General features: G+C 71.8%; 54 protein-coding genes and 4 pseudogenes (2 of these 58 only partly in view). 31 read left to right on the forward strand and 27 right to left on the reverse strand.

Translation table 11 applies throughout. The features are described 5' to 3' along the window. From ACIHCX_RS10205 to ACIHCX_RS10225, 5 genes are all read left to right on the forward strand, one after another. Nucleotides 1-373, forward strand: partial view of an alpha/beta fold hydrolase gene (locus ACIHCX_RS10205; protein WP_400028452.1) — the final stretch only. 929 nt of this gene lie to the left of the window's left edge; 373 of the gene's 1302 nt are visible here — the last part of the coding sequence; its start codon lies beyond the left edge, outside the window; it ends in the stop codon at nt 371-373. 88 nt (nt 374-461) lie between these two features. Further along, complete coding sequence (gene sigJ / locus ACIHCX_RS10210; RefSeq protein ID WP_400028454.1) at nt 462-1367, forward strand: RNA polymerase sigma factor SigJ; 906 nt, start codon at nt 462-464, stop codon at nt 1365-1367. Nucleotides 1368-1427: 60 nt separating this feature from the next. Continuing rightward, nucleotides 1428-2270, forward strand: a complete 843-nt coding sequence (locus tag ACIHCX_RS10215) for an alpha/beta fold hydrolase (RefSeq protein ID WP_400028456.1) — start codon at nt 1428-1430, stop codon at nt 2268-2270. Nucleotides 2271-2317: 47 nt separating this feature from the next. Further along, nucleotides 2318-3181, forward strand: coding sequence for a pentapeptide repeat-containing protein (locus ACIHCX_RS10220; protein ID WP_400028458.1), 864 nt, complete (start codon nt 2318-2320; stop codon nt 3179-3181). A gap of 88 nt (nt 3182-3269) precedes the next feature. Continuing rightward, nucleotides 3270-3995 (forward strand): DUF2470 domain-containing protein, encoded by a 726-nt coding sequence (locus tag ACIHCX_RS10225; RefSeq protein ID WP_400028459.1) that lies wholly within the window; start codon nt 3270-3272, stop codon nt 3993-3995. On the opposite strand, the gene ACIHCX_RS10230 is transcribed toward ACIHCX_RS10225, so the two are convergent. The 4 genes from ACIHCX_RS10230 to ACIHCX_RS10245 form a co-directional block, all read right to left on the reverse strand. Then, nucleotides 3963-5111: a lactonase family protein gene (locus ACIHCX_RS10230; protein ID WP_400028679.1), complete on the reverse strand. Its 1149-nt coding sequence runs from the start codon at nt 5109-5111 to the stop codon at nt 3963-3965. The genes ACIHCX_RS10225 and ACIHCX_RS10230 overlap by 33 nt on opposite strands. Nucleotides 5112-5349: 238 nt before the next feature. Further along, the gene (locus ACIHCX_RS10235; protein ID WP_400028460.1) at nt 5350-6387 is read right to left on the reverse strand and encodes a hypothetical protein; all 1038 of its coding nucleotides are present in this window, start codon (nt 6385-6387) and stop codon (nt 5350-5352) included. Then, nucleotides 6384-7691, reverse strand: coding sequence for an aromatic acid exporter family protein (locus tag ACIHCX_RS10240; RefSeq protein WP_400028461.1), 1308 nt, complete (start codon nt 7689-7691; stop codon nt 6384-6386). Before ACIHCX_RS10240 ends, ACIHCX_RS10235 begins: the two co-directional genes overlap by 4 nt. Nucleotides 7692-7744: 53 nt before the next feature. Continuing rightward, on the reverse strand, nt 7745-8239 hold the full coding sequence (locus tag ACIHCX_RS10245) for an FBP domain-containing protein (RefSeq protein ID WP_400028462.1): 495 nt from the start codon (nt 8237-8239) through the stop codon (nt 7745-7747). Nucleotides 8240-8324: 85 nt separating this feature from the next. On the opposite strand from ACIHCX_RS10245, the gene ACIHCX_RS10250 reads away from it, so the two are divergent. The 3 genes from ACIHCX_RS10250 to ACIHCX_RS10260 all read left to right on the forward strand — a co-directional run bounded on the left by ACIHCX_RS10250 (nt 8325) and on the right by ACIHCX_RS10260 (nt 12047). Further along, nucleotides 8325-9380 (forward strand): phosphotransferase family protein, encoded by a 1056-nt coding sequence (locus ACIHCX_RS10250; RefSeq protein WP_400028463.1) that lies wholly within the window; start codon nt 8325-8327, stop codon nt 9378-9380. 92 nt (nt 9381-9472) lie between these two features. Next, entirely contained in the window at nt 9473-10759 is a 1287-nt protein-coding gene (locus tag ACIHCX_RS10255) for an ROK family protein (protein WP_400028464.1), read from the forward strand. 76 nt (nt 10760-10835) lie between these two features. Beyond that, nucleotides 10836-12047: a cysteine desulfurase-like protein gene (locus ACIHCX_RS10260; protein WP_400028465.1), complete on the forward strand. Its 1212-nt coding sequence runs from the start codon at nt 10836-10838 to the stop codon at nt 12045-12047. Between the two features lie 44 nt (nt 12048-12091). Here ACIHCX_RS10260 and ACIHCX_RS10265 read toward each other — a convergent pair whose 3' ends face one another. From ACIHCX_RS10265 to ACIHCX_RS10275, 3 genes are all read right to left on the reverse strand, one after another. Then, entirely contained in the window at nt 12092-12901 is an 810-nt protein-coding gene (locus ACIHCX_RS10265; RefSeq protein WP_400028466.1) for an SAM-dependent methyltransferase, read from the reverse strand. 123 nt (nt 12902-13024) lie between these two features. Then, nucleotides 13025-13270, reverse strand: a complete 246-nt coding sequence (locus ACIHCX_RS10270; protein WP_400028467.1) for a DUF397 domain-containing protein — start codon at nt 13268-13270, stop codon at nt 13025-13027. Between the two features lie 3 nt (nt 13271-13273). Further along, nucleotides 13274-14095: a helix-turn-helix domain-containing protein gene (locus ACIHCX_RS10275; RefSeq protein WP_400028680.1), complete on the reverse strand. Its 822-nt coding sequence runs from the start codon at nt 14093-14095 to the stop codon at nt 13274-13276. 416 nt (nt 14096-14511) lie between these two features. Here ACIHCX_RS10275 and ACIHCX_RS10280 point away from each other — a divergent pair, with 416 nt between their 5' ends. Beyond that, nucleotides 14512-15021, forward strand: coding sequence for an ATP-binding protein (locus ACIHCX_RS10280; RefSeq protein ID WP_400028468.1), 510 nt, complete (start codon nt 14512-14514; stop codon nt 15019-15021). Nucleotides 15022-15353: 332 nt separating this feature from the next. Next, nucleotides 15354-15860, forward strand: a complete 507-nt coding sequence (locus tag ACIHCX_RS10285; protein ID WP_400028469.1) for a DUF6624 domain-containing protein — start codon at nt 15354-15356, stop codon at nt 15858-15860. A 33-nt stretch (nt 15861-15893) separates the two neighbouring features. Here ACIHCX_RS10285 and ACIHCX_RS10290 read toward each other — a convergent pair whose 3' ends face one another. Together ACIHCX_RS10290 and ACIHCX_RS10295 are read right to left on the reverse strand one after the other, a co-directional pair. After that, on the reverse strand, nt 15894-16922 hold the full coding sequence (locus ACIHCX_RS10290; RefSeq protein ID WP_400028470.1) for an SDR family oxidoreductase: 1029 nt from the start codon (nt 16920-16922) through the stop codon (nt 15894-15896). A 107-nt stretch (nt 16923-17029) separates the two neighbouring features. Continuing rightward, on the reverse strand, nt 17030-18049 hold the full coding sequence (locus tag ACIHCX_RS10295) for a PHP domain-containing protein (protein WP_400028471.1): 1020 nt from the start codon (nt 18047-18049) through the stop codon (nt 17030-17032). A gap of 108 nt (nt 18050-18157) precedes the next feature. Between ACIHCX_RS10295 and ACIHCX_RS10300 the strand changes: the two genes are divergently transcribed. Next, nucleotides 18158-18391: a hypothetical protein gene (locus ACIHCX_RS10300; protein ID WP_400028472.1), complete on the forward strand. Its 234-nt coding sequence runs from the start codon at nt 18158-18160 to the stop codon at nt 18389-18391. Between the two features lie 64 nt (nt 18392-18455). On the opposite strand, the gene ACIHCX_RS10305 is transcribed toward ACIHCX_RS10300, so the two are convergent. Then, on the reverse strand, nt 18456-19709 hold the full coding sequence (locus tag ACIHCX_RS10305; RefSeq protein WP_400028473.1) for a lectin: 1254 nt from the start codon (nt 19707-19709) through the stop codon (nt 18456-18458). Between the two features lie 262 nt (nt 19710-19971). Between ACIHCX_RS10305 and ACIHCX_RS10310 the strand changes: the two genes are divergently transcribed. Together ACIHCX_RS10310 and ACIHCX_RS10315 are read left to right on the forward strand one after the other, a co-directional pair. Continuing rightward, complete coding sequence (locus tag ACIHCX_RS10310) at nt 19972-20940, forward strand: ribose-phosphate diphosphokinase (protein WP_400028474.1); 969 nt, start codon at nt 19972-19974, stop codon at nt 20938-20940. A gap of 165 nt (nt 20941-21105) precedes the next feature. After that, nucleotides 21106-21489, forward strand: a complete 384-nt coding sequence (locus tag ACIHCX_RS10315) for an anti-sigma factor antagonist (protein WP_400028475.1) — start codon at nt 21106-21108, stop codon at nt 21487-21489. 83 nt (nt 21490-21572) lie between these two features. Here ACIHCX_RS10315 and ACIHCX_RS10320 read toward each other — a convergent pair whose 3' ends face one another. The 4 genes from ACIHCX_RS10320 to ACIHCX_RS10335 form a co-directional block, all read right to left on the reverse strand. Further along, entirely contained in the window at nt 21573-22523 is a 951-nt protein-coding gene (locus ACIHCX_RS10320; RefSeq protein ID WP_400028681.1) for an NADP-dependent oxidoreductase, read from the reverse strand. A gap of 215 nt (nt 22524-22738) precedes the next feature. Next, a complete protein-coding gene (locus tag ACIHCX_RS10325; protein WP_400028476.1) occupies nt 22739-23038 on the reverse strand; it encodes a DUF4235 domain-containing protein in 300 nt (99 codons plus the stop codon). A gap of 47 nt (nt 23039-23085) precedes the next feature. Then, entirely contained in the window at nt 23086-24105 is a 1020-nt protein-coding gene (locus tag ACIHCX_RS10330; RefSeq protein WP_400028477.1) for a glutathione S-transferase family protein, read from the reverse strand. Nucleotides 24106-24296: 191 nt separating this feature from the next. Further along, nucleotides 24297-24746 carry a nitroreductase family deazaflavin-dependent oxidoreductase gene (locus ACIHCX_RS10335; protein WP_400028478.1) on the reverse strand — a complete coding sequence of 150 codons (450 nt, stop codon included), beginning with the start codon at nt 24744-24746 and terminating at the stop codon, nt 24297-24299. Between the two features lie 285 nt (nt 24747-25031). Between ACIHCX_RS10335 and ACIHCX_RS10340 the strand changes: the two genes are divergently transcribed. The 4 genes from ACIHCX_RS10340 (at nt 25032) to ACIHCX_RS10355 (ending at nt 28205) form a co-directional block, all read left to right on the forward strand. Then, the gene (locus ACIHCX_RS10340) at nt 25032-26237 is read left to right on the forward strand and encodes a cytochrome P450 (protein WP_400028479.1); all 1206 of its coding nucleotides are present in this window, start codon (nt 25032-25034) and stop codon (nt 26235-26237) included. 12 nt (nt 26238-26249) lie between these two features. Then, nucleotides 26250-26447: a ferredoxin gene (locus tag ACIHCX_RS10345; RefSeq protein ID WP_400028480.1), complete on the forward strand. Its 198-nt coding sequence runs from the start codon at nt 26250-26252 to the stop codon at nt 26445-26447. Nucleotides 26448-26588: 141 nt separating this feature from the next. Continuing rightward, the gene (locus ACIHCX_RS10350; RefSeq protein WP_400028481.1) at nt 26589-27203 is read left to right on the forward strand and encodes a flavoprotein; all 615 of its coding nucleotides are present in this window, start codon (nt 26589-26591) and stop codon (nt 27201-27203) included. 33 nt (nt 27204-27236) lie between these two features. Continuing rightward, nucleotides 27237-28205, forward strand: coding sequence for an aldo/keto reductase (locus tag ACIHCX_RS10355; RefSeq protein ID WP_400028482.1), 969 nt, complete (start codon nt 27237-27239; stop codon nt 28203-28205). A 98-nt stretch (nt 28206-28303) separates the two neighbouring features. On the opposite strand, the gene ACIHCX_RS10360 is transcribed toward ACIHCX_RS10355, so the two are convergent. The 4 genes from ACIHCX_RS10360 to ACIHCX_RS10375 form a co-directional block, all read right to left on the reverse strand. Beyond that, entirely contained in the window at nt 28304-28807 is a 504-nt protein-coding gene (locus tag ACIHCX_RS10360; RefSeq protein WP_400028483.1) for a universal stress protein, read from the reverse strand. A gap of 55 nt (nt 28808-28862) precedes the next feature. Further along, complete coding sequence (locus ACIHCX_RS10365; RefSeq protein ID WP_400028484.1) at nt 28863-30065, reverse strand: arsenic transporter; 1203 nt, start codon at nt 30063-30065, stop codon at nt 28863-28865. A gap of 142 nt (nt 30066-30207) precedes the next feature. Continuing rightward, on the reverse strand, nt 30208-30921 hold the full coding sequence (locus tag ACIHCX_RS10370) for a DUF4232 domain-containing protein (protein WP_400028485.1): 714 nt from the start codon (nt 30919-30921) through the stop codon (nt 30208-30210). A 199-nt stretch (nt 30922-31120) separates the two neighbouring features. Then, nucleotides 31121-32485 carry a serine/threonine-protein kinase gene (locus ACIHCX_RS10375; RefSeq protein ID WP_400028486.1) on the reverse strand — a complete coding sequence of 455 codons (1365 nt, stop codon included), beginning with the start codon at nt 32483-32485 and terminating at the stop codon, nt 31121-31123. A gap of 46 nt (nt 32486-32531) precedes the next feature. Here ACIHCX_RS10375 and ACIHCX_RS10380 point away from each other — a divergent pair, with 46 nt between their 5' ends. Continuing rightward, complete coding sequence (locus ACIHCX_RS10380; protein ID WP_400028487.1) at nt 32532-33083, forward strand: RNA polymerase sigma factor; 552 nt, start codon at nt 32532-32534, stop codon at nt 33081-33083. Between the two features lie 93 nt (nt 33084-33176). Here the strand turns inward: ACIHCX_RS10380 and ACIHCX_RS10385 are convergent, their stop codons facing one another. After that, nucleotides 33177-35552, reverse strand: a complete 2376-nt coding sequence (locus tag ACIHCX_RS10385; protein WP_400028488.1) for a SpoIIE family protein phosphatase — start codon at nt 35550-35552, stop codon at nt 33177-33179. 229 nt (nt 35553-35781) lie between these two features. Here ACIHCX_RS10385 and ACIHCX_RS10390 point away from each other — a divergent pair, with 229 nt between their 5' ends. From ACIHCX_RS10390 to ACIHCX_RS10415, 6 genes are all read left to right on the forward strand, one after another. Then, nucleotides 35782-38061 carry a glycoside hydrolase family 9 protein gene (locus tag ACIHCX_RS10390; protein ID WP_400028489.1) on the forward strand — a complete coding sequence of 760 codons (2280 nt, stop codon included), beginning with the start codon at nt 35782-35784 and terminating at the stop codon, nt 38059-38061. A gap of 147 nt (nt 38062-38208) precedes the next feature. Further along, nucleotides 38209-38454: a hypothetical protein gene (locus ACIHCX_RS10395; protein WP_400028490.1), complete on the forward strand. Its 246-nt coding sequence runs from the start codon at nt 38209-38211 to the stop codon at nt 38452-38454. 3 nt (nt 38455-38457) lie between these two features. Further along, the gene (locus ACIHCX_RS10400) at nt 38458-38835 is read left to right on the forward strand and encodes a toxin Doc (protein ID WP_400028491.1); all 378 of its coding nucleotides are present in this window, start codon (nt 38458-38460) and stop codon (nt 38833-38835) included. Between the two features lie 99 nt (nt 38836-38934). Beyond that, a complete protein-coding gene (locus ACIHCX_RS10405) occupies nt 38935-39711 on the forward strand; it encodes a methyltransferase domain-containing protein (RefSeq protein ID WP_400028492.1) in 777 nt (258 codons plus the stop codon). A 140-nt stretch (nt 39712-39851) separates the two neighbouring features. Further along, nucleotides 39852-40676 carry a MerR family transcriptional regulator gene (locus ACIHCX_RS10410; protein ID WP_400028493.1) on the forward strand — a complete coding sequence of 275 codons (825 nt, stop codon included), beginning with the start codon at nt 39852-39854 and terminating at the stop codon, nt 40674-40676. 403 nt (nt 40677-41079) lie between these two features. Next, nucleotides 41080-42726: an RICIN domain-containing protein gene (locus ACIHCX_RS10415; RefSeq protein ID WP_400028494.1), complete on the forward strand. Its 1647-nt coding sequence runs from the start codon at nt 41080-41082 to the stop codon at nt 42724-42726. Here the strand turns inward: ACIHCX_RS10415 and ACIHCX_RS10420 are convergent. The 4 genes from ACIHCX_RS10420 to ACIHCX_RS10435 are packed head-to-tail and all read right to left on the reverse strand — an operon-like array spanning nt 42716 to nt 44790. Then, the gene (locus ACIHCX_RS10420) at nt 42716-43414 is read right to left on the reverse strand and encodes a YbhB/YbcL family Raf kinase inhibitor-like protein (protein WP_400028495.1); all 699 of its coding nucleotides are present in this window, start codon (nt 43412-43414) and stop codon (nt 42716-42718) included. The two genes, ACIHCX_RS10415 and ACIHCX_RS10420, sit on opposite strands and share 11 nt — an antisense overlap. Continuing rightward, nucleotides 43411-43977, reverse strand: coding sequence for a cysteine hydrolase family protein (locus tag ACIHCX_RS10425; RefSeq protein ID WP_400028496.1), 567 nt, complete (start codon nt 43975-43977; stop codon nt 43411-43413). Before ACIHCX_RS10425 ends, ACIHCX_RS10420 begins: the two co-directional genes overlap by 4 nt. A gap of 24 nt (nt 43978-44001) precedes the next feature. Then, nucleotides 44002-44322 (reverse strand): hypothetical protein, encoded by a 321-nt coding sequence (locus ACIHCX_RS10430; protein ID WP_400028497.1) that lies wholly within the window; start codon nt 44320-44322, stop codon nt 44002-44004. A 27-nt stretch (nt 44323-44349) separates the two neighbouring features. Beyond that, nucleotides 44350-44790 carry a MarR family winged helix-turn-helix transcriptional regulator gene (locus ACIHCX_RS10435; protein WP_400028498.1) on the reverse strand — a complete coding sequence of 147 codons (441 nt, stop codon included), beginning with the start codon at nt 44788-44790 and terminating at the stop codon, nt 44350-44352. A gap of 158 nt (nt 44791-44948) precedes the next feature. On the opposite strand from ACIHCX_RS10435, the gene ACIHCX_RS10440 reads away from it, so the two are divergent. Next, nucleotides 44949-45413: a GNAT family N-acetyltransferase gene (locus tag ACIHCX_RS10440; RefSeq protein ID WP_400028499.1), complete on the forward strand. Its 465-nt coding sequence runs from the start codon at nt 44949-44951 to the stop codon at nt 45411-45413. Here ACIHCX_RS10440 and ACIHCX_RS10445 read toward each other — a convergent pair. Together ACIHCX_RS10445 and ACIHCX_RS10450 are read right to left on the reverse strand one after the other, a co-directional pair. Continuing rightward, nucleotides 45406-45678: pseudogene (locus tag ACIHCX_RS10445) on the reverse strand (IS630 family transposase); the annotation flags it as partial. The gene ACIHCX_RS10440 and the pseudogene ACIHCX_RS10445 sit on opposite strands and share 8 nt — an antisense overlap. Before the next feature lie 195 nt (nt 45679-45873). Beyond that, complete coding sequence (locus tag ACIHCX_RS10450) at nt 45874-46707, reverse strand: hypothetical protein (protein WP_400028500.1); 834 nt, start codon at nt 46705-46707, stop codon at nt 45874-45876. Nucleotides 46708-47351: 644 nt separating this feature from the next. Here ACIHCX_RS10450 and ACIHCX_RS10455 point away from each other — a divergent pair. Next, nucleotides 47352-48116 (forward strand): annotated as a pseudogene (locus tag ACIHCX_RS10455) (transposase); the annotation flags it as partial. A gap of 750 nt (nt 48117-48866) precedes the next feature. Here ACIHCX_RS10455 and ACIHCX_RS10460 read toward each other — a convergent pair. Both ACIHCX_RS10460 and ACIHCX_RS10465 read right to left on the reverse strand, forming a co-directional pair. Beyond that, nucleotides 48867-49196 carry a hypothetical protein gene (locus ACIHCX_RS10460; RefSeq protein WP_400028501.1) on the reverse strand — a complete coding sequence of 110 codons (330 nt, stop codon included), beginning with the start codon at nt 49194-49196 and terminating at the stop codon, nt 48867-48869. A 131-nt stretch (nt 49197-49327) separates the two neighbouring features. Continuing rightward, nucleotides 49328-50956 (reverse strand): ISAzo13 family transposase, encoded by a 1629-nt coding sequence (locus tag ACIHCX_RS10465; protein ID WP_400028502.1) that lies wholly within the window; start codon nt 50954-50956, stop codon nt 49328-49330. A 252-nt stretch (nt 50957-51208) separates the two neighbouring features. On the opposite strand from ACIHCX_RS10465, the gene ACIHCX_RS10470 reads away from it, so the two are divergent. The 5 genes and pseudogenes from ACIHCX_RS10470 to ACIHCX_RS10490 all read left to right on the forward strand — a co-directional run. Next, nucleotides 51209-51676, forward strand: coding sequence for a DUF4231 domain-containing protein (locus tag ACIHCX_RS10470; RefSeq protein WP_400028503.1), 468 nt, complete (start codon nt 51209-51211; stop codon nt 51674-51676). A gap of 369 nt (nt 51677-52045) precedes the next feature. After that, a pseudogene (locus ACIHCX_RS10475) lies at nt 52046-52294 on the forward strand (GIY-YIG nuclease family protein). A gap of 187 nt (nt 52295-52481) precedes the next feature. After that, complete coding sequence (locus tag ACIHCX_RS10480; protein WP_400028504.1) at nt 52482-52733, forward strand: hypothetical protein; 252 nt, start codon at nt 52482-52484, stop codon at nt 52731-52733. A gap of 239 nt (nt 52734-52972) precedes the next feature. After that, nucleotides 52973-53431, forward strand: a pseudogene (locus tag ACIHCX_RS10485) (NUDIX domain-containing protein). Between the two features lie 246 nt (nt 53432-53677). Beyond that, nucleotides 53678-54715, forward strand: the 5' portion of a protein-coding gene (locus ACIHCX_RS10490; protein WP_400028505.1) for a S66 peptidase family protein. It continues 9 nt past the right edge of the window; only the first 1038 of its 1047 coding nucleotides appear in the window; the start codon lies at nt 53678-53680; its stop codon lies beyond the right edge, outside the window.

Below are 54715 nucleotides of genomic sequence, written 5' to 3' on the forward strand. Positions count from 1 at the left end.
TCCGCAGTTCGACGCCGCCAAGGCCCTCGCCGGCGACGGGCCGGTGCTGTTCACCGGCGAGAGCGTGCACCCCTGGATGTTCGACTGCGACCCGGCGCTGCGCCCGCTGCGCGAGACCGTCGACCTGCTCGCCGCCCGCACCGACTGGCAGCCCCTGTACGACCCCGCCCGCCTCGCCGCCAACGAGGTCCCGGTCGCCGCCGCCGTCTACCACGACGACATGTACGTCGACACCGCCCACGCCCTCGGTACCGCCCGCGCGATCCGGGGCCTGCGCACCTGGGTCACCGACGAGTTCGAGCACGACGGCGTCCGGGCCGGCGGGCCCCGCGTCCTGGACCGGCTGCTCGGTCTGGTCCGCGGCGACGTGTGACCTCGGCGGGAGCGGTCCACGTCCGTGACCCCGAGGCCTAGGATGCTCGGGACACACGGGGGAACGGGGTGGGAAGGACATGGCCGGCATGGCTGACGAGGAAGTCCTGGCACGGAACTTCGAGGAGCACCGCGGGCAGTTGCGGGCGGTGGCCTACCGCATGCTCGGCTCGGTGCCCGAGGCCGAGGACGCGGTCCAGGAGACCTGGCTGAAGCTGACCCGCACGGACACCGGCGCCATCCGCAACCTCGGCGCCTGGCTCACCACCGTGACCGGCCGGGTCTGCCTCGACCTGCTGCGTGCGCGCAGGGCCCGCCGCGAGGAGCCGATCGACGACACCCTCGACACCTTCGTCCCGGACCCCGTGATCCGGTCCCTGACCCCGACCGACCCGGAGCAGGAGGCGGTCCGGGCCGACTCGGTGGGCCTCGCCCTGCTCGTCGTCCTGGAGACGCTTCGGCCCGACGAGCGGCTGGCGTTCGTGCTCCACGACCTGTTCGCGGTGCCCTTCGACGACATCGCGCCGATCGTGGAGCGCGGCGCCGCCGCGACCCGGCAGCTCGTCAGCCGCGCCCGCCGCCGGGTGCAGGGCGCCACCCCGTCCGCCGAGGCCGACCTCGCCCGGCAGAAGCAGGTGCTCGACGCCTTCCTCGCCGCCTCGCGCGGCGGCGACTTCGAGGCGCTGGTGGCGGTCCTCCACCCGGACGTGGTGCTGCGGGTCGACTCCGGCGTGCTCGCCCGGGGCGCGGCCGCCTCCAAGGTGGTCCACGGCGCGAGGACGGTGGCCGCCCAGGCCCTCACGTTCTCGCAGTACGCGGGGACGGCCCGCCTGGTGCTGGTCAACGGCTCGGTCGGGATGGCCAACGCGCCCGAGGACGGGCCGCCGTCGGTCATGGGCGTGGTCGTCGCCGACGGCCGGATCACGCACATGTACATCCTGGCCGACCCCGAACGGCTCGGACACCTGGACCTGGCGGCCGCACGGGAGGGCTGAGCGGCCCGGGGCCGGGAACTCGGTTGCCCGGCGGGCGGCGGCCCTGACAGGGTCGTCGCCATGCCCGACCACCACCGCGCGTACGACGCGACGACCCTCGCCCACCGCGTCCTCGGAGAGGGCCCCGCGGTCATCTGCCTGCCCGGCGGACCCATGCGGGCCTCGGACTACCTCGGCGACCTCGGCGGTCTGTCCGCGCACCGGCGGCTGGTGCTGCCGGACCTCAGGGGCACCGGGGGATCGGCGGTCCCGCGGGACCCCGCGAGCTACCGCTGCGACCGGCTCGTCGACGACGTCGAGGCACTGCGCGAGCATCTGGGCCTGGAGCGCGTGGACGTGCTCGCGCACTCCGCCGGCGCGAACCTGGCGGCGCTGTACGCGGCCCGCCACCCCGAACGCGTCGGCAGACTGGCGCTGATCACGCCGAGCGTCCTGGCCGTGGGCATCGAGGTCACCGGCGAGGACCGGCGCGAGACGGCGCGGCGGCGTGCGGGCGAGCCCTGGTTCGCGGCGGCGTACGCGGCCCTGGAGGAGATCACGGCGGGCCGGGCGACGGACGCCCACTGGCAGGCGCTCGCCCCGCTCCGCCACGGCCGCTGGGACGCGGCGGCCCGGGCCCTCGACGCCGCCGACGCCGCGCAGAAGAACGCCGAGGCCGCGGCCGCGTACGCCGCCGACGGCGCCTTCGACCCGGACGCCACCCGGGCGACGCTCGCCCGGTTCACTTCCCCGGTGCTCGTGCTCGCCGGTGAGGTCGACCTGAACTCGCCTCCCGCCGCCATGGCCGAGTACGCCGGGCTCTTCCCGCACGCCGAACTGGTCGTCCAGCCCGGTGCGGGGCACTACCCGTGGCTCGACGACGCCGACCGGTTCGTGGCGGCCACCGCCGCCTTCCTGCGGTGAACCGCCCGTCCGGGCCCCGCACCCCACGATCAGAAGGCTGAAACACCATGCAAGACCGGAAAGACGCCGGGCACGACCGGAGCGGTCTGCGCGGCGACTGCGCGCGGTGCTTCGGGCTGTGCTGTGTCGCCCTGACCTTCGCCGCCTCCGCGGACTTCGCCCTGGACAAGCCCGCGGGAAAGCCGTGCCCGAACCTTCGGGACGACCACCGGTGCGGCATCCACACGCGGCTCCGGCAGCAGGGCTTCAGCGGGTGCACGGTCTACGACTGCTTCGGCGCGGGACAGAAGGTCTCGCAGGTCGTCTTCGGCGGGCGGGACTGGCGCACGGCCGGGGAGGACGGGAAGGACGGGGAGGACGCCCGGCTGATGTTCGAGGTGTTCCCGGTCGTGCGGCACCTGCACGAGTTGCTGTGGTACGTGACCGAGGCGCTCGCCCTGGGCGCCGCCCGCCCGGTGCACGGCGAGCTGCGCCGGGCGCTGGAGCGGACCGAACAGCTCACCCTCCTGCCGCCCGTTGAACTCGTCGCGCTGGACGTGGACGCCCACCGCCAGGAGGTCAACGTCCTGCTGCTGCGCGCCAGTGAGCTGGCGCGGGCCGGGGTGCGGCGCGGGAAGGGACGGCCGAAGGACCGGCGCGGCGCGGACCTGATCGGCGCCCGGCTGAAGCGTGCGGACCTGCGCGGGGCCAGTCTGCGCGGCGCCTGCCTGATCGCCGCCGACCTCACCGGAGCCGATCTGCGGGACGCGGACCTGATCGGCGCCGACCTGCGCAACGCGGACCTGACGGATGCCGATCTCACCGGCGCGTTCTTCCTCACCCAGCCGCAGGTCGACGCGGCCCGGGGCAGCGCCGGCACCCGGCTGCCCGGATCGGTCTCCCGTCCCGCGCACTGGACGGCGCGGAGCTGACCGCCCGGTCGACGAAGCCCTCCCTGGTTGGCACGCCCCCCGATCTTCGATAGGTTAGGCAAGCCTTACCTAAGAAGGAGGTTGGGGGATGGACGACAGCCAGACCTGGACGGCGGTGCCCGGAGCGGCCCAGCGGGCGCGGTCCGTGCTCGAGGCCGCCTGGTCCTGCGCGGTGACCGCGCAGGGCGGACGGGAGGAGTACGTCGGTGCCCACACCGTGCGCGAGGACGGCCGCGTCGTGCTGCGCGTGCCCGAGGACAGCGCCCTGGGCACCGTCGCGATCTGCGCGCCGCGCGGCGAGCCGTCGGCCGTCCTGGAGTTCGCCGACGTCGCCCCCGTCCCCGTGCGCGACCGGATCCGCGCCCGGCTCCGGCTCGCCGGCCGGCTCGTCCCCGAGGCCCGGCACCTGGTGTTCCATCCCGCGCGCGTCGTGCTGCGGCAGCCGTCCGGCACGGTGGTCGTCGGCACCGAGGAGTTCACCGCCGCCGCGCCCGACCCGCTCGCCCTGGCGGAGGCCGGCCTGCTCACCCACCTCGCCGACGCCCACCCCGAGGCGGTGGAGCGGCTGACCCGGCTGGTCGGACCCGACAGCCTGCACGGCGCGGTACGCGTCCGGCCGCTCGCCGTCGACCGGCACGGACTGACCCTGCGCGTCGAACGCGCCCGCACCTACGGCGACGTACGCCTGCCGTTCCACACGCCCGCCGACGACGTCGCCGCGCTCACCGAACGCATGCACGTCCTGCTGCTCCAGGCGGGCGCCGCCTCCTGCCCGCGCGCCCTACAGCGGCAGCGCGCAGACGGCGACGGGTGAGGGGAACGGCGTACCCGCCAGGCGCAGCGCGCCGTTCGCGCGGTCGACGTGGAAGACGCTGACCGTGCTCGACTTCTGGTTCGCGGCGAACAGCAGCGCGCCGTCGGGCGAGAAGGCGATCTGACGCGGGAAGTCGCCCGCGACCGGTGTCGTGCCCAGCAGCCGGAGCCGGGCCCCGCCCGCCTCCACGGCGTAGCGCGCCAAGGTGTTGTGACCCCGGTTGGCCAGGTACGCGAACCGGCCGTCGGCCGTGACCAGGACCTGCGACGGATAGTTCGCGCCCGTGCCCCCGCCCGTCGACTCCGTCGCACCGATGGTCAGCCGCCCCGTGGACCGGTCGTACGCGCAGACCGCGACGGTGTTGCCGACCTCGTTGGCGAGATAGGCGTATCGGCCGTTCGGGTGAAAGGTCAGCTGGCGCGGTCCGGCGCCGGGCCGGGTGTGCGCCTGGGAGACCTCGGTGAGACGGCCCGTGCCGGTGTTCAGGCGATAGGTGTAGACGGTGTCGGTCCCGAGGTCCACGGCGAGGACGTGGCCGCCGTCGGGGCTGGTGAGGACCTGGTGGGCGTGCGGCCCCTGTTGCCCGGGTCCGGGCGGCGGGCTGGTGTGGGTCACCAGGTCGGCCCGCTCGCCGAGCGCGCCCGAGGCGGCGATGGGGTGCACGGCCACGCTGCCGGACCCGTAGTTGGCGCTGAGCAGCCAGCGCCCGCTCGGGTGCACGGACAGATGGCAGGGCGCCGCCCCGCCGGTGCTGCGGGTGCCCAGGACCCTCCGGTCGGCGAGCCGTACCGCGGTCACACCGCCGTTCGTCCGCTCGTCGACCGCGTACAGGGTGCGGCCGTCGGGATGCACGGCGAGGTAGGACGGGTCGGCGACCTCGGCGAGAGTGCCCCGGCCGCCGACGGAGCCCGACACCGGGTCGTACACCGCCAGGCCGATGCCCTTGCCGCCGCCCGGCACGGAGGTGTAGGTGCCCAGGTACAGGGGCCGCCGCCCGGACGGCCTCGCCGCCTGCTCCCGGCCGCTCGCGGCGGCCTCCGGCGCGCTCCCGGGCGCGGACCCGGACCCGGGTGCCGCGGGAGCCGGGACCGCCACCACGGCGGCGGCTCCCGCCAGCGCTCCGACGAACCGCCGCCTGCTCCAGCCTCCCCCGGGCTCCGGGCTCCGCCCGGTCGGGGGAGACCCTTCTCCCGATGCCTTCGCACCACCGTCCATGCCCGCACCTCAGGTCGTCGGCTGCCCCGGTCGTGACTGCCACCTTGACGCGGGCCACCGCTCCCACGCAACCGCGGCAGGACGCCGCGGCCGCACACGACGCCCCCTCGCCGCCGCGTGCGGCGGGAGGTCGGCGCGGCTACCAGTCCCCGTCCTCCACCGGCCTGCCCGGCGCGTCCTTCAGGGGGTGCACCTGGTGCGGCGACGGCTCCTGCCACGGCTCGTGGTCGTCGCCGAGCCAGTCACCGGCCGGGCGCACCGCCGACAGCGCGTCGGTGGGGGCGAGGTCCTCGGCGTCCTGGTCGTAGTAGTCGAACCAGGGCAGGCCGGCGTTCGTGTACGCGGCGCGGTCCACGGGCGACGGCGGGGGAGCCTCGCCGGTGATGCGGCGCCACTGGGGAGGCGTCACCAGGTGCACGAACACCCGCCCGGCGGGCCGCTCGGACCAGGCGCCCGGCGGTCGGTCGTCCCGGTACACCTCCTGGCGCATGGAGCCGCCGACGCCGAGCCCCATGGCGGGCGCGACCCGGCGGGGGGCGGCCGGCGCGGCGCCGGGCGCGGGCGGGGCCGCCGCCGCCATGGGGGCGCCACCGAAGATCTGGGCCGACCGGGCCGCCTCCCGACGCCGGCGCAGCCGCTCCTCCTCGCGCCACCGGGCCAGTTCGGCGTCGTTCAGCGGGAACGACTGCACCTGCACGCCGCCCCACACCTCCTCGCCCGTGACCTGGCCCTCGACGCTCGCCCCCAGGCCCAGCGGCACGGCGACGAACTGACGCACGGTGCCCTTGCCGGAGTTGATGCCGTCCAGCCACGGCTGGCGGGGCAGCACCACGTAGTTCTGCGGGTCGCGGCGCAGCCGGTCGCTCCACGGCAGGCCCGACACCGCGCACACCTTGCCCACGCCGACCTGGAGTGCGGCCGGCTCCGTCGTGCCCGCGAAGCTCAGCCACATCGCCTCGCGCAGGTACACCGGCAGCATCACCCCGCCGCGCGCCCGCCACTCCTCGGGCACCGAGTCCGCGTAGTCGGCCACCCGGCGCACCGGGAACTCGCCAAGCCCCGGCGGCAGCGGATGCGTCCCCCGCTCCGGCAGCCGCAGGGTGCGCACGAACCGCACCGCCACACCGCCCGGCAGCCGCAGTGTGTTCCCGTCGATCCGCACCTTCGCCTCGGTCATGCCTGCTCCCCTCCCTCACAGGACCGCGCCGTCGGACGACCGCGCCCCTCTCGCACAGAACGCCGCGCGACGCCCTCACGGTTCCGCCGCTGCCGGACCGGCGCGCCCAGCCGGTCCCCGAGCCGGGGCAGCCGAGGGGCGCGTTCGCGCTGGGCGCGGTTGTAGCGGTCCAGTTCCTCCAGGAGCCGGCGTGAGCGGTGCTCGGTGTCCATCTCGTCGATGATGCGGTCGACCTCGGTGAGCACCGCGCCGTACAGCTGCCACTGGGTCGTGTCCCGCTGCGCCTCCTCCAGCAGCAGCCGCGCCACCTTGTCGCGGGTGGCCGAGGTCTGTCGCAGCTCCGCGGCCAGCCGGGCCTCGGCCTCCTCGGCGCTCGCGCTGACGTCCGTGGTGACCAGCACCGCGAAGCTGACCACCGCGTCGGCGACCTCGGACAGCAACTCCTGCACCAGGGCTCCGGTCTGCGGCGAGAACATCGGCTCGGGGGCCCGCCGCTTCGTCAGGTCGGTGAAGGTGCGCGCCAGCACCCGCAGCACGACCGTGCAGATCTCCAGCGTGTCGAGACCGGTGCGCAGCACCACCCGGTGCAGCATGCCCTCGCGCACCCGCGGATTGAGCCGCAGGCTGTCCTCGGCCTGCCGGAGTGAGGCGTCCACCTCGGAGATGTCGTGGTCCAGCCGGCGCGCCTCGTGCAGCCGCTGCGCGGCGAGCTCCACGGGCGGATGCCCGGCCGCCTCCTCGCCCAGCCGCAGCATCAGCTGCCGCACACGCCGGGCCAGGCCCTCGATCGACGCACCGGCCTGTTCGGTCCACACCGGGGGAGCGAGCAGCAGGTTGCAGGCGAGCCCGACCCCCGCGCCGATCAGCGTCTCCTCGACCCGCGCCGAGGCGGTACTGCCCACGGCGGTGACGCCGAGGACCAGCATCGCGCTGATCGCCACCTCGGGCACGAACTCGTCCACCCGCACCATGTGCCCGACCGCCAGCGCCGCCAGGATCACCAGTGCGAGGCTCCACCAGGTCAGCCCCACCAGCAGCGAGAAGGCGATGGCCACCAGCACTCCGGCCACCACGGAGTTCACGCGGCGGATGCCGGTGGTCAGCGTGGAGTAGAGAGTCACCTGGACGACGAGCAGAGCCGTCAGCGGCGCGGTCAGCGGCGCCGGCTCCGGACTCAGCCGCAACGCGATCACATACGCGATCGTCGCCGCCGTCGTGGAGCGCAGCGCCTGCACGACCACGGGGTCCCGGCGCCGCTTCGCCAGCCGGAGCAGGGGCGAGGTCCAGTCACGTACCTTCCGCATCCCTTGCGCAGTTCCCCGATCGCGCGGGGGTCGAACGTGACCGTGCGGCGCCGTCAGGCGTACAGCTTGTCCAGGAAGGCCGCCAGGTTGGCCGTGGTGCGGGCGATCTGCTGCTCCAGCGTGAGGCTCTCCTCGAAGCGCGCGCCGGAGTCCGGGACCTTCCTCCCGCGCACGTAGAGCGAGCAGGCGAGGTCGGTGCACATGTACACGCCGACCGAGTTGCCCTCGCGGCCCGCCGCTCCGGCCTTGCGGGCGGTCATCAGGGAGACCCCGCCCCCGCGGTGGGTGGTCAGGCAGATCGAGCACATGCTGCGGTGCAGGAACCCGCGCTGCGAGGCGGGGAAGCGCAGGGTGACGCCCATGAGCCGGCCCTTCTGCTCGGTGACCAGATAGCTGCGGTCGGGCGCTCCGGGATCGCGCCAGCCCAGGAAGTCCAGGTCGTCCCAGGGACGGTCGCCGAGGTCGCGCGGCAGGGACAGGCGCTTGGCCTCGCCCTTGGAGCAGTTGACGAACGAGTTGCGGACGTCCTGCTCGGTCAGTGATCTCATGGGGGGCTCCGGTAGGACGGGAAAAATGTTTCCTAAAGGGATTAGTTTTGCGGCTAGGGTAAGCAGGATCCGAGAGGGGGGTCCAATGGATTTCGAGGACGTGGCTGTCGAGGACACGGCTGTCGGGGACGCGGATTCCGGTGACCCGGACACACCGTCGACGCGGTCGTGGGGGCGGGCCCGGCGCGCTCTGCGGGCCGCGGGCGTCCCACCCGGGCGGCTCGCCCGGCTCCGTGCGCTGGGCGGCGGCACCTACAACAGCGTCGAGGAGCTGCGCCTGGCCGACGGCACCCGCTACGTGCTGAAGGTCCCGCCCGCCCCGACCGCGCCCGGACTGCGCTACGAGAGGGACCTCCTGGTCGGCGAGGCCGAGTTCTGCCGGAGGGCGGGGCGGGCCGGAGTGCCGGCGCCGCGCGTGGTCGCGGAGGGCGAGGAGGCGGGCCGGCGCCATCTGCTGATGACGGCCTGCCCCGGCGAGCCGTGGGGCGCGTCGGTGACGGACGCCGAAGCGGCGCACCTGTGCGCTCGGCTGGGCGGCCAGGTGGCCCGGCTCCACCAGGTGACCGGCCCCGGCTTCGGCTACCCCTCCGGCGCGCTCGGCCCGCTCGCCCCCGACTGGCGCACCGCCTTCACCGCCATGTACGCCGCCGTCCTCGACGACGCCCGCCGCTACGGCGCCCGGCTGCCCCGGCCCGTCGACGAGATCGCCCGCACGGCCGGGTCCGCGTACGAGGCCCTGGACGAGGTCGCCGTGCCCCGCCTGGTCCACTTCGACCTGTGGCCGGGCAACATCCTCGTCGACCGCTCGCAGGACGGCGTGCGCATCGGGGGCCTGATCGACGGCGAGCGCATGTTCTGGGGCGATCCCGCGGCCGACTTCGTCTCGCTCGCCCTGCTCGGGGACATCCGCGAGGACCGGGCCTTCCTCGCGGGCTACCGCGCGGCCGGCGGCCGGGCCGAGTTCGGCCGGACGGCCCGTCTGCGGCTCGCCCTGTACCGCAGCTACCTGTACCTGATCATGCTCACCGAGGCGATTCCGCGTGCCCTGGGGCAGGAGCACGAACGCTGGGTGCGCGCTCACGTCGCCCCCGAACTGTCCGCCGCCCTCGAGGAGATCACCCGACTCACCGTCACCTCTTAATTTATTGCGTGGACTAAGGGCCCGCAGAAGTCGCGCCCGGACGGCCCGCGGCGGTATGTTGCAGCTCGGGCACGGTTCGGGAGGGGAGCCACATGGCGGGGCGGAACGGGCGCACGGTGCGCGATCTCAGAAGGGGCAACCGTTCGGCCGTACTGCAACGGCTCTACTTCGACGGCCCCCTCAGCCGCTTCGAGCTCGGCCCCGCGACCGGCCTCAGCTCCGGCTCCGTCAGCAACGTCGTCGCCGACCTGGCCGCCGACGGCCTGGTCGAGGAGGCCGGCAGCGTCGACTCCGACGGCGGCCGCCCGCGCACCCTGCTGCGCGTCGTGCCCGGCAGCGGCCACATGATCGGCGTGGACGTCGGCGAGACCCGGGTCCGGGTCGAGCTGTTCGACCTCACCCTCACCGAACTGGCGCGCACCGAACGGGCGCTGGAGCCGCAGCGCTACGACGTCGACGTGATCACCGGGCACATCCGGGACGGGATCGCCGAGGTCCTGACCACGGCCGGGCTGCCCCCGGAGCGCCTCCTCGGGGTCGGCATCGGCGTCCCCGGCATCGTCGAGCCCACCCCCGACCGCGGTGCCGTCGTGCACGGGCAGACCATCGGCTGGGACGCGGTGCCCCTGGAGTCCCTGCTCCGCGACGGTTCACGGCTCCCGGACGGCGTCCCGTACTTCATCGACAACGGGGCCAAGACCCTGGGCCAGGCCGAGATGTGGTTCGGCGCCGGGCGCGGCGCCCGCAACGCGGTCGTGGTGCTCTTCGGCTCCGGCGTCGGCGCGTGCCTGGTAACCCCCGAGGTGGAGCGCGGCCGCGCCGTGGAGTGGGGGCATCTGACGGTACGCGTACGGGGGCGCCGCTGCCGCTGCGGTGCCCTCGGCTGCCTGGAGGCGTACGCCGGCGCGGAGTCCCTGCTGGCGCGCTGGCGCGAGGAGGGCGGCCGTCCGCCGCGGGGCACCGACGAGGAGACCGCGCTGACGGCGCTGCTCGCCGCCGCCTACCCGCCCGAGGGGACCGCCGCCGACCCCGTGGCGCTCGCCGTGCTGGAGGAGACCGCCGAGTACCTGGGCGCCGGCCTGTCCGACCTGATCAACCTGTTCCAGCCCGAGCGCATCCTCATCGGCGGCTGGGCCGGCCTCCAGCTCGGCCCCCGCTTCCTGCCCGCGGTACGCCGCCACGCGACCGCGTACGCCCTGCGCCACCCCGCCGAACGGGTGACCGTCGACCTGGGCCGACTCGGCCCGGACGCGGTCACCGTCGGCGCCGCGATCCTCCCCCTCGCCGACTTCTTCACCCGCGGCGGCCGCCGCGCCGACCCGGCCCCGAAGGACCCGGTCCCCGCCTGGCGGACGGCCCTGGAGGAACGCGGAACGTAGGGGGCTGTCCCCGGGGCGCGGGGCGATGGATCATGGGGGCCGTATCCCGCGCCAGGAGCGTTCGAAGGAGTAGCCCGTGACGCATGACATCGCCGGTGTCCGCGCGCAGTTCCCCGCCCTGAAGGCCGGGTGGGCCCATTTCGACGGGCCGGGCGGCAGCCAGACGCCGCAGCCGGTCATCAACGCCGTCGCCGAGGCGCTGGCCGGTCCGCTGTCCAACCGGGGGCTGACGACGGCCGGCGAGCGCAACGCCGAGGACTGCGTCGCCGCCGCCCGGCGGGCCATGGCGGACCTCCTGGGCGCCGAGCCCTCCGGGGTCGTCTTCGGGCGCAGCGCCACCCAGCTGACGTACGACTTCTCGCGCACGCTGGCCCGGACCTGGGCGCCCGGCGACGAGGTCGTCGTCACCCGGCTCGACCACGACGCCAACATCCGTCCCTGGGTCCAGGCCGCCGAGGCCGTGGGAGCCGTCGTGCGCTGGGCCGACTTCGACCCGGCGACCGGTGAACTGACCGCGCGGCACATCGCGGACCAGCTGTCGGAGCGCACCCGGCTGGTCGCGGTCACCGCCGCCTCCAACCTGATCGGCACCCGCCCGGACCTGCCCGTGATCGCCGCCCTGGCCCACGAGCGCGGCGCCCTGCTCTACGTCGACGGCGTGCACCACACCGCCCACGCCCCGGTCGACCTCGCGGCCCTGGGCGCCGACTTCTTCGCCTGCTCCCCGTACAAGTTCCTCGGCCCGCACCTCGGCGTCGTGGCGAGCCGTCCGGACCTGCTGGAGACCCTGCGCCCGGACAAGCTGCTGCCCTCGTCCGACGCGGTTCCCGAGCGCTTCGAACTCGGCACCCTGCCCTACGAACTGCTGGCCGGCACCCGGGCCGCGGTGGACTTCCTGGCCGGGATGGATCCGCGGGCGCGCGGCACCCGGAGGGAACGGCTCCTCACGTCCTTCGGCTCGCTCGAACGGCATGAGGACGCGCTGCGCCGCCGGATCGAGGAGGAGCTGTCCCGCCTCCCGCAGATCACCGTGCACTCGCGCGCGGCCGAACGCACCCCGACCCTGCTGCTGACCATCGAGGGCCGCAGCACCGTCGACGCCTACCGCCACCTGGCCGAACACGCCGTCGCGGCGCCGTCGGGCGCGTTCTACGCCCTGGAGGCCTCCCGCCGGCTCGGCCTGGGCGACACCGGCGGGCTGCGGATCGGACTGGCCCCGTACAACGACGAGGAGGACGTCGACCGGCTCCTGGAGGCGCTGGCGGACTTCCTGCGCACGGCGCCGTAGAACTGTGGACCGGGGCGTGGCCCGCCCGTCCCGCCGTCCGGCGGTCAGGGCTTGCGGGCCACGCCGCCGTGGATGTCCGTGGGCTCGGGCCTGCCGCCCGGTTCGGGACGCCACAGCGGGCAGGAGACGATGCCGGGCTCGAACAGCTCGAGTCCCTCGTAGTAGGGGGCCAGTTGCTCGGGGCTGCGCAGCACGTACGGGACGGCGCCGGTGTCGTCGTAGCCCTGCTGGGCCTCCTTGAGCGCCTGGTCGGTGTCGGTGCTGTCGTAGTGCACGAAGCAGCTGCCGGAGGGCAGGGCCGCCTGGAGGCGGCGGACGATCGACTTCGCCTCCTCGTAGTCCTGGACGTGGCCGAGGATGCCCATCAGCATCAGGGCGACCGGCTGGTCGAAGTCGAGGATCTTGCCGGCCCGGTCGATGATGGCCTCGGGGTCGTGCAGGTCCGCGTCGATGTACTCGGTCAGGCCCTCGGGGCTGCTGGTGAGCAGAGCCTGGGCGTGGCGCAGCACCAGCGGGTCGTTGTCGACGTAGACGACGCGTGACTCGGGGGCGACGCGCTGGGCGACCTGGTGGGTGTTGTCGTAGGTCGGCAGTCCGGTGCCGATGTCGAGGAACTGGCGGATGCCGAGGTCGCCGGCCACGAAGGTCACGGCGCGGACCAGGTACCGGCGGGAGGCGCGAGCCATCGTCTCGATGTTCGGCGCGTGCTCGCGGTAGGCGTCGCCCGCGATCCGGTCCACCTCGTAGTTGTCCTTGCCGCCCATCCAGTAGTTCCAGATGCGGGCCGAGTGCGGCACCGTGGTGTCGATCTTGGACAGCGCGTCCTGGTCGGGAGTGAGCTCGCCGTCTGCCATGGGGGGTCTCCTGCCGTGCGTCCCGAGATCGGTGTCGCCCTTCAACCTAGCGTCAACATCCGTACGCAGAGCCGGAGTTCACAAGGATGACGTCGGCGGACGTCGGATGACGCCGCCGCGGGCTCAGTCGACCAGGAAGTCCGCCTGACCCGCCTTGACGCCCCGAAGGAACGCGATCATCTCCTCCCGGGTGTAGAGCAGCGCGGGCCCCTCGGGGTCGGTGGACTGGCGGAGGGCGACCCTGCCGTCGGGAAGGCGCTTGGCCTCGACGCAGGAGCCGCCGTTCGTGCCGCTCCAGGGCTTGTGCCAGCCCTCGGTGCCCAGGTCGCCGGCCGGCACGCCGCTGTGCAGGGGGGCGTCGGATGCCATGGTTCACAACTCCTTACGCAGTTCGCCCAGGATGTCCCTGGTCCGTGCGACCGGTTCCGCCTGTACGGACATCCGGTCCAGAACTTCGAGATAGGTCACGACGTCCTCCGGCCGGTCGTAGTACACCGAGCCCGCGAGGTTCTCGGTGTAGACCACGTCGGGCAGTTCGGAGAAGCCGAAGCGGAAGTGGTGGAAGGGGCCGAAGGCGCCCGGGTGGGCCCCCACCGAGTAGGGCATGACCTGGACGCTGACCTTCGGCATCCGGAGCACCTCGACGAGCCGGTCCAGTTGGGCCCGCATCACCGCGGGACCGCCGACGGGACGGCGCAGCACCGTCTCGTCCACGATGGCCCACACGGCCGGGCCGTCCGGCTTCGCGAGCAGGTCCTGGCGTCTTTGGCGCAGGGCCACGCGGCGGGCGACCTCCTCCTTCGACTCGTTGGGGAATCCGATCCGCATGAGCGCGGTGGCGTACTCCCGGGTCTGCAACAGGCCCGGCACGTAATGGGGTTCGTAGAGGCGTATGACGCTGGCTTCGCTCTCCAGGCTGACGTACGCCTTGAACCAGTCCGGCAGCACGTCGCGGTACTTGTACCACCAGCCCGGCCGGTTGGCCTCCCGGGCCATGGTGGCGAAGTCGTCGATCTCCGCCGCGGGGACGCCGTAGGTGCGCAGCAACTCCTTGACGTACGGGATGCGCAGGCCGACCTCGGCCTTCTCTATCCGGCGGACCGTCAGGGGGGTGACCTCGATGGCCCGTGCCGCTTCCTCGAACGAGACCCCGGCCCGCTCCCTCAGGTGCCGCAGACGCTTGCCGAGGACCATCCGCAGGACGGTGGGCGCGCTCCCGCCTGAGCGGTTCTCCCTCACGTCCTACCTCCTGAACGGCCTTCGTCGCGTGCAGTGTGGCATGTCGTCGACGACAGAGACAGGGTGTTCGTGAACGTTCTGAAATTATCAGAACGCAGGTTGCGGGCCGAGTGTGTCCGAGACCATAGTGACAGGAAGTGCTGTCGCGCAGCGGGTCGTCGCACCGGCCAACTGCGCTTTTCAGCAACAGAACTGACGTTCTGCCAGATGTGGGAGCCCGGCCCGCACGGGAACGCGACGCGAGACCTGGATGGCCACCGTGACCGACGGACAGTCGAGGAGCCCGCAGGCCCCGACCTCGCCCTGGGCACGCGGGCGCGTGTGGCCGTCCTGACGCGGTGCGCCGCGCCGCCGCTTCCGAAGGAGGACCGATGACGGCATCCAGTGCCCGGCGTCCCGGGCCGCCGCCCGCGCCGGCGGACACCGGGCACCGGCCGGCAGGCTCCGCGGGGGCCGCCGCCGCGGACGAACCCTTCCGCGTCCGTTCCACCGTGCCCGCCGACCCCTCCTGGGCGGCCGCCGTACGGCGTCTGGTCGCCGGGCAGCTCGCCCGGCTGCCGCTGTCGGCCGATCAGCGCGACGGCGCGGTGCTCGCCACGGACGAGCTGTTCGCCAACGCGGTCGAGCACGCGCGCACCGGCCCGCACGACACGGTCACCGTGACCATCGAGGGGGGCGCGCACACCCTCCGCGTGACGGTGGCGGACTCCTCGCCGGTGCTGCCACGGCCGCGATCGGTCGACGAGACCGCCGAGTCGGGACGCGGACTCGCCATCGTGGCCGCGCTGGCGGACGACTGGGGCATGGCCCCGCCGGAGCCCGGCTGCCCCGGCAAGAGAGTCTGGTTCACGCTGCGCCGCCGCGGGGGCACGGCTCCATGACGGCCTCCCCGGACCACCCCGTGGACACCCCCACGACACCCCACGACCCGACCGGGTACCCCACGGCCCGGACGCCCCACGCACTCTCGAACACACCGGCACCGGGACAGCCCGAGACAGCACCACCACCGGGGCAGCGGGACGCGGTGCCGCCGGCGGAGCGGGACGAGGTACCGCCGGGCGAGCAGAGCGCGGTGCAGCCGTGCGGCCGGGGCGAGGTGCTGCCGCCGGGAGGCGTGGCGCCGCCGGAGAGAGAGCCTGCGGTGTTGCCGGTTGGGTTGGGCACGGTGCCATCGCGCGACGCGGTGGCGTCGGGCGGGCAGGGTGTCCCGGTGTTGTCGGGGGAGGCCGGTTCTCCGATCGCGGCCGAGTTGGTGCGCAGGGCCGATGCGGACCGGGAGTCGACGCGGGAGGCGGGTGCCGCGCTCACGGCGGGGCGGCGGCGACGTGTGGCGCAGTGCCGCGGGGACAACGCCGAGGCGCTCGCCGCGATCGTGCGCCGGCACGGCTGGCCGACCGTCGAGGCCGTCGGAGGGGCCGCGTCGACGGCGGCCCTGATGATCCTGCTGCACGCCCCGGACCTGGATTTCCGGCTGCGGTGCCGGGATCTCATCGCCCAGGCCACCGCGGACGGCCGCTGCCCCGCGGTCCACCTGGCCTACATCGCCGACCACTGCGCCGTGGAACTGGGCGAGCCGCAGTTCTACGGCACGCGGATCAACCCCGCCACCCTGCGCCCGTACCCCGTCCGCCACCCGCAGACCCTCGACGAGCGCCGCCGGGACGTCGGACTCGGCCCGCTGGAGGAGCAGATGCGGGCGCTACGGGCGCACGGCTGACACCTCCGGGGCCGCCTCTGGGCCCGCCGCGGCTCATCCGACCTTGCGGCCCCGCAGCGGCTCCGTCTCCTCGCCCGCGCCCCGCTGCATTCCCTGGAGGAACTCCTGGATCACCTCGGTCGCCGTACGCTCCGGGCGCCAGCCCAGTTCGGTGCGGGCCCGGGTGCAGTCCATCAGGGGGAGGTGGAGCACCGCGTCGAACAGCTGGGGGGACGCGGGCAGCAGGCGCAGCCCCCACGCGGCGGCGATCGCCGAGCGCGCGGCGGTGCGCGGCAGCCGCACGGGCCGGGAGCCGAGCAGTTCGCCCAGCACCCGCGCGTCGAGCGGCGGCTCGGCGGCCAGGTTGAACGCCCCCCGCACCTCGTGCGCGAGCGCCAGCCGGTAGGCGCGGGCGGCGTCGTCCGTGTGCAGTGCCTGCACCCGCAGGCCCGGGACGTCCGGCAGGAACGGCATCAGCTCGGGCCGGGCCAGCTGCCCCGGCAGGAACCGGCCGCCGAAGATCCGGCGCTGCTCGCTCGCCGACTCCCGCTTGAACAGGAAGGCCGGGCGCATCCGGACCACGCGCACGTCCGGATGGTCCCGCTCGAAGACGTCGAGGGCCCGCTCCAGATACGCCTTCTCCCGGCAGTACGCGGCGTCCGGCCAGCCATGGGTCGGCCACGACTCGTCCACCGCGTGGTCCTTCGGCCCCGGTGAGTACGCGCCGACCGACGAGGCGTGCACGAGGACCGGCACCCGTGCGGCGGCCACCGCCTCGAAGACCCGGATGCTGCCCAGCACGTTGGTGCGCCAGGTGGCCGCCGGGTCGTGCGTGGGCTGGAAGGCCCAGGCCAGATGGATCACCGCGTCGGCGCCCGCGAACTCCCCGGCCAGCCCGGACTGCTCGAAGGACAGGTCGACCGAGGCCCACTGCGTCTTCGGCGGCGACCACTGGGGGATCCGGCGGGCCAGCCCCCGCAGGGACCCGATCTCCGGATCCTCGGAGAGAACGCGTACGACACTCGTGCCGACATTGCCGGTGGCGCCCGTGACGACGACCCGGCTGCCCGAAGCGCTGCTCACCTTCGGCTCCTCTCGGCGGCGGACAGTGCGAACCACCGAGTACCCGGCCCCGGCCGGCCGACGCGGACCGCGCGGACGAGCACCAGGGCATGCGCGGGCTGCGTGCCTCAGGGCGTCCGGCGCTCGTGGGTCCAGGCCAGTAGCTGTTCCGCGGTCCACGTGGTCACCACACGCTCCGGGGGCACCCCGCACTCCTCGGCCCGCGCGCACCCGTGGATCTGCCAGTCCAGCTGGCCGGGCGCGTGGGCGTCGGTGTCGACGGAGAACAGCACGCCGGCCCCGACGGCCCCGCGCAGCAGCCGCCGCGGCGGGTCCAGCCGCTCCGGGCGGCTGTTGATCTCCACGGCCGTGCCGGTCTCGGCGCACGCGGCGAATACCGCGTCCGCGTCGAACTCCGACTCCGGCCGCCCCCGCCCGGTCAGCAGCCGTCCGGTGCAGTGGCCGAGGACGTCGGAGTGCGGATCGCGCACGGCGGCCACCATGCGGCGGGTCATCGAGCGGGCGTCCATCCGCAGTTTGGAGTGCACCGACACCACCACGAGGTCCAGCCGTTCCAGCAGCTCCGGCTCCTGGTCGAGCGAGCCGTCGTCGAGGATGTCGCACTCGATGCCGGTCAGCAGCCGAAACGGCGCCCAGGTCCGGTTCAGCTCCGCGACCACCTCCAGCTGCTCGCGCAGCCGCTCGGCGGACAGCCCGCGGGCCACCGTCAGCCGCGGTGAGTGGTCCGTGAGCACCGCCCACTCGTGCCCGAGGCGCGCCGCGGTCCGGCCCATCTCCTCGATCGGGCTGCCGCCGTCGGACCAGTCGGAGTGCAGGTGGCAGTCGCCGCGGAGCAGCGCCCGCAGCCGTTCACCGCCCGGGGCGAGCGGCGCGTCCGCCTCGTCCTCCAGCGCGCGCAGATAGCCGGGCACCTGCCCGGCCAGTGCCTCCCGCACCACCTGGGCGGTCTTCGGGCCGACGCCCTTGAGCGACTGGAGCGTCCCGGCCGTGGCGCGCTCGGCGACCTCGTGTGCGGGCAGTCCGGACAGGACCCGGGCGGCGGTGCGGAAGGCGCGTACGCGGTAGGTCGGCGCCAGGGACCGCTCCAGCAGGAAGGCGATCCGGTCCAGTGCCTCGACAGGGTCCATGGCCACCTCCACCCCCAGGGTTCCCCGGTGCCACCGGGACCGCATCACGCGGCACTCCGGCGTCCGGCGGGAGCCCGTCGCCGCGGGCGGCGTCTTACCCTTGCAGGTATGACCGAAGCTGCCCTGCACATCTCCCGGCCGCGGATCCTGGTGCTCGCCGTGCAGCCGGGCAGTCCGCCCTTCCGCATCGTGGAGATCGACGGCGAGGTGGTCGGCGAGGCGAAGACCGTCATCGACGTCCTGGAGGCCGCCGCCGCCTTCGGCATCAACGTCCACGACCTCGACGATCCGGACGTCGTCCGCTGGGTCGGCGGCGACAAGTTCACCTGGACCGTGCACTAGGACCTGTTGCGAACAGGCCCTAGCCGCGTGCCTCAGCCGCGGGCACTGGTGCCGGCCCGAGGGCTCAGCCCACCGTCCACTTCTGGTTGGCGCCACCCGTGCAGGTCCAGATCTGCAGCCGGGTGCCGTTGGCGGAGTTGTTGTCGGTGACGTCCAGGCACTTGTCCGCCTGCGGATTGACGATGTCCCGCGCCGAGGAGACCACCCACTTCTGGTTGGGTCCGCCGGTGCAGTCCCACAGCTGGACGGTGGCGCCGTCCGCGGTGGAGCCGTCCGTGACGTCCAGGCACTTGCCGAGCGCGCGCAGGGTGCCGTCCGAGGCGACCGTCCACTGCTGGGCGGGGGTGCCGTTGCAGTCGTAGAGCTGTACCGGGGTGCCGTTGGCGGGGCTCGCCCCGGCCACGTCCACGCACTTGCCGGCCAGGCCCCGGATCGCGCCGCCGGCCGGCCCGTCGTTACTCGTGGTCACCGAGACCGAGTCGACCACCAACTGCTGCGGGAAGGAGGTGGCGCCGTCCGGGTCGCCCGGCCAGTCGCCGCCCACGGCGAGGTTCAGGATCAGGAAGAACGGCTTGTTGAACACCCAGCTCCGCCCGCCCAGGTCCGCGGGGGTGCGGCGCTGGTAGACGGTGCCGTCCACCGACCAGGTGATCGAGTCGGGCGCCCAGTCGACGGCGTAGGTGTGGAAGGCGTCCGCGAAGGGCTGACCGCCGGGCAGCGAGTAGGACGCGCCGATACCGTCCCCGCCGGAGTAGCCGGGGCCGTGGATGGTGCCGTGGATCGTGGAGGGCTCGAAACCGACGTTCTCCATCACGTCGATCTCGCCGGAGTTCGGCCAGCCGACCTGCCCGAGGTCGGTGCCGAGCATCCAGAACGCGGGCCACATGCCCTGCCCGCGCGGGATCTGCATCCGGGCCTCCACGTGCCCGTACTGCGCGGAGAACTTCCCGGACGTGTTCAGCCTGGCGGAGGTGTACTGGCAGGTGCCGTACCAGCACTGGTAGTTGGACGGGTTCTCCCGGCGCGCGGTGATGACCAGATGGCCCTGGCCGTCCAGGGCGGCGTTGCTGTTGCCCGCCGTGTAGTACTGGCGTTCGTGGTTGTTGACGTTGTCGCCGGTCTCGAGCTGCCACTTGGAGGAGTCGACGGCCGCGCCGGCGGGACCGTCGAAGGTGTCGGAGAACGTGGCGGCGGCGGCCGCCGTGGGGACGGCCGCCTTCGGGGAGTCGGCCTCGGCGGTCCCGACGGCGGCGGAGCCGACCAGGACCGCGGACAGGGCGGCGAACAGACTTCTGCGGAGCAGGCGTGGACGGACCACGGCTCTCCCTTCCGTGCGGCGGCCCGGGCCCGGGCCGCCGACCGTGGTGGGGGGTGAATGTGTCGCCCTTGATTCAAGGAGTGAGATAAGGGAGCGTCAATACGTGGTACGGACCAATTCCGGCCATCGCCCTGGAAGTTGCCGCGGGCGGCGTCGCAACGCCTGCGGCCCTGGCCCGCCCCCCGTTGGCGTGCCGCGACCGGGTTCCCGCGTGATCAGTAGCATGAGCGGCAGTCGTCAGTGATCAGGCGAGGAGCGGATCGTGCGAGACATCGCGGTGTTCAGCGGCAGCGCCCATCCCGAGCTGGCGGCGGAGGTCTGCGCGCATCTGGGCGTGCCCCTCAGTCCGGCGCGGGTCAGCCGGTTCGCCAACGACTGCCTGGAGGTGCAGCTCCGGGCGAACTGCCGGGAGCGGGACGTCTTCCTCATCCAGCCGCTGGTCAAGCCGGTGCAGGAGCACCTGGTCGAGCTGCTGCTGATGTGTGACGCGGCCCGTGGCGCCTCCGCCGGGCGGATCACCGTCGTGATGCCGCACTACTCCTACGCCCGCTCCGACAAGAAGGACGCGCCGCGCATCTCGCTGGGCGGCCGGCTGGTGGCCGACCTGCTGGTCGCGGCGGGCGCGAGCCGTGTCCTGGCGATGACGCTGCACGCCCCGCAGGTGCACGGCTTCTTCTCGGTGCCCGTCGACCACCTGCACGCGCTGCGCGAACTCGCCGAGCACTTCCGGCAGTACGACCTGTCCCGCACCACCGTGGTCTCTCCGGACCTGGGCAACGCCAAGGAGGCGGCCGCCTTCGCCCGGATGATCGGAGCCCGGGTCGCCGCCGGGGCCAAGCAGCGCTACGCCGACGACCGGGTGAGCATCAGCTCCGTCATCGGTGACGTGGCCGGACGGGACGTCATCGTGCTGGACGACGAGATCGCCAAGGGCAGCACCGTGCTCGAACTCCTGGATCGACTGCGTGAGTTGGGGCCCCGCTCCATCCGTGTCGCCTGCACCCACGGCCTGTTCGCGGCGGGCGCCCTCAAACGGCTGACCGAGCAGAGCGACGTCCTGGAGATCGTGTGCACCAACACCGTGCCCGTGCCGGTGGAGGACGAGGCGTACCGGGCGCACAAGGGCAAGCTGCGGATCCTGTCCATCGCCCCGGCCCTCGCCGAGGCCGTACGCCGCATCCACAACGGGGAGTCGGTCAGCGCCCTGTTCGACGCGCCGCCCGGCGAGTAGCCTCAGTCGGCCGCACCGCGGAGACATATGTCAACCGAACATGCTGGATTTCCCTCCTAGGAGGGTAACTTGCAGAGTGGGTAAGGGTGTTGGGCCCCGAAGACCGGGGGATGCTGTGGTCTCCGGGCCCGTCGCACGAGGAGCCGGTTGGAGGGGAATGTCGTCGTGCAGCAGGATCCTGCGCCGCCGTTCACCCGGCATCTGCGCGTCCACCGGGACCGCGGGCACACGGTGCTCGAGTTCCGCGGCGAGATCGACATCGCCGCTGAGGCGCAGATCGCCCCGCACATCGACCGGGTCACGGCACGGCCCGGTGCCCGGGTCGTGCTCGACCTGAGCCGCGTGGACTTCTTCGACTGCTCCGGCCTGCGTCTGCTGTACCGGGCCCGCGGCCGGGTCCTCGACCAGGGTGGAGAGCTGCACCTGGTGTGCACGCATCCGTTGACCCTGCGCATCCTCAAGGTCACCGGTCTGGCCCGGCTGCTGCCCCCGCAGCCGACGCTGGAGGCGGCCCTGGAACAGCACGGGGCCGCGTCCGGCTCCGTGTGACCGGGCACGCCGCCGGACGCGGGCCGGCCCTCGGTGCGCCGCCCGGCGGCACGCCGCGGCGGGGTGTGCCCGGACACCGGGCGTCAGTCCATCAGCAGCACCAGCTTGCCCGTGGTGCGGCCGGTCTCGCCGAGCTCGTGCGCCCTGGCGGCCTCGGCGAGCGGGAAGGTGCCGGCGACCGTGGCGCGCAGCCTGCCCTGCTCGACGAGCTCCGCGATCTCCTCCATGCCGTGGTGGTCGGCGTCGACGAGCATCCGCACCGCCCGCACGCCGAGCCGCTCGGCCTCCCGGTAGAGGTCGTCGGAGCCGACCGGCAGGATCGACACCACGATCCCGCCCGGGCGCAGCACCCGCAGGGAACGGAGCGAGGTGTCACCGCCGATCGTGTCCAGTACGACGTCGACGTCCCGCACCGCCTCGGTGAAGTCGGTGGAGCGGTAGTCGACCGGCTCGTCCACGCCGATGCCGCGCAGGAAGTCCTGCTTGCCCGCGCTGGCGGTGCCGAGGACGTACGCGCCGCGCGCCTTGGCGATCTGCACGGCCACATGGCCGACTCCGCCGGCCGCCGCGTGGATCAGCACCCGCTGCCCCGCCCTGAGGTCCGCCCGCTCCACCAGCGCCTGCCACGCGGTCAGCGACACCAGCGGCAGCGCGCCCGCCCGGGTGTGGTCGATCCCGCCCGGCTTCGGCACGAAGGTCCGGGCCGGAGCGGTCACGTACTCGGCGTGCGAGCCGTGGCCGAACGGGTAGGACAGCATGCCGAAGACCTCGTCCCCGGGCCGGAAGAGGGAGGCTCCGACGCCCGTGGCCTCGACCACCCCGGAGACGTCCCAGCCCAGGACGAACGGCGGCTCCCCGAGGAAGCCGCCGCCCGCCCGGTGCTTCCAGTCCGTGGGGTTCACCCCGGCCGCCCGCACCCGCACCAGCACCTCGTTGGGCCGGGGCACGGGCCGCTCCAGCTCGATCTCCCGGAGCACCTCGGGACCGCCAAGGACGTCCTGACCGATCGCGCGCATCGTCTCCATGCCGTTCATCGTGGACCAGCCCGCCCGCACCAGCCCGCTCATCCGGCGGCGCGTCCCCCGGGCCCGGACCCGCCCGGCGCCGCGAGGACCTGACGGGCGGCCGCAACGGCCGGGATCCGGCCGCGGCGCGGGCCGGTGGCGGCGGCCGGTCGCCCTGCCGGGCCGCGGGCCGCCGGTCGCGGCCTGCGGCCGGGGCGGCCGCCGGGATTCCACGGCAGGGCGGGTCAGCCGTGGTCGTCCCTGGCCTTGGCGGGCCAGACGCCGATCGAGCGTTCGACGGCGGTGGCGCCCGCCCGGTCGACGGCGCTGCGCACGACGGCGAGGATGGCGCCCTGGACGGCCGCGGCGAGCAGGATCTCGCCCCAGCGGCGGTCCTCGTCGAGCGGCTCGGGCGCCTCGTCCTCGTGGCGGATGGCCTTCCACGTTGCGCGGAACGCCATGCCCGCCAGCACACCGCCGGCCCAGCCCAGCACGAGGCCGACGGGCTGGTAGACGAGTGGGATCTTGTTCTTCTTCTTGGCCATCGGTGTCTCCTTCGCCGGTACGGGGCCGGGTCGTCGGGGCCGGGTCGTCAGGGCCGGCCCAGCGGCGGAACCTCCTCGCCGGGCCGTACGGGACCCGGAGGGGTGCCGTCGCCGAAGGGGCGCCCGCCGAGCTCCTCGCGGTGATGCGGGCTCAGCCAGCCCGACAGGTCCGGCCCGAGGGGCACGATCCTGGTCGGGTTGATGCCCGTGTGCACCTGGTAGTAGTGCCGCTTGATGTGGTCGAAGTCGACCGTGTCCCCGAAACCGGGCGTCTGGTACAGGTCCCGGGTGTACGCCCACAGCACGGGGTTCTCGGTGAGCTTCCAGAGGTTGCACTTGAAGTGGCCGTGGTAGACGGCGTCGAACCGGACCAGCGTGGTGAACAGCCGGATGTCCGCCTCGGTGATCGTGTCGCCGACGAGGTAGCGCTGCCCGGCCAGCCGGGACGCCAGCAGCTCCAGCCGCCGGAACACCCCCGCGCAGGCGGCCTCGTACTCCTCCTGGTTGCTGGCGAAGCCCGCCCGGTACACGCCGTTGTTGACGTCCTCGTACACCTCGGCCATCACCGAGTCGATCTCGTCGCGCCGCGCCCGCGGGTACAGGTCCGGCGCGCCCGGCCGGTGCAGCGCGCTCCACTCGGTGGCGAGGTCGAGCGTGATCTGCTGGAAGTCGTTGGTGACCAGCTCACCGCTCGGCACGTCGACGATCGCCGGCACGCTCACCCCGCCGGGGTAGCCCGTCTCACGCAGGTCGTAGGCCTCGCTGAGGAAGCGGATCCCCAGCACGGGATCGCGGCCGTCGGCGTCGAGTGTGAAACGCCAGCTCCGGTCGTCCTGGATCGGATCCACGACGGCCAGCGACAGGGCGTCCTCCAGCCCCAGCAGCCGCCGTGCGACCAGGGACCTGCTCGCCCACGGGCAGGCACGGCTGACCACCAGCCGGTAACGTCCGGCCTCCACCGGCCAGCCGTCCCGCCCGTCGGCGGTGATCCGGTCCGCGAAGTGACTCCTGGAACGCTTGAAGGCCTTGTGGCCGTAGGCGCTGTTGCCCTCGCCCCCGCCGCTCATGTGTCCTCCCGGCTCGATGAGTGTCCTGGAGAACACGTTCCCCGAAATCCGCCGGCTCCACGGCATGCGCGGCGGCGCCGGGCAGCGGGCACGAGAGGGCCCCGCCGCGACGGGGGAGCGCGGCGGGGCCTGACAGACGCATGCCCGAACGGGACGGGCTCATGCCTCCCGGCCGGATTTTCTCGAGCGGCTCAGCTCCCGGCGGCCGGCTCCAGCACGAAGACCGGGATCTCCCGCGAGGTCTTCTCCTGGTACTCGGCGTACGGAGGGAACGCGGCCACGGCCCGCTCCCACCACTGCGCCTTCTCCGTCCCGGTGACCTCACGGGCCGTCATACCCTGCTTGACCGGACCGTCCTGAAGGTCGACCCGGGGGTCGGCCTTGAGGTTGAAGTACCAGAACGGGTGCTTGGGCGCACCGCCCTGGGAGGCCACGACGGCGTACCGCCCCTCGTGCTCCACACGCATCAGCGGTGTCTTGCGGATCCTGCCGCTGCGAGCGCCCACGGTGGTCAGCAGGATCACGGGCAGCCCCGTGTCCCGCAGCATGGTCCCCTTGGTGCCGCCGGAACTCTCGTACAGCTCCACCTGCTCCCGCACCCACTGGGTCGGACTGGGCTCGTACTCGCCCTGAAGAGCCATGCCGGCCGTCCTCTCGTCTCGTCGCGTCCTGTGACCGATGGTGCAACGCCATTCAACAACCGCACCCACCCGATCCATCCCCACCGACCCGCCACCAGCCGTCCCCGGGGCCCGGGGATCTGCATCCCGCGCCGTTCGGGCGGCAATCGAATTACGATGCGGAATGGGTGGTTCCCAGCCAGATCCCGCAGGTCGCCGATCTGGCCGAACTTGATGTCGTGTCTCAGGTGCCCCAGGCATCTAATGAAGATCGGCACGACGCATCCTTCGTCTGCGAGGTCTTCCATGACAGACCTGACCGAACTCTCCGAACCCGTCTCCTTCCCCCAGGACCGGGCCTGCCCCTATCACCCGCCCACCGGGTACGACCCGCTGCGCACCGCCCGGCCGCTGGCCCGGATCCGGCTCTACGACGGCCGCCCGGCCTGGCTCGTCACCGGCCACGCCGTCGCCCGGGACCTGCTGGTGGACCCCCGGCTGTCCACGGACCGCACCCGCTCGGGCTTCCCGGCCACCACGCCCCGCTTCGCCGCCGTCCGCGACCGCAAGCCGGCGCTCCTGGGCGTCGACGACCCCAAGCACCGCAGCCAGCGGCGGATGATGATCCCGAGCTTCACCCTCAAGCGCGCCACCGAGCTCAGGCCGCGCATCCAGAAGATCGTCGACGACCTGCTGGACGCGATGATCGCGCAGGGACCGCCCACCGACCTGGTGCGCGCCTTCGCGCTGCCGGTGCCGTCCATGGTGATCTGCGCCCTGCTCGGCGTGCCCTACGCCGACCACGAGTTCTTCGAGGAGCAGTCGAGGCGGCTGCTGCGCGGCCCGACGGCCGAGGAGACGCAGGACGCGCGGGACCGGCTGGCGGAGTACCTGGAGGAGCTGATCGACCACAAGGAGCGGCAGCCCGGCGACGGCCTGCTGGACGAACTCGTCCAGCAGCGGCTGCACGAGGGCGAGCTCGACCGCGAGGAGGTGACCGCCCTGGCGATGATCCTCCTGGTCGCGGGCCACGAGACCACCGCCAACATGATCTCCCTCGGCACCTACACGCTCCTGCTGCACCCCGAACGGCTGGCCGAGCTGCGTGCCGACCCCGCGCTGCTGCCGGACGCGGTCGAGGAACTGATGCGGATGCTGTCCATCGCGGACGGACTGCTGCGGCTGGCCACCGAGGACATCGAGATCGCCGGGACCACGATCAGGGCCGGGGAGGGCGTGGTCTTCTCCACCTCCGTCATCAACCGCGACGAGGACGTCTACCCGGCGCCCGACACCCTCGACTTCCACCGCGCGGCCCGCCACCACGTCGCCTTCGGCTTCGGCATCCACCAGTGCCTGGGCCAGAACCTCGCCCGTACCGAGCTGGAGATCGCCCTGCGCGCGCTCCTCGAACGGCTGCCCGCGCTCCGGCTCGCCGCCCCGCCGGAGGAGATCCCCTTCAAACCCGGCGACACCATCCAGGGGATGCTGGAACTCCCCGTCAGTTGGTAAGAGGCTGCCGCCATGCATATCGAGATCGACAAGGACCGCTGCATCGGCGCCGGACAGTGCGCCCTGACCGCGCCGGGTGTGTTCACCCAGGACGACGACGGCTTCAGCACCCTGCTGCCCGGCCGGGAGGACGGCGCCGGCGACCCGATGGCCCGGGAGGCAGCCCGGGCCTGCCCCGTGGGCGCCATCACGCTGTCCGAGGACGAGTAGGACGAGTAGGGCGAGTAGGGCGAGGAGAACGAGGAGGGACAGGAGGGAAGGTAGGACGAGGAGTGGGGCACCCGGCGGGCCCGCAGGGTGCCCTCGCGAGGGCCCGTGGCCCGGCGGCGGAGGATTGACTAGGGTTCCCGGGTGAGCGAACAGGCCCAGAGGCCCTCCGGGGCACCGCCCGGGAACGAGTCCGGGACCGCGTCCGGGAAGCCCTTCCTCTACGTCGTCGTCTGCGCCGCCGGCATCGCCGAGGGCGTCAGCAAGCTGATCACCGCCGCGCAGGAACGGGGCTGGGAGGTCGGTGTCATCGCGACACCGGTCGCCATGGGCGGCTTCTTCGACACCGCCGCCGTCGAGGCGCAGACCCGCCGCCCCATACGGTCGGCCTGGCGCACGCCGGACGACCCTCGCCCCTTCCCGCCGCCGGACGCCGTGGTCGTGGCGCCCGCCACCTTCAACACGCTCAACAAGTGGGCCGCCGGGACCGCCGACACCCTCGCCCTGGCGACCCTGTGCGAGACGTACGGCATGGGCGTCCCGGTCGCGGTGCTGCCGTGCGTCTCCGACACCCTCGCCGCCCACCCCGCCTACCGGGACAGCCTCGTCCGCCTGCGCGGGATGGGCGTCCGCCTCGGCGATCCCTTCTCCGGCGAACCGACGCCGGACGGCGGCCGACCCGAGTTCGGCTGGGAACGGGCACTGGACCTGCTGGACACGTTTCCGAACCGGACGCCCACGGGCCGCCCCGGCTCGTGACCGGCGACCGCGCCAAGAACAGGAGCAGCAACGATGCAGTACGTGAAGCTCGGTTCGACGGGCCTCGAGGTGTCGCGGATCTGTCTGGGCTGCATGACCTACGGCGTGCCCGGCCGCGGCACACACGAGTGGACCCTCGACGAGGAGGCGTCGCGCCCGCTGATCCGGCAGGCACTGGACGCGGGGATCACCTTCTTCGACACGGCCAATGTCTACTCCGACGGCACCAGTGAGGAGATCGTCGGCCGCGCGCTGCGCGACTTCGCCCGCCGCGACGACGTCGTGCTCGCCACCAAGGTGCACGGGCGGATGCGGCCCGGGCCCAACGGCGGCGGGCTGTCCCGCAAGGCGATCATGACGGAGATCGACCACAGCCTGCGCCGACTGGGCACCGACTACGTCGACCTGTACCAGATCCACCGCTGGGACCCGCACACACCGGTCGAGGAGACCATGGAGGCGCTGCACGACCTGGTGAAGGCGGGCAAGGTCCGCTACATCGGAGCGAGTTCGATGTACGCCTGGCAGTTCTCCAAGGCCCAGTACACGGCCCTGCTGCACGGCTGGACCCCGTTCGTCTCCATGCAGAACCACTACAACCTGCTCTACCGCGAGGAGGAGCGGGAGATGCTTCCCCTGTGCGCGGACCAGGGCGTCGGCGTACTGCCGTGGAGCCCGCTGGCCCGTGGCCGCCTCACCCGGGACTGGGGCGCCACCACCGAGCGCAGCGCCACCGACGCCTTCGGCGGCAAGCTCTACCCCGAGGGCGACCGCGGCATCGTCGAGGCGGTCACCCGCGTCGCCGGGGACCGCGGGGTCCCGCGCGCCCAGGTCGCCCTCGCCTGGCTGCTGCGCCAGGACACGGTCACGGCGCCGATCGTCGGCGCGTCCAGGCCGGAGCACCTGCGGGACGCGGTGGCCGCGGTCGAACTGGAGCTGAGCGACAAGGAGGCCGAGGAACTGGAGGGGCCGTACACGCCGCACGCCGTCAGCGGTCACTGAGAGCGGCAACCGCCCCGCGCACGGGTCAGGGTCGGCCCTGCTCGTGGAACGACACGAACAGGCAGGCATCACCCCGTCGCGGCGCGGGCCGCTGAACGTCAGCGGTGGTGCGGCGGCCGTGGTGGCGGAGGAGGGGGCATCGTCGTGAGGTCCGGCGCGGCCTCCGGCCACACCAGCAGCACCGCGCAGGGCGCGTGGTCGACGGCGAACCGCGCCGCCGGGCCCAGGCTGTGCGGGCCGAGCCGCTCGCGGTCGCCGTCGCGGGCCAGCACCAGCAGATCCGCGTCCTGAGCGGCCGCCACCACCTCGCGTTCCACCCGCCCGCGCCGCTCGATCCTGGTGCACGGCCGCCCGAGCCGGGCCGCGGCCGCCTCGAGCAGTTCGGCCGCCGACGTGCCCCCGAGGTCCGTCAGCAGGTCGCCCGGGTCGCGCTCGACGCTGCCGCGGCCGAGCAGTCCGGCGAAGGCGCCGTGCGCCACCGCGGGCACGTCCGGCCCGCTGACGTGCAGCAGGACGACATCGGACGCGGGGGGAGCATGGGTGCGTACGGCGTCCACGCAGGCGGGCCAGGTGCCCTCCACCAGCCAGGTGATTACACGCATCCGGTCGGCCTCCTTCCGTTTCCCCGGCACCATCCGTTTCCCGGCGCCTTCGGCTTCACAGCACCTGCAGCGCCCCCCACAGTGCCACCACCGCCGGCACCAGCGCGGCCGGCACGGCCAGCAGACCCAGCCGGGTGAACTCCTTGAGGTCCACTCCGTGTTCGTGCTGGTGCACGATCCGCCGCCACAGCAGGGTCGCCAGCGATCCGGCGTAGGTGAGGTTCGGGCCGATGTTGACGCCGAGCAGCACGGCGAGGACGGCCCCCGGTCCTGCCGGTGCGGTCAGCGGAAGCAGGACCAGCACCGCGGGCAGGTTGTTGATCAGGTTGGCGAGCACGGCGGCCAGCGCGGCGACGGCGAGCAGCGCGGGCAGCCCCGTACCGCCGGGCAGGATGCGCCCGAGCGCACCGGCGAGACCGTTGTCGACCACCGCGCGCACCACGATGCCCAGGGCCAGGACGAAGGCGAGGAAGGCCGGCGCCGCGGCCCGCACCACGCTCAGAGCGCTCGCCCGGCGCCGCAGCAGCGCGCGCCCGGCCAGCACCAGCGCCCCCGCCAGGGCGGCCCACACCGGTGCGACGCCGAACGCGGAGGCCACGATGAACCCGGCGAGCGTGCAGGCCACGGTGACCAGGGCGAACAGCGGCAGCTCGGGCGGCGCACCGCTGGGCGGCGAGGGCACCGCGGCGGCCAGGTCGCGGGCGAAGAAGCGCCGGAACACCGCGTACTCGGCGCCGATCGCCACCAGCCACGGCAGCGCCATCAGTGCCGCGAACCGGGTGAAGCTCAGCCCGCTCGCCGCGAACGCCAGCAGGTTGGTGAGGTTGGAGACCGGCAGCAGCAGCGACGCCGTGTTGGACAGGTGCGTGCAGGCGTAGACGTGCGGTTTGGGCCGTACGCCGGTCCGGGCGGCGGTGGCGAACACGACCGGCGTCAGCAGGACCACCGTGGCGTCCAGGCTGAGTACGGCGGTGATGGCGGACGCCAGCGCGAACACGGCGGTCAGCAGCCGCACCGGGCGCCCCCGCGCCCGGCGGGCCATCCACGCCCCGCAGGCCTGGAACAGGCCCTCCACGTCGCAGAAGTGGGCGAGCACCAGCACCGCGGCGAGGAATCCGACCACCGGTCCCAGCCGCTCCGCCTCGGCCCGCGCGTGGTCCAGCGGGATCGCGCCGGTGGCGACGGCGATCCCGGCGGCGAGCACGGCCATGACCGCCTCGGGCCAGCCGAAGGGACGGACGACGGCCCAGGCGAGCACGGCGACGAGCAGGACGACCGCGAGGGCCTCGGCCAGCGGGGTGTTCAGAGCGGTGTCCCTCCGGACGTGACCGACGGTGCCCGCCCATCAAAGCAAAGCGCCGTGCCGGACCCGCGCGGGAGAGCGCCGCGGTCCGGACGGGTCAGGGCGCGGTGCCGGGGCTGAGAACCGTCAGGAACACCGAGGAGGCGTTGCCGCCCACGGGCACCTGGCCGGCCGTCCACCGCACCGTGAGGTGGTCGTGCTCGTCCGGCGGAGTGACGATCAGCGAGGCGGGCGTCCCCGTCCTCGCGCCGCTCACCCCCGGGTTGGAGAAGGTCAGTCCCGCCCAGGCGCTCTGGCCGGGCTTCAGCGTCACCGTGGTGGGCGTGCCCGAGGACCGCTTCGGGTCCGGCCCCAGCTGCCTGCCGGAGGCGTCCACGAAGGCGGCGCCGGGATAGCCGTGCACGGTGCAGGCGTGGCCGGAGGTGTTCGTCAGGACGACCGGGAAGTTCTCCTGCCCGGCTCCCGGGTTCTCGCGGCCCACCGACGCGCTGAGTTCGGAGGTGTGACAGCGGGTGCCCGTGGCGGGGGCGCGGGTGTCGCCCGTGTGCGCGGTGGTGCCCGGAACGGAGCCTGCGGCCGTGCCGCTCGGCGGCGCGGCGCCGCGCGGGGGAGCGGAGCTTGCGTCGGGTGCCGTGCCGGGTGCCGTACCGGCCGGGGCGTCGTCGGTCGCGGGCCCGGCGGTGCCGGTCACCTTCTGCGGAGCACCGCTCGTGCCGCCGGCGCTGCCGCAGGCGGTCAGCGGCAGGCCCAGCACGGCGACCGCGCCGACGAGCAGGGCCGCCCGGCGGACGGACGGGGACTTGTGCGCCATGTTCCACACTCCTGGGGTCGCTCGCACGCGGTGTCCGCGTGCCCACGGCGCCGGGTGCGCCGTTCTGGATGTCCGATGCGCGGACCGGGCGAAAAGTTCGCGGTCGCCCGCACTTTTCTCCCGGTGACTTCTTCCCCGTGCGGCCCCCGAGGTGGCTCTCACCCGTACGGAGCCGGGTGGCTCTCACCCGAACGGGGGATCAGGTGACACGCAGGGAGCGCAGTACGCGGTCGGTCGCGTCGTCGCCGCCGTGCTGACGGATCTGCACGTACAGCTGCGGCTGACCGCCGTCGGACGGGACGAGCGCGGACTCCGTGAGCCGGCCGCCGCCGGCGCAGTCGCTCCAGGTCCGGATCAGACCGTGCCACCGCCCGCCGGTGTAGGCGCGGGCGCCGTCGTAGCGGCAGCCCGGGTGGCCGAGCGCGTCGACGCGGGCGGTGACGTCGCCGTGCTCGCTCAGACCGGCGAACACCCCGCGCGCGTCGGCGCCGAGGTCCTGCCACCGGGTCAGGTCGTCGGCGACGGCGAGCCCCGGCTCGTGCCCGGCGGGCAGCCCCAGCGCCGCGGGATCCCAGCCGGAGTCGCGCAGTTGGCGCCCCCAGCCGTCGGGCACCCGCAGCGCGATCCGGCCCGTGGCGTCCTCGACGCCCACGTCGGAGGCCGAAGAAGGCAGGTTCACCCAGGCGACGGCGGCCCCGGCGACGGCGACGGCGGCCACGGCGGCGGCCAGCACCACCGTCCTGCCCCGCCCGCGCGGGCGGACGGCGCCCGCCGGGGCCGAGGCCAGCCGGTCCAGCTCGTCCGCGAACGCCTCGGCGGTGGGCCAGCGCCGCTCGCGGTCCGGTTCCATGGCCCGCATCAGCGCCCGGGCCACACCGGCGTCCAGGCCCGGCCGCAGCCGCTCGGGCCGTACCACCGCGCCGGGCTCGGCGGGCACCGTGCCGGTGACGAGCCGGTAGCCGACCGCGCCCAGGCCGTAGACGTCCGCCCGCGCGTCGATGCCCGAGCCGGGCTCGGCCTGCTCCGGCGGACGGTACCCGGCCGAACCCGCCGCCAGGGTCAGCCCCGAGGCCTGCGCCAGGCTCTTGGCGAGCCCGAGGTCGGCGAGCAGCACCCGGCGGCTGCCGTCCGGCGCGGTGCGCAGCAGCACGTTGCTCGGCTTGACGTCCCGGTGCACGATGCCCGCCTCGTGCAGGGCGTGGGCGGAGCGGGCGGCCAGCGCGGTCAGCCGCAGCGCCTCGCGTACCGGCGGCGGATCGGTGGCGAGCAGGTCGGCGAGGGTGCCCGCGTCGGCGTACTCCATGACGAAGTACGGTCTGCCGTCGGGCAGTTCACCGATGTCGTAGACCTGAGCCACCCGGGACGAGCCGGCCCTGCGCAGCAGTCGTGCCTCGGCCAGGAACCGCTCGCGCACGTCGAGGCGGTGGGACCAGTTCTCGGCGAGGACCTTGACGGCCACGGGGGCCTCGAGCTCGTCGTCGTGGGCGAGCCACACCGTGCCGAAGGCGCCCGTGCCCAGACGCCGTTCGAGCCGGTAGCGGCCGATCCGCTCGAGGGAGTGCATGCGACTATGATGCCTGCCCCGGGATCCACGCAAAGGGGGCCCAGTCGTGCAGAACGCGGCACCGGTCGAAGATCTCGCCCGGCGCGCCGCCACCGGTGACGGTGCCGCGCTGGAAACCCTGCTCCAGCAGGTGCGGCCCGAGGTGGTCCGGCGCTGCGGGCGTTTCCTGCCCTGCCGCGAGGACGCCGAGGAGGCCGCACAGGACGTGCTGCTCCAGATCGCCCGGAGGATCACCGCCTTCGAGGGCCGCAGCCGCTTCAGCACCTGGCTCTACACGGTCGTCGCCAACTGCTGCCGCCAGAAGTACCGGGAGCTCAAGCGCCGCGCCGCCGAGCAGCCCGCGTGGATCGAGCCTGGGCGCTACGCCGACCCGCGCACCACGAGCGTCATCGCGGGCTCCCGGGTGGACCTGCTGGAGGCCCTGGACCGGCTGGAGCGGGAGCACCCCCACCTGGTGGCGCCGCTGGTGTACCGGGACATCTGCCGACTGGAGTACGCCGAGGCCGCCGAACGGGCGGGCATCCCGCTGGGCACGCTCAAGTCGCGGCTGTACGAGGCACGCCGACGGGTGCGGCCCTGGCTGTCCGACGGATCCTGAGCCCCGGCTGGGCTTGACGGACCGTGAGACCCGGCTGGGCTCCACGGACCCTGAGCCCGGACCCGGCCCGACCGGTCCCGCGACCGGCCGGGCTCACTCGTCGTCGAGCAGGCCCAGTTCCGCCCAGATCGTCTTGCCCTCGGCGGTGTGCCTGCTGCCCCACCTCCGGGTGAGCTGGGCGACCAGCAGCAGGCCGCGGCCCCCCTCGTCCCAGGTCTTGGCGCGGCGCAGGTGCGGAGCGGTGTGGGTGGTGTCGGACACCTCGCACGTCAGATGCGACTCGTCGTGGATGAGCCGGAGCCGGATGGGCGGGGTGCCGTACCGGATCGCGTTGGTGACCAGCTCGCTGACGACCAGTTCGGTCGTGAACGCCGCCCCGCTCAGCCCCCAGTCGTCGAGCCGGTCGACGACCTGCTTGCGGACCGGGGCGACCAGCGCCGGGTCGGCGGGGACGTCCCAGGTCGCCACCTGGGAGGGCGGCAAGGCGCGGGTACGGGCCAGCAGCAGCGCCGCGTCGTCCGAGGCGCCGCCCGCCGGCAGCAGGGTGTGCAGGACGCGGTCGCAGGTCTCCTCCAGGGAGCCGCCGCCGGCGGCCAGCGCCTTGCACAGCAGCCGGTGGCCGGCCTCGGTGTCCCGCTCGCGGCTCTCGACGAGACCGTCGGTGTAGAAGGACAGCACACTGCCCTCGGGCAGTTGGAGCTCGACGCTCTCGAACGGGAGCCCGCCCAGGCCCAGCGGCGGACCGGAGGGCAGCTCCACCCGGCGGGGCGGGCCGTCCGGCGGGACCAGCACGGGCGGCGGGTGCCCGGCGCGAGCGAGCGTGCAGCGGCGGGTGACCGGGTCGTACACCGCGTACAGGCAGGTCGCGCCGACCTCGCCCGGCCGCCCCTCGGCCCCGGCCTCGGCGGACATCCGGGCCACCACGTCGTCGAGGTGGGTGAGCAACTCGTCCGGTGCGAGGTCGATGTCGGCGAGGGTGCGTACGGCGGTGCGCAGCCTGCCCATGCTGGCCGAGGCCTGCACACCGTGCCCGAGGACGTCCCCGACGACCATGGCGACCCGGGACCCGGACAGCGGGATCACGTCGAACCAGTCGCCGCCCACCCCGGCCCGGGCCGCCGGAAGGTAGCGGGAGGCCGCTTCGAGGGCGGCGGTACGCGGCAGGCTGCGGGGCAGCAGGCTGCGCTGGAGAGCGAGGGCGGTCTCCCGCTCGCGGGAGTAGCGCCGGGCGTTGTCGATGCAGACGGCTGCGCGGGCGGTGACCTCCTCGGCCAGCAGCACGTCGTCGGGCATGAAGGGGGCGGGCTGCCGGAACCGGGTGAACACGGCGACCCCGAGCGTCACGCCCCTGGCCCGGATCGGCACGGACATCGTGGCGTGGACCCCGAGTTCCCCGGAGTGCAGGCGGCGCACCGGGTCCCAGGACAGCCACTTCTCGAGGTCGCCGGACTCCTTGGAGATCACCACGGCGTGGCCCGTGACCAGGCAGGCGCCCTGGGGGGAGGTGGCCGGGTACAGCTCGGTCCGCCCGGTGACGGCGAGTGCCTCGGGGCTGCCCGCTTCGACGGAGCGATGGGCGACCCGGCGCAGCGCGGCCGGCATCGCCACCGGCCCGGTGAGGGGTTCCCCGCCGTGCTCGGGCGGGTCCAGCAGGTCGACGCTGACGAAGTCGGCGAGGGCCGGTACGCAGACGTCGGCGAGTTCCTGTGCCGTCCGGGGGACGTCGAGGGTGGTGCCGATGCGCACACTCGCCTCGTTGACCAGTTGCAGCCGCTGGCGAGCCCGGTACTGCTCGGTGAAGTCGTGCGCGGCGACACACACCCCGCGCACCTGCCCCCGCCGGTCGGTGATCGGCGACAGGCGTGCCAGCCAGGCGCTCACCTGGCCGTGGCCGCCCATCGGCACATACGTCCGTACGTCGTTCCCCCGGCCGGTGGTGAGGACCTGGTGCAGGTGCCACTCGAAGGCCTCGCTCTGCCGGCGGCCGCCGATCTCGGAGTGGCGCAGGCCCCGCAGGCGTTCGGCCGGTACCTCCAGCACGTCCGCCATGGCGGCGTTCATCGCGTGCAGCCGCAGCCGCTCGTCGTAGATCGCCACGGCGCAGGGGGACTGGATGAGCTCCGCGTGGGCCAGTGGGTCGTCGGGGCCCGGGGGGCCGGTGCCCTCCAGCGGGGTGACCAGGAGCCAGTCGCCGCCGTCCTCCGGGCGCCGGTGGTGGGCCAGGATCCAGACGGGCACGGCGCGCCCGTCGCGGTGCCGCACCGTGAGGACGCCGTTCCAGCGGGGCTCGTCGGGAAGGGCGATGGCCGGGCCGTCGGCCAGCAGGGTCGCGGCCCGCTCGCCCAGCACCTCGTCGGGCGCCCAGCCGAGCAGCCGGCGCGCGCCCTCGTTCCATTCGACGAGGACGCCGTGCTCGTCGACGACAGCCCGAGCCGTGGCGGCTTCGTCGAACGGATACACGGGGCTCATCGTCGCCACTCCATCGCGCACACTCACAGTGAACGGTGCGTCACTTCCGTTCCAGCCTAGTGCGTACCGGCGCCGTACGGACGGCGACCCCCTGCCGGTCGGGCGCGCGGACGGGCAATACGTCCCGTCGGGACCGTTGACGGATGTCATGGCTGCAACAACCATGGTGCCTTCGCCCTTGGGAGCGCTCCCACGGGTGTCGCCCGTACCTCCTCCGAGGAGCCCAGACGTGAAACGACGCAGAACCACCCTGCTGTCCGTGGCAGCCCTGCTGGGGGCGGCCCTCACCGCCCTGCCGTCCGCCTCGCAGGCCCAGGCGGACGAGGTCGAGCAGATCAGGAACGGCACCTTCGACAGCACCATCGAGCCGTGGTGGACGAGCAACGTCACCGCGGGCCTGTCCGACGGCCGGCTGTGCGCGGACGTGCCCGGCGGCACCACCAACCGTTGGGACGCCGCCGTCGGACAGAACGACATCACCCTGGTGAAGGGGGAGAGCTACCGGATGTCGTTCACGGCGACCGGCACCCCCGACGCGCATGTCGTCCGGGCGGTCGCGGGGCTCTCGGTGGAGCCGTACGACACCTGGTTCGAGGTGAGTCCGCAGCTGAGCGTCTCGGGGAACACCTACTCGTACACCTTCACCTCCCCCGTGGACACGACGCAGGGTCAGGTCGCCTTCCAGCTCGGTGGCACCGCGGACCCCTGGCGCTTCTGCCTGGACGACGTGTCGCTCCTCGGCGGGGTGCCGCCGGAGGTGTACGAGCCCGACACCGGGCCGCGGGTGCGGGTCAACCAGGTCGGCTATCTGCCCGGCGGCCCCAAGAACGCCACCCTGGTCACCGACGCCGGCGCCAAGCTGCCCTGGCAGCTGCGCGACGCCCGCGGGACCACCGTGGCGCACGGCTGGAGCGCGCCGCGGGGCACGGACGTCTCCTCGGGGCAGAAGGTGCACTCGATCGACTTCGGCACCTACAAGGGGAGCGGCAAGGGCTTCACCCTGGTCGCCGACGGCGAGACGAGCCACCCGTTCGACATCGGCGCCGACGTCTACGACCAGCTCCGCCTGGACTCGCTCAAGCACTACTACACCCAGCGCAGCGGCATCGAGATCCGCGAGGACCTGCGGCCCGGCTACGGCCGCCCGGCCGGCCACCTGGACGCCGCCCCCAACCAGGGCGACTCCAACGTGCCCTGCCAGCCGGGCCTGTGCGACTACACGCTGGACGTCACCGGCGGCTGGTACGACGCCGGTGACCACGGCAAGTACGTCGTCAACGGCGGCATCACCACCTGGGGACTGCTGAGCACCTACGAGCGCACCCTGCACGCCCGCACCGCCCGGCCCGCGAGCCTCGGTGACCGCACGCTCGCCCTCCCGGAGAGCGGCAACAAGGTGCCCGACATCCTGGACGAGGCCCGCTGGGAGCTGGAGTTCCTGCTGAAGATGCAGGTGCCGGCCGGGCAGCCGCTGGCCGGCATGGCGCACAGCAAGGTCCACGACGAGGACTGGACGGGGCTGCCGCTGCTGCCGAGCCAGGACCCGCAGAAACGCGAACTGCACCGGCCGACCACCCAGGCGACCCTGAACCTGGCGGCGACGGCCGCGCAGGCGGCCCGCCTCTACGAGCCCTACGACCGGGCGTTCGCGGCGAAGGCCCTGCGGGCCGCGCGCACGGCCTGGACCGCGGCCCTCGCCCATCCCGCCCTCTACCCGGACCCGGACGACGGCATCGGCGGCGGCGCCTACCCCGACGACAACGCCACCGACGAGTTCTACTGGGCGGCCGCCGAGCTCTACCTCACCACCGGTGAGAAGCAGTTCGCGGACTACGTGACCAAGTCCCCGCTGCACACGGCCGACATCTTCGGCAGCGTCAGCTTCGACTGGGCCTCCACCGCGGTGCCCGCCCGCCTCGACCTCGCCACCGTCCCGAGCAAGCTGCCCGGCCGGGAGAAGGTGCGCCAGTCGGTGATCAAGGGCGCGGACACGTACCTCGCCACGCTGAAGGCGCAGCCGTACGGCATGCCGTACGCTCCCGCGGACAACATGTACGACTGGGGCTCCAACAGCCAGATCCTCAACAACGCCCGCGTCCTCGGCGCCGCCTACGACCTCGACGGCGCCACGAAGTTCCGTGACGGCGCGGTGCAGAGCATGGACTACATCCTGGGCCGCAACGCGCTCAACATCTCCTACGTCACCGGCTACGGCACGGTCAGCTCCCACAACCAGCACAGCCGCTGGTACGCGCACGAGCTCGAGCCGAGCCTGCCCAACCCGCCGAAGGGCACCATCGCGGGCGGGGCCAACTCCAGCATCCAGGACCCGTACGCGCAGAGCAAACTCCAGGGCTGCGTGGGCCAGTTCTGCTACATCGACGACATCGAGTCCTGGTCGACGAACGAGACGGCCATCAACTGGAACGCCGCGCTGGCCTGGATGGCCTCCTTCGCCGCGGACCAGGGACGGCCGGCCGGGCCGCCCGCCCACTCCGGAAAGGGGTGAGCGGGCCGGACCACAGGAACGCCGCCGCGTCCCCAGCGGCGCGGCGGCGCCCCCCCACGGCCGCGGACCCGTCGGCTGGTACCGCCGTCCCGGCGCTGTGACCAGCCGACATTTACGGGAAAGTACCCGCGCGGTACCGTGTTGACCATGCCAGCTCTCAATGTGGAGTTCAGCGACCGCGAGCTTGAGGACCTGCGTCAGATCGCCAAGGAACGCGGCACGTCGATGAAGGCGCTCGTGCGCGAGGCCGCCGCCGCGGACATAGCCCGGCACCGGGCCCTCCAGGAGGGCGCCGAGGCCTTCCGGCGGTTCTTCACCGCCCACGCGGACGAGTTCGCGACGGCCTTTCCCGAGGACGAGGCAACCACGAAGGGCGAGGGGCGGGCAGCCTGACCGATGACCCCCGTCATCCACATCGACGTGCCCTGGCTGCTCCAGCGCCACGAGGAGGTCCTTCCGGGCCAGCCCACGGTCGACGACTTCTCGGCCCTGGTGGCCGCCGTCGCCCGCCACCGCGTCGACCCGCCGCGTCTCGGCGTCGACTCCGACCCGGCCTGGCGGGCCGCCGCGCTGCTGCACACCCTCGCCGTGCTCAAACCCCTGCCCTCGGCCAACGCCCGCTTCGCCTGCGCGACGGCCGTGGCCTACATGTTCGTCAGCGGCGTCGGCATCGACCCGCCCTACGGAGCCCTCGTCGACCTCACCCGCGACCTGATGTCCGGCAAGACCGACGTCTACGGCGCCGCCGACCGCCTGCGCTCCTGGGAGATCTGACATCCGTCGCCGACGGGGAGCGTGCGCGCGGCGCTCCCGACCGACTCCATCGGCTCGCCAAGGTCTCGTCGGCTCACAGGAGTTGATTGACTGCCTCCCATGACCTCAACAGCGTTCGAGACCGCAACCCCCGACCCGATCGCCTACCTCGACCGGGTCGCTGGGACCGACCTGGGCCGCTCCTACAAGCGGCGCATGCTCGAGGAACTCGACATGCGCCCGGGCCAAACGGCGCTCGACCTGGGCTGTGGTCCCGGCACCGATCTCGCCTCGCTCGCCCAAGCCGTCACGGCGACAGGAACGGTGATCGGTATCGACCACGACCAGGCCACGGTCGACGCCGCCAGGGAGCGCACCACTGACCAGCGCACGGTCACCGTGCGACTCGGCGACATCCACGACCTGCCGTTGCCCGACCACACCGTCGACCGTGCCCGCACCGACCGGGTACTGCAACACGTCGCCGACCCTGTGCGAGTGCTCAGCGAAATTCACCGCGTGCTACGACCTGGTGGACGGCTCGTCATGGGCGAGCCGGACTGGGACACCCTGACCGTCGACCATCCGGACAGCGGCCTTTCGCGCGCCTACACCCAGTACGTCACGGACAACGTCGTCCGCAACTCCCGCATCGGCAGGCAGCTCCCCCGACTGTCGGCAGGGGCAGGATTCGCGGTGCCCGCGGTCATCCCGATCACCCCCGTGTTCCGAGACGTCCAGGCAGCCGACAGAATCCTCGGACTGGAGCGGACCACACAGCGCGCCGTGGCCGCCGGATACTTCACCGAGGAAGCGGCACGACGCTGGCTGGACCACTTCTCCACCGGGCTCTTCCTCGCGGCGATGACGTTCTACATCGTCGTAGCCGAGTCGTAGCCGAGCCGCAGTCGCCGGACCAGCGACGACAGGCCGCCGGGAACGGCTCCCGGCGGGCACGGACAGTGCCCAACACCACTTGCAGTCCGCCCGTAATCTCTTGACCCTGCCACCGTGTGAGGGCCAACACTCGAGGCGTCATGTTCACCATCGGAGACTTCGCCAGGCATGGACGTGTTTCTCTTCGCATGCTCAGGCACTACGACGCCATCGGCCTGCTGCGCCCCGCGCACGTCGACCAGTCCAGCGGCTACCGCTTCTACGAGGCGGCACAGCTGTCCCGGCTCAACCGGATCGTCGCGCTGAAGGGCCTCGGCTTCACACTGCAGCAGGTACTGACGATCCTCGACGAGGACATCAGCACCGAGGAGTTGCGTGGAATGCTGCGACTACGACGCGCCGAGCTGGAAGCGGCCCTGGCGGACGCGGCGTCGGGCCTGGCCCAGATCGAGGCGAGGCTCCGGTCGATCGAGAACGAGGGTTCCATGCCCCAGGAAGACGTCGTCATCAGGCAACTGCCCGCGGTCCGTCTGGCTGAACTGAGCGCGACAGCCACGAGCTTCAGCCCTGACGAGACCGGCCCGCTCATCGGCCGGCTCTTCGACGAGCTGCGCCGACGGCTCAACTCTGCCGGAATTGCTCCGACCGGCCCTCGCACCGTCTACTTCGAGACTCCTGACGAAGGCGACTACGGGATCGTCGTGCACGTCGGCCTCCCTGTCCCCGCGGGAGTCAGGGAGGACGCGGACCTCCAGATCGTCTCGCTGCCCTTGGTGGAATGCGCCGCCACGATCGTGCACCGCGGCATGGCTCACGGCTTTCTGAGCACCAGCCAGCTGCTGGTCCGCTGGGTCGACGACCACGGTTACCGGTTCGACGGGCATGCGCGGGAGGTCACACTCAACTTCTCTGAGAATCCGAACGAGTCGGTGGCCGAACTGCAAGCACCAGTCGTCACGATCTGACCTGGCCGCTGCCACGTCGCCACCGCCAAGCGTGCCCCCAGGGGACGGATCAGGTTCGGGTGCCCGACGTCCCCGCGGATCCCGAAGTCACGTCACAGAGCGAGGGATGTCGCACACTTCACACCGCGCGTGTGGCGGCGGTGGGAGCGCGTACGTGTGGGCCGCGCGGTAGCGTACGCGCACAGCGCCCGGTGACGTCCCGCTTCCTGACTTCCCGTCAATGATGCCCCTCTTGTCGGTATGTCTTGTTGTGTGTCGCCGAGCTGTGCAAGGCTGAGCGGCCCGTGCGTGGGCAAGGGCCGGTTTCCAAGGAACAGTTGGGGAGTCGAGCCGATTCGTCCGCCGGCCGTGTGCCAGACCCGCGGGCCCGCTCCACACAGGTACGTACCAAAGGAAGCTCTTCGTGCCCACCCCCCACCCCTCTCGTCCTCCCAGCCCGCCGCCCGGCGGGATACCCGGGGAGCCCGACGAGTCCCTCGCCGCCCGGCTCACCGGCAGCACGGACGACGAAGTCGCGCAGTGCGTCGCCCTGCTGACCGCACGGCACTGGCAGCCGGTCCACGACTACGCGGTGATCTGCCTCGCCTCCCCGGCACCCGTCGCGGCCATGGTGGCCTCGGCCGCCTTCCACCAGGTCCTCGACCGGTTGACCCTGGGCGAGCCGGGCGTCGCGCTGCGCCCCCGGCTGCTGCTGACCGTGCGCGACACGGTCCGGCTGTGGGCCGGCCAGGACCGCCTGTGCGCCGCCCTGCCGGAGTTGCACAAACCCGCCGGAGGCCGGGGCATGCGGGCCGCCGCGAACCTGGTCCCGGAGAACCGCCGGCTCGCCCAGCGGTCCTTCGAGGGCCTCACCCCGGCCGCCCAGTGCCTGCTGTGGCACACCGAGGTGGAGGCCGAACCGCTCGACGTCCCGGCCGGGTTGCTGGGCATGGACCTCGACACCGCCTCCCGCACCCTGGAAGAGGCCCGGGACAAGTTCCGCGAGGGCTGCGTGCGCGCCCACCGCGAACTCGCGCCCACCGGTGACTGCCGCTTCCACAACCGGCTGCTCGAGGTGCCGATCCGCCGCGGCGGCGGCCTGCTGCCGGACGTCCAGCGGCATCTGGACGACTGCCGCTACTGCCGGGCCGCCGCCGGACAGCTCGGCCAGGTGGAGAACGCACCGGGTGCGCTGCTCGCCGAGGCGGTGCTCGGCTGGGGTGCCCGCCGCTACCTCGACTCCCGTCCGGGCCGCGCCGGGCAGACCACGCGCGCGAAAGGCACCGCCCGGCACGGCGGGGGACGGCCGACCGGCGGCGGCCGGTACGGGCTGCTCTCCCGGTTCGCCGCGCCGGGCCGCCGTGTCCGGGGCATTCCGCGCTCGTCCCGGGCGCTGCGCACCGGCCTCGGCGTGGTCTGCGCCGCACTGCTCGCGACCGTGCTCGGCGTCAGCCTGTGGCCGCACGGCGACGGCACCGCGCCGACCGCGTCCACCGGCGTGACCGGCACCGGGGACACGGCGCACGGCACCGACTCCGGGACACCGTCCGCCGGTTCCGCGACGCCCGGCGCCGCCGGGCCGTCCCCGTCGACCGAGCAGACCCGGCTGCGCAACGTCGCGGCCGGCCTGTGCCTGGCCGTCCGGGGCGAGGCGAAGGCCGGAGCCCCCACCGAACTGGCCGAGTGCTCCTCGGCCTGGAGCCAGCGGTGGACGCTGGAGGACGACGGGCTGCTGCGCAGCGTCGCCGACCCCGGCCTCTGTCTGGACTCGCACGCCGACGCGGGTGTGGTCGTCCTCGGCACCTGTGCGGAGGCCGGCGACGCGCGGGCCCCCGACGTCCGCTACGACGTGGGCGGGCAGGGGCAGTTGCTGCCCCGCTGGGAAGAAGGGCTCGCCCTCGCCTCCGCCTCGACGCAGGCGGGCGCGGACATCGTCGTGAAGGTCCGCGACGACACCGCCGCGCAGCGCTGGGCGGCGGACTCCGTGTCGGTGACTCCGGGCCCGCTGTCGGTCGCCGGGACGGGCACGCCGTCCACCCGCCGGGCCGCATCGCCGGCCCTCACCATGTGAGGGCCCGTGGCCGCCGCCCGCGTCCGGGCGGCGGCCACGGCCGGCAGGCGACCACCTGCGCTGCCCGGGCCGCTACAGCTTCGCCGCCCGCCCGCCGCGCGAGGGCCTGTGCCCACTGCGTCAGCCGGCGACCGTCCACCCGGCCGCGGGCGAGGACGGGTGCGGTGATGGCGGGCAGGAGGGCGCGGGGCCGTGCCCGGTTCGGCCGCGCTGTGTCGGGGGTGCTTTCCACGCGGGTGGCGAGGGCGAACAGCTGGAAGATGTAGTGGTGCGGCCCGTGGCCCTTGATGGGTCCGGGGCCGTGGTATCCGCGACCGATGCTGGAGCGCAACACCTGCACTCCGGCGGCCGGCTGCCGTGCGTCGAGGGCACCGGGCTCCAGCTCTCGGACTGCCGGGTCGATCAGGGCGACGCAGTGCACAGCGGGCTTGGCTATGGGGACGTCGATGTCCTCCATGACCAGGAGGAGTTGGGCGGTGCCGGCCGGCGGCGGGGTCCAGGCCAGGTGGGGGGACAGGTTGTCGCCGCCGATGTTCCTGAGGCAGTGCTCCAGCGGAAGGGAGTCTCCGTCGCCGAAGTTCCTACTGGTGAGGGTCAGCGACTCGGCACCTTGCAGATGGGGCAGATTCCACGCCGCGTGGGTCTCGCCTGCTCTGCGGTTCTTCAGGATGCGGCCCAGCAGAGTCATCGCGTTGCCTCGATCATGTCGATGATGTCAGTGACGGTGGCGGTCTCGCCGAGTTTCGGGAAGACGCGTTCGGTGCTGTGGCGGTGGGCATCGGCATCAGGGTCGCTCATGGCGTCGGTGGCCAGGACGACGTGGTAGCCGTGGTCGGAGGCCGAGCGGGCGGTCGACTCCACGCCTGAGCTGGTCGCGATTCCGGCGAGTACGAGCTGGGTGACGCCCAGGTCCCGCAGGAGGGTGTCGAGCCCGGTGTCGTGGAATGCGCTGCGCCGTCGTTTGGTGATCAGGTGGTCGGTCGGCTGGACGTCGAGTTCGTCGATGAGGTCGGCCCAGCCGGAGGGCAGCGCGGCGCCGCTCCCGGAGCGCTGGGTTTCGGTGCGTCCCGGCGCGCGTCCGGTGACGTTGACCAGGACCACGGGCAGGCCGTGCCGACGGAACTCGGCCGTCAGGTGCGTCGCCTGCTTGACGGCGGCAGCCGCCTGGCTGTCGGTGTGGGCCGCGACGATGCCCTTGTGCAGGTCGATCACCACGAGCGCGGGCGGGGGATCGATGGTTGTCAGTGCCATGGGTGTTTCTCCTGTGGAAGCCTGCTAGTTGCCGGGATCGAGGCGTATATGGCCTTTCTCCCCATACAGTGCTTCTGTCCCGTCGTCGGTCGAAGTGGCAAGGGTGTCGCCGATGGTGGCCGTTCGTGGTGCCAGGGGCTTGGCGGTGGGGCTGGTGCCGCGGAGCAGGGAGGCCGCCAGCGGGTCCAGGTGCACGCCTCGGAAGATCGCCGGCAGGGCAATCAGCACGATCGAGCAGTCCAGCGCGGACATGAAGACCGCGGCGGTCGTATTCGCCAGCGCCGTCCACTTGTACCGGTCATCGGCCGGGCGGCGCGGGGCGTGCGTCTCGGGAGAAGCCGTCATCGGTGCGCTTCCCTGTTTCCGCCGGGGTCAGATGTTCTGGGCCAGCCGCTCCAGCAGCGGTGCGGCCGATGCGAGTTGTTCCAGCTCGGCGGGGGTGAACGCGCCGCTGGTCAGGGACCGCGCGATGAGTTCGGCCCGCGCGTTGCGCTTGTCCTTCAGCGCCTGCACACCGGCGTCGGTCACGGACAGCACCATGCGCCTGCCGTCGTTCGGATCCGGGTGGCGCTCGACCAGCCCACGGGTCCGCAGCGCACTGAGTGTCGCCCCCATGGCCTGCGCGGTGATCTGCACCTGGCGGGCCAACGCCGAGGAGGTAGTGGGGCCTGAGCGATCCAGGCGCGACAGCGCGGTCCGCTCGGGCATGGTGAGTCCGCCGTCGACGGGTACTTGGCGCACCCGTCGTACCAGCCCGCTGATACCGGCCAGCAGGACCGAGGCGACTTCGTCGGGGTCCGGGTCATCGTTCACATACTAAGGCTATCTTATCAACCAGCCTTATCATCTGGCTCCCCGCTTCACCGTCCCGGGAGAAGCGGGGCGGCCACCGCGGGCTCGCCCGTCTCCCTGGCAGGCGAAGGCACTCGCGTCGGAGGCCGCCACCTCGAGTCGTCTGTCAGACTGCTCGGGTGATCGTCAGACTCGCGCGAGAGCAGGACTTGCCTGGTTTTCTCGGTTTGGCAGCCCAGGTCGAGCACTGGTTCGGCCCGATGGTCGAGGACCCTGGTTTCCACAGCGCCGTGGACAGGCACATTCGCCGGTCCGCCGCGCTCGTCGCCGTCTCCTCGGGATCGGGGATCCTCGGCGGTCTGCTCTTTGGTGCGAAGCCCCCGACTTACCACGTCCATTGGCTCGTCGTCTCAGAGAAGGCGCGTGGGAAGGGCGTCGGTGAGGCGCTGATGGCCGACGCAACGCGCAGGTTCGTACTTGGCCCGGGCAGCATCGAGGTGGTCACCTTCGGGGCTGACCACCCGGGCGCTGTTGCCAGCGGTGCACGCGCCTTCTACGAACGTCTCGGGTTCACCCCCGCTGAAGCCACTGATCCGGGTCCGGAGGGCGGTTCACGGCAAATCTATCGCCGGGCGGTCACCTGATGCAGACGCCAATTGCCCTGGCGACGACCTCGCGTAGGCGTTCGTCGGCGGCGTGCTTGTTCCGCCAGAAGATATAGCGGCGGATCATGCAGCCCTGCTCCTTGTGGCCAACGTGGTCGGTGCCGTCGAGGGCGAAGTAGCGCAGGGCGGTGAATTGGGCCTCGATCCGGTTCAGCCAGGAGCTGTTGGTCGGCGCGTAGACGAGCTCCAGGTTGTTGGCCCTGGCCCAGTCGCCGACCCGGGTGTCCTGCTTCGTGGTCAGGTGCGACTTCTTCTGCGACCGTTGCGGCTTCGAAGGACTCCTGCTCGGCGGGCGCCTCTGCGAACAGTGCACTCTCGCCGACACACTCACCCGTCTCCTCCACAATGGCACCGGAGACGTGGCTCCCGCACTCTTGCCCCTGGTCACGGCCTTGCTGGAGATGGATCGGCCCCAAAGTCGACTCCGCCGACCTGAGTCTCACATCGGGTGATCATGCCAGGGATAGCGTTCGAAATACGCTCTGAGTGAATCGGCGGTCCTATTCAGGTTCGAACAGAACTCCGGGAGCGCCTCTTCCGACAGAACGGTGATGATCGGATGGCTTGCTTCGTTGGCGGGAACCCTGTTTCGCCAAACAATAGTTCCCTTGGTCACCTTTTCGATTTCAGGCTCTCCGTGGGATCCCAACCTGCAAGAATAGATGGGGGAATCAACGACGATCACTGGCATAGCGATGTGATACGCAGTGTTTCCACGCAGTGGATACTTGTTCGCGATTCCATACGCAGCCTTCGTGACGCTCGTCATGGCTCCGTATGCCGCATCCTCCCTGCTTTTCCCCAGGCTAGTGCGGACGGCCGAGTAGGCAGGTGGATCGCCGTAAGCAAACGACGGGAAGCGAAGCTCCCAGGGCCCGGACCCGACCCGCCCCTTCACGGCCTGGCTGGCGAAGTTGCTCCAGTGCTTCCATGCTCTCTCCAGCACGTAACGCTGTGCGATCTTTGCGCCATCGGAGAGTTTCACCCCGCCAGAGAAGAGAATCCAAGGTTTCCCAGGAGAGCTCTTGCACTCAATGACAGGGCAGAGGTAGGGGGTTGGAATTTCTTCATCATATTCGCGCAGGGGGATTCGGATGCTGAGGTCAATTTCCCTGAGATCGCCAGACTCTGCATCTCGATAGTACTCGGACTGAGTAAACCTGATGGCATTGTCTCGCAATTTCTGGGCCACTCTCATTTCCAGCGGATAGCCCTGATCCGAGAGCCATCTTAATACTTTTGAAGCCAACGGATCGGTGTCGGAATCATCCATATACCTCACGCCCCCTCGATGTCATGAATTCTGATGCGATCCATCTGTCGCAAGCCTGCCACATCAAGAGGAAGGCTCGCTCGACTTTGACGTAGCGGCGATCACCACACCCACACAGCACCAAACGGACAGTCGGCGCCCGCAGCGCGCGGCCCTTTGCGGCTGAGCGCTGCAAGCGCCACCCCTCATCCCCATCTCGGACACGAGGTTGGCTGGTCAGACCGGGGCAGCTCGGGCCGTCTGTGGGCCGTCCGAAGGGGGCCGACGACAACAGATGACGACAGTCGACGGCAGCCCTTCCCCTGCTCAGCGCTGGTGGTTCGAGTACCGGCGCAGGTGCCAATCAGTGAAGCAGAGTTGAGGAAGATCAGAAGTCGTCCGTGCCCCATCCGTGCCCAATCGCACGGGGAACCGCAGGGAACCGCGGTGTCGAGCGGGCACGACGCAACGCAACGGCCCCTGACCGATTCGCCTGGTCAGGGGCCGTTCACCTGCGCGGTGGGTGTGGGATTTGAACCCACGGTGACTCGCGCCACGACGGTTTTCAAGATCGTCGACGGTCCTGCTTTTGCTTCAAGGCTCCGCCGACCAAACGACTAGAAGTTGTCCCGTAACCGGTGGGGCGGTTGGTGCGTTGGCTGGGCATGGGCGGGGTGATCTCAGCAGATGATCCGAAGTGGATCGAGCCGTTCTCGGGGCTGACCGAGGTGCAGTTCGCCAGGCTGGTGGCGTTGGTACGGCGTCGCGGTGGTGACGTGCAGCGGGGCCGGCCGTGGCGGCTGCCGCTGGAGGACCGGGTGTTGCTGGTGGCGACGTACTGGCGCACGAACCTCACGTTGCGGCAGGTGGCGCCGTTGTTCGGGGTCTCGAAGTCGGCGGCCGACCGCATCCTCGATCACCTGGCACCTCTGCTGGCTGTCTCGCCGGCTCGTCGGCCTCGCGAGGACACTGTCTACATCGTGGACGGCACCCTGGTGCCTACCCGCGACCGCAGCGTCGCCGCCTCGAGCAAGAACTACCGGTATTCGACCAACCTGCAGGTCGTCATCGACGCCAACAGCCGCCTGGTGGTGGCGATCGGCTTGCCGTTGCCTGGCAGCCGCAACGACTGTCGGGCGTTCACGGAGTCCGGCGTCGATCGGGCCTGCCGCGGCGCACCGACCATCGCCGACGGCGGCTACCAGGGGACCGGCCTGCTCATCCCGCACCGTAAGCGACGAGGTCAGACGCACCTCAGCCCCCGACAGGAAGCGGAGAACGCCATCCACCGCCGGGCGCGAGCTCGCGTGGAACACGCCCTGTCGCGGCTGAAGAACTGGAAGATCCTGCGCGACTGCCGGCTCAAGGGCAACAGCGTTCACCAGGCCATGCTCGGCATCGCCCGACTCCACAACCTGGCCCTCACCGGACAACCCGCACCCCATACGGGACAACCTCTAGGAGACGCGTATCCGACTGTCGCCGAGGACATCCGCAGCCGCTACGCGGAGGCCTTTCACCGCCTGGTACAGCAGGTGCTCCCGCTCAGCGGCGAGTGCGGTGTCCGCAGCCTTGCGGGATGTGTCACCCGCATGGGCATCACGCACCATTCGCCGCATGACCTCGGCCAGGGCGTCGGCCGCATGCACCGCACGATAGAGCGCCTCCACCACGGACTGCGGACCTTCGAGGATGACGAACTCGGCAGCTCGGTGAACGCCGCGGACCTGGGCGTAGAAACACTCCATCTTCTCGTCAACTTCCCGCAGGTCTGGTCGGTCCCCCCGCAACGAGTCGCGCACCGCATCTAGGGCGACATCCCGGTCGTACACCGCGGCCAGGTAGTTCGCGTAGGCGTCCCGACGGTGCTGCCGGCGCCACTGAGCGAACTGCGAGCGCGCAGCCGCGCGCCCGGTGACCATCGCGGAGCCGAGGGTGGCGAGTGAGCCCACGGCGGCGCCGAGCAGTGCAGCAAGTCCAGAGTCCATGGCCCCATTCTGCCGATGCTCAGGCCTGGCAACCTCAGCGGCTGTCGTACCAGGTTGACATCCACGGATGACATCAACGACGCGGGAAACCAGCACACTTGCGTGCCCCTGGGCGGACTACGCCACCGCAGAACTCTGCGGCTGGAGCGTACGCGGATCGAACTCCTAAAGCGGTGCTCACCTACGGCGAGTTCAAAGCGAGGGAGAGAAGCCGGCGGACTGGTCGAGGTGGAACGGTGAGCCCGCACGCGTGGGATTCCAACCCTGCCGTAGGGCGGTCCCGATGGCATCGGCGACATCGGAGGGCAGTACCGGGGTGCCCGGGCGTCCGAGCCAATTGCCGGTGTGAGGCTGATTCGTGGTGACGACGAGAGTCGTCCCAGGGTGCTCTGCATGCTCCGCGGCGTAAGTGCACGGCGACCAGCAGAGAGCCTGGCAGTAGGTGGGCCTGCGCCGCAGCCGCCAGCGGTAGGTCGTTCCGTCGACAACTATGCGTCGTGATCCCTTGCGTCCCAGTGCCATGTCTCCCCCTCGATGCCAGGATGCCAGTGCGCCCAGCACATAGACATCCGGGCCGTCTCTGGGCCGTCCGGGGTCAGCCGACGCCGACCGACAACGACAGAAGCCCACGGCATCTAAGGGCTTGCCGATCATCAACGTGTCGTCTTGATCTTTCCGTTGGGGTTGTTGCTTTGGGCAGTGACTCTGGCGTGAAGGGCTGTGAGAGCGGCGGGTGGGGTGGTGGTCGGCGGGATGGCGATGCCCTCTGCCTCGAGTAGTCGTCTGATCTTCAGCAGGGTGCGGTGCATGGCGGTGCGGCTGCTGTCGAAGAGCACGGCGAGGGGTTCTGCGGCCAGGTTGACGTGTAGGTGGAGCACGGTGGCCAGGACCTGGTCGGGGAAGGCGAGTCGGGGCGGGCGGCCGCGTTGGGTATCTCCTTTCGGGGCCAGGGTTTGAATGAGACGGTCCAGTTGATGGCCGGACATCCCGGTCAGTGTGGGGGTGGACAGCAGTGCACGGCCCCACTGCGTTACCGGTGTCTGGGAGGTGTGAGGTTCCGCAACGGCCGGGACTGGTCGGGGATGCAGGGCATAGTTCCAGTCGCCGTGGAAGGCGTGGCGGGTCAGCGGCAGGGCCGCCATCTCGGCGTCGTCGACACTGACTCCGGTGGGGTAGGTGTTGGTGTCCAGTTCGGCTTTCACGCGCAGTCCGGTGCGGGTGGTGGTCGCGGCGATGGACTCGAGGATGACTTCGTGGCTGGTCAGTGGGCGGCCGCGCCAGTTCCTCGTGATGTGGGAGAAGAGTCGGTGCTCGATCTTGTTCCACTTCGAAGTGCCCGGCGGTAGATGACAGACCGTGATGGTCAGGCCGGTTTCGGCGGCCAGCCGGGCGAGGTGGAGTTTCCAGGCCCGGGTGCGGTAGCCGTTGGAGCCGCCCGCATCGGCAGTGATCAACAGTCGTGAAGCCTGCGGGTAGGCGACGCGGCCCTGGCCGTGCCACCGGTGGCGGATCGACTCCACCGCGAACGCGGCAGTGTCATGGTCGGTGCCGACGTTGACCCAGCCGGTGTTGGCCGCCAGGTCGTAGACTCCGTAAGGGATGGCCTTGCCCAGCTGCGGGTCGGCGAAGTCGTGGACGCGTACCGGCATCGGATCGCCCGTCGGCCGCCAGGAACGGCCGGGGTTTTTGAAGTCGCCGACCAGTTCCTTTTTCTTGGTGTCCACGCTGATCACAGGCTGGCCGGCATCCCGGTGCTCACGTGCTCGCTCGTTGAGATAACGGAACTGGGCATCCCGGTCCGCATGCTGACTGCCCTCGAGCGTCTTGGCATTGGCCTGCAGACGGAAACCCTCCTCTCGCAGCAGACCGGCGACGGTGTCGGCACCGACCCTGTGCCCCTGGCGGGTCAGCTCGGCTGCCAGCATGCGGGTCGACTTGGTCGTCCATCGCAACGGCGACATCGGATCCCCGCGCTCGTCCGGCTCGACCAGACTCAACAGTGCAGTCCGCAGTCCAGGGTCGAGGTCCGCGACGCGTTTGCGTCCGCCGCCCGGCCGCCGCACCCGCCCCAGCAGAAACTCGCCCGCTTCCAAGTCGGACACACCCTTGCGGACCGTTGTCTCGCTCACCCCGGCCGCCCGAGCCACGGCCCGGACACCGCCATGCCCCAGCCCTCGGACTTCCGCGCCCATCAGCAGCCGCCGCTGCCGCTCGTCCAGATGCGGGAACAACACCGCGAACTTCACAGCAAGTTGATCACGAGTCTCGTCCGGGATGCGCATACGACATCAACGAGCCCCAGCCCCGAAAGCAACACCTTGATGATCGGCAAGCCCTTAGAGCCGTGGGCTTCTTCAGATCCGCTGGTCGGCGGGACCGGTGATCAGTACACCGGCACCGGCTACTGACCGCACTCGACGGCTCTTGACTCGCCTGTTGGGATCCCTCCGACCTCTCCAAGAGGCCGTTGACGAGATCGACAGGCCCCGACATTCTGCATACATTCACTTGCGAACCATGGATGGGGTGGAGTCATGGAAGAACCAAAGAGTTCGACGAATCCGGAACAGTGGTTTCTAGGAAAAGTGGAGTCCGCCTTAGCGTGGGCTCGAAAGAAAGCCTCTCGCCGTGAACGCGTCTACTACCGCCTGCGTATCTGCTCTCTCACTTTCTCAACTGGCGTGGTCGTGGCAGCTGCCACGCCAGCACCCCGCTGGGGTATCGCCGCCCTGGGCGGTATCAGTGTGTTGATCGAGGGGGCGCTACAGGTGACGGGCTACCGGGAGCAAATGCTCTCCGTGATGGACTTCAGGTCACGCCTCGAAGTAGAACTCACGCTCTACCGTACTTATGCGGCACCGTACGGCGATCAGGAGACGCGATTCTCTCAATTCGTCGAGCGTGTCGAGCGAATCTTTCGAGAGAGCGACAAGAGTCAAGTCTCCATTCTTCAGCAGCCAGTTAGCGGCAGTGAAATCGGAATCACTTCAAATCGCATTTGATTCTTTGTTGTCCGGCACGCCTGCCATTACAAAGTAGCCTGCGACGATCAGCCATGGCACGTCTGGAGGGTTCGTGGAAGCTATCACTCTCGTCAGTCCCGATCGGTTGTGGTCGGCGCAGGAGGTCTTGGTGCGTCCGAGCCCTGTTCGAGCAGCGGCAGGGGTGTACGGGTGGCACTTTCGGGAGCCGCCCCACCCAGACCTGGAGACCGGGCGCCTGCTCTACGTCGGTATAGCCCCGCGGTACATGGCGAACCGGACCAGCACACAGAACCTGCGCAAGCGGGTGCGCTACCACTACCGGGGCAACGCGGCCGGCTCACTCTGCGGCTCACCCTCGGTTGCCTACTGGCACTTGAGCTGCGCCGCGTGGGCAGCGGTAAGCGGATGACCTTCGGCATGGCTGGCGAAGCCACCCTGAGGCAGTGGATGGCGGACAACGCATGAGTGTGCTGGGTCGAGCAGAAGGAACCGTGGACCTTGGAGTCACAGCTCATTTCCCAACTCGATCTCCCGTTGAACCTCGACCAGAACCGCCACAGCGCCTTCCACACCCGGTCGAAGGAGCTGCGGGCTCAAGGGCGCCAGCGAGCCCGGGAGTTGCCCATCAGTTCGTAGGTCTCGGATGAGCCGACGGACCGTGGTGTGGGCCGTCTCTGGGCCGTCCGAGGCCGCTCAACAGTGACCAAAGACGGCTAACGGCGACCACCAGGCACACGAGCACACCTCTCATGAGCAGGGAAAACGCAGGTCACCAAGATCCCCGGCAAGACCCAGGGCAAGAAGACAGGTCTTGACTCGCCCATTGAGACTCCTCTGGCTCCGCAACCCCAACGTCGTCCGTCTCCTCCACGGTCTGGCCAACGGCGACATAGCGCGTGAGGAGACGCTGAGCATCGTCTGGAACGCACACGTCATGGCGACCGGCAAGCAACTCCCTGACGGCGCGTTCGCCATCCGATACCCGGAGCTGGATTCCACTGGGGACTTCGACTTCGACGACCAAGGCGAAATGACTCGCAGACTGCCACGCTTGACAGCTCTCTACCTGGAGTAAGCGGAAACTCGTGGTCACGATGCAAGGTCGAAGAGTGGAGGCAAGGCTCCCCCCTCCAGAGATCACTGTCTGTCGCGCCGCCAGGACAAGAACCCGCCTCCGCTGACGAATACGCGACACCTCAACATGCGAGCCCATCAGTCACGGACCCCTGTACGAGAACAGGGCCGTTTCCGGCGGCACCTGGAGCCGATACGCTCCCGTTGATCACGAACGGTGCCGATGGGGACAATGCCGGGATGACCCGACCCAGAATCCGTGTCGCTGCATACGTGGTCCGGCACCGTGCCGTCCCCGAGCTGCTGGTGTTCGACCACATCGGCATGCCGGAGGCCGGTACCCAGGTCCCTGCGGGAGGAGTCAGATCAGGTGAAGGACTGGAAGAAGCAGTTCTTCGATAGGTCGCCGAGGAAACCGGTCTGCTGACAGCCACAGTGGTCCGGCAGCTCGCCGTGGAGGACAAGCCTCACCCCGACACGGGGCAGCCACGACGAACCAGCTTCTTCCACCTCCAGGCACCCGCAGGCCTCCCCGAGGCGTGGGAACACGATGTCCGCGGCGACGGAGACGACGCCGGCCTCTCCTTTGCCTGCCGGTTCCTCCCACTTCCTCTGAAGCAACCACTGGCCGACGATCAAGACGCGTGGCTGGGCCGCATCGACCCGCGCTGGACCACCGTTACCGGCGACAGTCAGTAACCAGCCGCCGAACCCCTACGCCGAACACGCGACGGCCTTCCGCCACTCAGGCAGGGCTACGTACGTACATCGGGCTTCCCCTGGCAGGCTACGCGTGCTGGCCGCCGCGGATCTGACGGCGCGCTCCTGCCGGTCAGCAACCGGCGCTGTGGGCGGTGTCGGGAGCATCGGCAGGTGATCGACGGGGGAGCACCCCGCCGGAAATGGAGGTGAGCAACGGCAAGTCGGGCTCCTACCCTCACCCGCATGAGACCACCCGTGTATCCGCCCAAGCCCAGTCCCGGCGACCGCATAGCGGTCATCTCCCCCTCCTCCGGCCTCCCGGGGCTCCTCCCGCTCCCGCACGAGCTGGGACTCGAGCGGCTGCGTGAGGAGTTCGGTCTGCACCCGGTGGAATACCCGACCACCCGAAAGATGGGCTCCACCCCCATGGAGCGCGCCGACGACATCCACGCCGCCTTCGCCGATCCGACGATCAAGGCAGTGATGGCCAGCATCGGCGGCGACGATCAGATCACCGTGCTCCCTCTGCTGGACCGCGACCTGATCCGCGCCAACCCCAAGCCGTTCTTCGGGTACAGCGACCACACCAATCTGCTGATCTTCCTGTACAACCTGGGCATCGTCGGCTACCACGGGGCCGGCGTGATGACGGAGCTCGGCCGTCCGTACGCGCTCCACCCCCTGACCGCCCACTCGGTACGCGCGGCCCTGTTCACCTCGGGTCCGTACGAGCTCCGCCCCGCCGAGCGCTACCGCGACACCGCCCGCGACTGGGCCGACCCGGCCACCTTTGACGCGGAACCGGACGCGCAGCCCGCCAACGGCTGGATCTGGCACCAGCCCGAGCGCATCGTCGAGGGCCGGACCTGGGGCGGCAACCTCGAGATCCTCTCCTGGCTGCTGATGGCCGACCGCGAGATCGAACGCGATCCCACCGCGTACGAGGGCGGCGTGCTGTTCCTGGAGACCTCCGAGGAGCTGCCGAACGGGGAGGAGGTCTTCCGCATCCTGCGCAACATGGGCGAGCGGGGCCTGCTGGCCCGCTTTCCCGCCCTGCTGATGGGCCGAGCCAAGGCATGGTCCTTCGAGCAGCCGAACAGTCTTGAGGCCAGGCGGCGTTACGCCGCTGAGCAGCGCGAGGCGGTACTGCGCGCGCTGGCGGCCTACGCCCCGCAAACCATGGCGGTCTTCGACGTCGACTTCGGGCACACCGACCCCCAGCTGGTGATTCCGTACGGCGGCCTGGTCAGCGTGGACGGCCCGGCACGGCGGATCACCGTG

The sequence above is a fragment of the Streptomyces sp. NPDC052043 genome (assembly GCF_044548235.1).
Lineage (GTDB): Bacteria > Actinomycetota > Actinomycetes > Streptomycetales > Streptomycetaceae > Streptomyces.

Coding starts and splice junctions, on each gene's coding strand:
- sigJ (WP_400028454.1), top strand. CDS start 462: ATGGCTGACGAGGAAGTCCTGGCACGGAACTTCGAGGAGCACCGCGGG.
- ACIHCX_RS10215 (WP_400028456.1), top strand. CDS start 1,428: ATGCCCGACCACCACCGCGCGTACGACGCGACGACCCTCGCCCACCGC.
- ACIHCX_RS10220 (WP_400028458.1), top strand. CDS start 2,318: ATGCAAGACCGGAAAGACGCCGGGCACGACCGGAGCGGTCTGCGCGGC.
- ACIHCX_RS10225 (WP_400028459.1), top strand. CDS start 3,270: ATGGACGACAGCCAGACCTGGACGGCGGTGCCCGGAGCGGCCCAGCGG.
- ACIHCX_RS10235 (WP_400028460.1), bottom strand. CDS start 6,387: ATGACCGAGGCGAAGGTGCGGATCGACGGGAACACACTGCGGCTGCCG.
- ACIHCX_RS10240 (WP_400028461.1), bottom strand. CDS start 7,691: ATGCGGAAGGTACGTGACTGGACCTCGCCCCTGCTCCGGCTGGCGAAG.
- ACIHCX_RS10245 (WP_400028462.1), bottom strand. CDS start 8,239: ATGAGATCACTGACCGAGCAGGACGTCCGCAACTCGTTCGTCAACTGC.
- ACIHCX_RS10250 (WP_400028463.1), top strand. CDS start 8,325: ATGGATTTCGAGGACGTGGCTGTCGAGGACACGGCTGTCGGGGACGCG.
- ACIHCX_RS10255 (WP_400028464.1), top strand. CDS start 9,473: ATGGCGGGGCGGAACGGGCGCACGGTGCGCGATCTCAGAAGGGGCAAC.
- ACIHCX_RS10265 (WP_400028466.1), bottom strand. CDS start 12,901: ATGGCAGACGGCGAGCTCACTCCCGACCAGGACGCGCTGTCCAAGATC.
- ACIHCX_RS10270 (WP_400028467.1), bottom strand. CDS start 13,270: ATGGCATCCGACGCCCCCCTGCACAGCGGCGTGCCGGCCGGCGACCTG.
- ACIHCX_RS10275 (WP_400028680.1), bottom strand. CDS start 14,095: ATGGTCCTCGGCAAGCGTCTGCGGCACCTGAGGGAGCGGGCCGGGGTC.
- ACIHCX_RS10280 (WP_400028468.1), top strand. CDS start 14,512: ATGACGGCATCCAGTGCCCGGCGTCCCGGGCCGCCGCCCGCGCCGGCG.
- ACIHCX_RS10295 (WP_400028471.1), bottom strand. CDS start 18,049: ATGGACCCTGTCGAGGCACTGGACCGGATCGCCTTCCTGCTGGAGCGG.
- ACIHCX_RS10300 (WP_400028472.1), top strand. CDS start 18,158: ATGACCGAAGCTGCCCTGCACATCTCCCGGCCGCGGATCCTGGTGCTC.
- ACIHCX_RS10320 (WP_400028681.1), bottom strand. CDS start 22,523: ATGAACGGCATGGAGACGATGCGCGCGATCGGTCAGGACGTCCTTGGC.
- ACIHCX_RS10325 (WP_400028476.1), bottom strand. CDS start 23,038: ATGGCCAAGAAGAAGAACAAGATCCCACTCGTCTACCAGCCCGTCGGC.
- ACIHCX_RS10330 (WP_400028477.1), bottom strand. CDS start 24,105: ATGAGCGGCGGGGGCGAGGGCAACAGCGCCTACGGCCACAAGGCCTTC.
- ACIHCX_RS10335 (WP_400028478.1), bottom strand. CDS start 24,746: ATGGCTCTTCAGGGCGAGTACGAGCCCAGTCCGACCCAGTGGGTGCGG.
- ACIHCX_RS10340 (WP_400028479.1), top strand. CDS start 25,032: ATGACAGACCTGACCGAACTCTCCGAACCCGTCTCCTTCCCCCAGGAC.
- ACIHCX_RS10345 (WP_400028480.1), top strand. CDS start 26,250: ATGCATATCGAGATCGACAAGGACCGCTGCATCGGCGCCGGACAGTGC.
- ACIHCX_RS10355 (WP_400028482.1), top strand. CDS start 27,237: ATGCAGTACGTGAAGCTCGGTTCGACGGGCCTCGAGGTGTCGCGGATC.
- ACIHCX_RS10360 (WP_400028483.1), bottom strand. CDS start 28,807: ATGCGTGTAATCACCTGGCTGGTGGAGGGCACCTGGCCCGCCTGCGTG.
- ACIHCX_RS10370 (WP_400028485.1), bottom strand. CDS start 30,921: ATGGCGCACAAGTCCCCGTCCGTCCGCCGGGCGGCCCTGCTCGTCGGC.
- ACIHCX_RS10375 (WP_400028486.1), bottom strand. CDS start 32,485: ATGCACTCCCTCGAGCGGATCGGCCGCTACCGGCTCGAACGGCGTCTG.
- ACIHCX_RS10385 (WP_400028488.1), bottom strand. CDS start 35,552: ATGAGCCCCGTGTATCCGTTCGACGAAGCCGCCACGGCTCGGGCTGTC.
- ACIHCX_RS10395 (WP_400028490.1), top strand. CDS start 38,209: ATGCCAGCTCTCAATGTGGAGTTCAGCGACCGCGAGCTTGAGGACCTG.
- ACIHCX_RS10400 (WP_400028491.1), top strand. CDS start 38,458: ATGACCCCCGTCATCCACATCGACGTGCCCTGGCTGCTCCAGCGCCAC.
- ACIHCX_RS10405 (WP_400028492.1), top strand. CDS start 38,935: ATGACCTCAACAGCGTTCGAGACCGCAACCCCCGACCCGATCGCCTAC.
- ACIHCX_RS10410 (WP_400028493.1), top strand. CDS start 39,852: ATGTTCACCATCGGAGACTTCGCCAGGCATGGACGTGTTTCTCTTCGC.
- ACIHCX_RS10420 (WP_400028495.1), bottom strand. CDS start 43,414: ATGACTCTGCTGGGCCGCATCCTGAAGAACCGCAGAGCAGGCGAGACC.
- ACIHCX_RS10425 (WP_400028496.1), bottom strand. CDS start 43,977: ATGGCACTGACAACCATCGATCCCCCGCCCGCGCTCGTGGTGATCGAC.
- ACIHCX_RS10430 (WP_400028497.1), bottom strand. CDS start 44,322: ATGACGGCTTCTCCCGAGACGCACGCCCCGCGCCGCCCGGCCGATGAC.
- ACIHCX_RS10450 (WP_400028500.1), bottom strand. CDS start 46,707: ATGGATGATTCCGACACCGATCCGTTGGCTTCAAAAGTATTAAGATGG.
- ACIHCX_RS10460 (WP_400028501.1), bottom strand. CDS start 49,196: ATGGCACTGGGACGCAAGGGATCACGACGCATAGTTGTCGACGGAACG.
- ACIHCX_RS10465 (WP_400028502.1), bottom strand. CDS start 50,956: ATGCGCATCCCGGACGAGACTCGTGATCAACTTGCTGTGAAGTTCGCG.
- ACIHCX_RS10470 (WP_400028503.1), top strand. CDS start 51,209: ATGGAAGAACCAAAGAGTTCGACGAATCCGGAACAGTGGTTTCTAGGA.